The following is a 57,450-nucleotide window of genomic DNA, read 5'->3' as shown; positions in this document are numbered from 1 at the left end:
ATATTCCCGGAGGAATACGGCGGAGCAGGGGCGGATTTCACGACTCTCTGCATCGCCATCGAGGAAATCGGTCGTGTCGATCAATCATTGGGAATCACCCTCGAAGCGGGCGTCTGCCTCGGCGCCAAGCCCATCTTCGAGTTCGGATCAGACGCGCAGAAGCACGAGTACCTGCCCGACTTAGTGGCTGGCCAGGCGCTCGCCGGGTTCGGCCTGACGGAGCCCGACGCCGGCTCGGACGCCGGCGCGACCAAGACCCGCGCGGCGCTCGACACCTCGGGCGGTCAGCCGCATTGGGTGATCGACGGATCGAAATGCTTCATCACCAACTCAGGCACCGAGATCACCAGCCTGGTCACGGTGACGGCACGCACCACCGAGGGCATCTCGACCCTCATCGTTCCTTCGGGCACCGCCGGCTTCGTCGTGGAGCCGGCGTACCACAAGATGGGATGGCACGCATCGGACACCCATGGGCTGCGCTTTGACGGATGCCGAGTGCCCGAATCCAACCTGCTCGGGGCGCCCGGCCGAGGGTTTCAGCAGTTCTTGGCGACTCTCGACGACGGGCGGATCGCCATCGCGGCACTGGCAGTGGGGCTGATCCAAGCCTGTCTCGAAGAATGCACGGCGTACGCGAATCAGCGGACTGCGTTCGGCAGGCCGATCGGCAGCAACCAAGCAGTCGCGTTCAAGTGCGCCGACATGGCGGTAGCTGCGGAAACGGCTCGACAGGTGACCTACGCGGCGGCGGCGCGCAAAGACGCAGGACTGCCGTTCAAGAAGGAAGCAGCCATTGCCAAGCTCTACGCGACAGAGGCAGCCGTTGCGGCGACCCGCGAAGCAACGCAGATTTTCGGCGGGTACGGCTTCATCGACGAAACCCCAGTGGCGCGGTTCTACCGCGATGCGAAGATCTTGGAGATCGGCGAAGGCACAAGCGAGATCCAGCGAATCGTGATCTCGCGCGAACTTGGCCTCGTCCGGGCGTGACTACTTCGACAATGACGGCTACATGCGCCAGGCTGCCGGCGAGAGCTGATTGTCGGCTAACGCGCGCCAGTGTCGTACGTGTAACCGGGCACGCTCGTGACTCATGCCCTCATATCGGAGGAAATGACCTCGTCAGCCCACGCCAGTTCCTCGGCGCTGAACTCGCCGTGTTCGCACGACCCGCTCAGGGTCCGGTTCCGTGATGATCTTCGTAGCCTCGCCGCCAGATGGCCGAGTTGGCACGGATCGTTGGTGTGGCATTGGTCGCAGGGCTGGTCCTGGGTTGCAGCGGCAGCGCTGCCGACCATCCCGAGGCGAAAGATCAGCCCCGTCACCGGGTCGTCAAGTGCCTCGGCGTCATCGATGCGATCCCTGAGCCCGTTCCCGGCTACACGGCATACGGCTCCGGCGGCGGGTTCGTCGCGCTGCCCTCGGGGGTGTTGCAGCACGGGCGATCGGGGTCGGGGGTCTCGGGCTATGAGGACTATCGGTTCGCGAAGTTCGGGCTGCTCGTGCGTCGCTCCCGCCAGGCATCGCTCGAGATCGTGAGAGCCCCGGACGACGCATTCCTTGACTACGGGCAGATCGAAATGGGGTCTGCCAGTGCACTGACGGTCGGTCCTTGCGACACGCACGGTCCCCTCTGCGAGGCCGACTCGGCCGGGAACACGAGCGGATGGCCGTGCGGGGCCGCTCGCGGTGAGTGGCTCGTCTGGGCGGGTGGCATCTGGGTGAACGAGCCCGGCTGCGTCGAGGTGCTGGCCTCCTCGGGTGACGAGGAGATTTCCGTATGGCTGGCCGCCGGCGCATCCTGCGACGGGCGAGCCTAGTTGTCCGATCGATCCTCGACGGGCTCCGCCGGCACCAGCGGAATCCAACGCGGCGTGATCTCTCGCCTGCCCATTCCCGGCCGACCGATTTCTGCGAGGCGCCACCGTGGTGGCGACCTGAGAGACTTGGAGTGGGCAGACCTCAACGACCTCGAGGCCCACCGCTTCAGCGGCGACCCAGTCTGATCCGCGCACCGCAGACGCTCGAAAAACCAATGGCGGCCGCGGGCGTGTCGCCATAGATTGCATCTCAGCCTCGCCGCCGGGCTGAAACGGCGTGCCTGCCTCATCACACTGCCCACGAGACCGCTCCCCTGCCGAGCCTTGCCGACTCGCTCGCAGTGGTCCAAGGGCGCCCGTCGGGGAGGCTGCCCGGCCCCGCGCCTGCACATGCTTACACTCGAGGAGAAGCCCGTGGCCATCGACGAAATCGAACGGAACACACTGGTGAACAAGCTCATCACCACACTCGGCGAGGATCCCGCCGCCACCCTCATGAAGACCGTCTGGCCTCACGGCACGGACAACCTCGCCACCAAAGACGACCTGCGCGAATTCGCCACCAAAGACGACCTGCGCAATTTCGCCACCAAAGACGACCTGCGCAATTTCGCCACCAAGGACGACCTGCGCAATTTCGCCACCAAGGACGACCTGCGCAATTTCGCCACCAAAGACGACCTGCGCGCTCTCGAGGAACGCATGCGCGCCTACGTCGACAGCGCAATCGCCAGGCAGACCCGCACGATCATGCTGGCCATGGCAGGGTTCATGACGGCCCTGATGGCGCCGCTGTACGCAGGGCTGCTCGCCTAGATCTTCCTGCCGGGACTCATTGAGGAAATAGGCCCCTCGGGCGACACCGGTGCTGCAACAGGGGTTGCGAGACCTGAGAGACTGAGCGCCGTGGCCCACAATGTTCTCGGCGGCGAGCTGCAGCCCTGCTCATACGACCCGCTCACCGGTTGGTTCCGGGATGGCTGCTGCAACACCGACTCCGGCGACCACGGAGTCCACACTGTGTGTGCCGTGATGACCGCTGAATTCCTCGAGTTCTCCAAGGCGGCAGGCAACGACCTGTCGACGCCGCAGCCGGCCGGCGGCTTCAACGGCCTGTCCCCCGGCGATCACTGGTGCCTGTGCGCGGCCCGCTGGACCGAAGCGCTCACCGCCGGAGCCGCACCCCAGGTCGTGCTGGAAGCGACCCATGCCCGCACCCTGGAGTGGGCAGACCTCAGCGACCTCCAAGCCCACCGCTTCAGCGGCGACCCAGTCTGATCCGCGCTCCGCACACATCTGTTGCTGAGCTGGGCCGTAACCAGCCGGTGGATGCGCTGGACGACATCGAGCGGGTTGCGAACCAAATGGCCGGATACCGGGTGGAGATGCTCGGCGCGCTGGAGCTGCAGGTCAGAAGACATTTCCCACCGACTCAAGATGTCGTCTTCTGGCGACAAAACGTACGCTTCCCGCCACCCGCAGCCCGTAGACGGGCCCTGGTGAAGGGTCAACCGCAGCAAGGTTGATCGCTCAAGCCTGTTCATACTTCGATTGAGAAAGTCAGCTTGCGGATTTCTCAGACTTCTGTTGGAAAAACCTTCATCCGGGCATCGGTCCCGCGACACAACGACATCCTGAGCTCGCGGCGCTCAGCCTTCGTTTGCAGCACGGGGTACTAACAACCCCGCACTGCATCGGACGCTCGTCGCTTCATATCGTCCACCTTCAATTCGGGCATCAGCCCCCCGTCTCGAGGAGTTCGCGTCCCGTGCGAATGACAGCCCGCTTCCGACGTCTTCTGCTGTCGGCGGCCGCCTTGGCCGTCGTGCAACGGCGCCCAAAATCGTCCAAGACCGATACCGTCACCCGGCCGAGCTCACAGCCGAGCCGGCAACCAACGCCGAGGCTCATCCCGAAAACCGGCCGCTTCATGGGGCAGTGCCTCTCCAATGCTCGCTGCCGCAAGGTCCGGGGCGCACTGGCGCTGGTGTGTCTCGCCAGCTTGTTGGCCAGCACGCTCACGGTGTCTCCGGCTTCGGCGGCAAGCGACGAGCCGACGGTCACCATCAAGAGGCGCGGACACCCGGCGAGCATCATCGGAGGCCAGTACCTTTCGTATCGCCTCCGGGTTGATGAGCTTCCCGGCAATGGGGTCAGCGTGGGTGTCAAGGTGCACTGGAGTGTGCCCTATCCAGGAGACCCACTTCCTTCTGCTGCCCAGTCGGGGCTCGTCGCTGCGGACAGGGACGGCGAATTGGGCTGGGACAAGATATTGGGGCCCATCTCCTCCGCTGAGGACCGACCGATGCTCGCCAGAGTCCAGATCATCGATCCGGACGACATCGCTCCGGCGAACGACATCTACGACGACGCCTACGACCACTGGGGGTTCAGTGGCTACAACGTCGGCAGCGCCGACTCGCTCCTCATCGCCGTCAACCCCCAGCTGTCGGTGGTCGATGCCTCGGCGACCGAGGGCACCGATTCGCACCTGATCTTCAGGGTGAAACTCGCACCGCAGGCGACGGAGACGGTGACGGTGGAATATGCCACCTCCGACGGCACCGCGACGGCGGACGACGACTACACGCAAACGAGTGGCACGCTGACATTCAATGTGGGCGACACGGTGAAGACGATCAGCGTGCCGATTGTCAACGACACCGAAGACGACAGCGGGGAGAAGCTGACGCTCACCTTGAGCAGCCCCTCCGGTGTCACGAGGCTCGTCGCGCAGCCGGGAGGATTCACCCTCCCCGGCGATGGCCGAGTCCCTCTGGGGGAGTGCCGTGTCTGGTCCGGCGACACTTACTGCAACCCCGGCGGTTACAGCCCGGTGCAGTTCGCCGCCACCGTGTCGGCGACGGGGACGATCCTGAACACCGAGCCGGGGCCGGATCCGTCGGTCGACGACCTGCCGCTCGTGACGATCCAGGCCGACTCCGCCTATGCGGGAGAGGGCTCCGACGCGGTGTTCACGCTGACCCGCACCTCGGGTTTCTCGGAGGCCCTGACGGTTCCCGTATCCGTCCATGAGACCGGAACGATGCTGAACTCCGCTGCACCGACCAGCGCGACGTTCGCCGCGGGCGATTCGGAGACCGAACTCCGGGTTCCCACCGACGACGACGATGCGTTCGAGGCCGACAGCGTGGTGACGGTCGAAATCGAGCCGGGGAGCCTGTACCGCCTGGGCGCAAACGCGTCGCAAGAGGCGACAGCAACAGTCCTGAACGACGATGCCGCTCCGGTGCCCGTCCCAGCGTCGGCAAGTCCGGGTGTCACGGTGTGGTCGGCGGACATGACGGTGGTCGATTACGGGAGTGGTGGATCTATCGGTGCCGGCAGCGCCGATCTGTTCTCGAACCAAGGCGGGAGCGAAGGCCTTCAGGCGATGTGGCTCTGGTACTCCACCTCCGAGCGTTCCCTCAGGCTGGCGTTCACGACGAACGTCAATACCGATGAACTGAGGCTGCATGCGGGCGATGTGGTGCTGGCCTTCCCTGAGCAAGGATCCGTGAACTCGGGATTTACCTGGGAGGACGTGGACGATCCCGGCTGGACGGACGGCGAGACGCTTGCGGTGCGCCTTGTACGGGGGCAGAGAGAGGCTTCAGCGTCCCATACGGCGACAGAGGAATCCGTGGAACCGCCGTCTGCGCCCCAGAACCTGGCGGCAACCGTGAACAACGACGGCTCGATCACGCTGACCTGGGACGCGCCGGGCGACGATTCCGTCACCGGCTGCCAGATACTGCGGCGGACCGCCCAGGACGGTCACGCACTGCTGGTCTACGTGACGGACACCGGGAGCACGGCGACCACCTTCACGGACACGGACGTGACGGCGGGCATCCGGCACACGTACCGGGTGAAGGCGATCAACCAGGCGGGCCTCGGCACAAGGTCGAAGCGAGTACAAGTGATCCCGTAAGAAGTGCCGCGTCGTAAGCGTGAAGGCCGATCAGCCGACTTCAGGTCCACGAATCGGAACACTCTCGTCACCGGCAGACCTAGCCGTCGGGGTGAACCTCGATCGGTGCGGGCGGCACCCGCACAGCGTTGAGCAGGGCGCGTTCGCCTAGGGGCTGAGACAGCTCGACCGTGACCCGTGCGGAGGGGTTTCCCGGGCAGGTGGCTCCGCCTGAGACCGGAATGACGGCAAACGCCACGAGCACGCTGTCGGGGGTCTCGATGACCTGCGGTCCTTGGAGGGCGTCGCCCATCTCTCGGCCACTCGCGCAGTCGATCTCTTTCACCTGCAGGTGAATGCTCGTGTCGGCGGGCTGTGGCGGCGAGCCGGGATCGAGATGGACCTCGACATGGGCAAGACCCGGCGGGAGCGCCACGAGTGCTTCGCACGGGCGGTTGGGTCCGCCGAAGCCTGACAGCACCCACCTCTCGCCGGCCCGGCGGAACGATGCACGCCCGACGATGACGTGGCCGTCGATGATGGCGAAGGTGGCGCGGTCGTCGTCGATGCGCATGACTGACCAGTCGCCCGTGGGCAGTGGTTCGGGGCTCGGAGATCGAAGCTCGTCACGCAACGCCTCCACAGCGGGATGATCGACTTCGTCGACCGAGAGCGGGTTGACCAGCCGGGAGTAGCGCACCGATCCGATGCCGCGGCAGACCACCAGCGGGTCGTCGGCACTGACCAGCGGGACGATGTCCAACGGCCCGCTGGGCGGCTCGGGCGTGTAGGAGACATCGACGCACACCGGCGCTGCGGGCACAAGTTCAGCGAGCCGGTCCAGCGTGGCGTCGGGCGGGTCGACGAAGCCGACCTCGACCCGGTTCCGCGTCGTCCGGATGCCAAAATGGCTTATTCCTTCGAGTTCTTCTGCGTTGGCTTGGATCTCGGCCCGGACCACCTCGAGCTCGGCAGTGGAATAGTCGGCCCGGACGACATCGAACCGCTCGCTGTCCGGCAGCAGGGCCGCTAATGCCTCGCGGTGGGACTCAAGACCGTCGGTGAACGCTGCCACCAGCGCCCCGCCGTGCGCCCGATCGATCCACAGATCGGCGAATGTCTCACGGTGCTGTCCGCCGTAGTCCCGGATGATGCCAGTCAGCTCGTCATCGGGATTCTGGGTACCGCTCAGATTGCCTTCGACGGTGCTCTCCAGCTCGGGAATGTCATCGCACGCCACGAATGCGCTGAGCGGGGAGGCCGCTGTTGACGTCGTTGGCGACGGTTCGCTGGATGGCGACGGTGCGGCCGTCACGGGAGCAACCAGTGCAGTTGGGGTTGTCGAGCCCTCGGCAGTGTCCATCCCGGCAGTCGAGACTTGGTCCACCCGGTCGGCCGAACCGCACGCTGCGGCCGCGAGGACTGCAAGAGCACCCAAGACCCAAGTGCGGGTCCGCAACGGGAATCGCGCTGCCATGTCGCAGGCGTACTACGCCCTTCTACACACAGCCAGGCGCGCCGCCTGATTGACGCAACGTTGTCGTCAATTTGACGCCGTATTGCCAAGGTCGGACTCCTGCAACCTACGCAGGTCGCCCAGCTCACCGATCCATGCCGCGTCGGCACGTGCGCCAGCGAGCAGCTCTTTGACGTCAAGTCATTAGCCGCCGAGGTGGCTCGCATAGCGTGGATGCGTGGTCGCATGGTTGCTGGCGGCCGCTGTGGCGCTTTCCCACGGGCTGCTGGCCGTCTTCATCGTGTTCGGCGCACCGCTGGCTGCGCGCAGTCCCCGGGTGATGCGCTGGTACCTCGTTGCGCTGGCGCCTATCGCGGCGGTGAACTTGCCTGGGCTGCCGTGCCCGCTGACGGTCTGGGAGAAAGATCTCTGGCGCCTCGCGGGTCACACGCCCTACCGGGGCGGCTTCATCTCCCAGTACTTCGTCGAACCGTTCTACGCCCCCGGCCTCGACGCCGGCGGCGAAACCGTGCTGCTGGTCGCTGTGACGGTGTGGTGCGGGGGGTGGCTGCTGTACACCGCTGCGTCACGCCTGCGTCTGCGCGATGCACGCTGAGGGGGCGGCGTCGCCTGAATCTGAAGCGGTCCGTCAACCGTACGTGGCGATGGCGACGCCGCTGAGGCCCTCGAAGCCCTTCGGGTCGGCGGTGACGACCGTGCGGTTAGTCGCGCGTGCGGTGGCGGCGATTATGAGGTCGTGGGCGCCGCGATGGCCACGGTGTCATCGTCGCCGATGAGCCGGTCGACATGCCGGGTCCGGACGTGTGGCGGAAAGCAGCTCTTTGACCTCACGACCTTCGCCGAGGCCGAGAGGCTCGATGCGGGCGATCGCCTTGCCGCGCCGGACGACGGTGAATTGCTGGCCACGGTGCTCGACGGCATCGAGGACGGACGCAAAGCCTCGTGCGGCTTCGGTTGCGCTCATCTCCGTCATGAAATCAGATTATCTGATCGATGTTGCGATCTCGATCGATTTTCGGGCCAGCAATCGAGCGGCATCTTTCACCCAGAGGTTCTTGCGCGCAACGCCATTATTCGGGAGACAGGCGGCGGGCCGCTCGCTAGGTTGCGGCCCTTATGCCCGAGCCAGCTGCCCAGTCGCCCGATGGTGACATTTTTCTGATCACTGGCGTCCCGGCGTCGGGCAAGTCGACGATCGCCGAGGCACTCGCCCAGCGGACGTCTCGATCGGTTCATTTGCGAGGTGACATCTTCCGCCGCTTCGTGATCAACGGCCGGGTCGAGATGTCCGCCGATCCCGAACCGGAGGCGGTGCAGCAACTCCGCCTCCGCTACGAGCTCAGCGCGCATGCAGCTCGGGCGTACGCCGCGGCCGGCTTCACGGTCTTCTACCAAGACGTGATTCTCGGCGACTTCTTGGGCGAGGTGGTCGAGCTGCTTCGTCCCGCTCGGCTTCATGTCGTCGTCCTGGTTCCGTCTATCGACGAGGTGGAACGTCGGGAACGAGGACGGATCAAGGTGGCCTACCGGCCGGGCGAGTACACGGCCGCGCAGCTCGCTGCAGGCTTGGAGTCGACGACTCCGAGGATCGGCTACTGGCTTGATTCGAGCGGGTTGACTGTGGCCGAAACGGTCGAACAGATCATGGCCAACCGCGCCGCCGCGCGGATTCGGGTGCGGTGACGGTGACCGTCACATGACCGCTCCGCAGTCGAGGCGGTCGGAAAGGAGTTGAGCCGCGTCGCGGGCGTCCCGGACCGCGCCGACATGCATGACAGGACCGGTGTCGCCGAATACCGAGGTGATGAACTCCTTCAGCGTCTCGATCTCATCGACGGTGGCGGGGCGGGTGTCGCCGACGCGACGGGTGAGGAGGTTGTGGTCCTCGACGAGGCACTGGTCCCCTGTTTCCTCGAACTGTTCGAGCAGCCCGACGAGTTCGACTTCAACAATGTCGCCGGTGGCGGCAGGTGTGGTGTCGAGGAGGAAGCAGTCGCGGCAGTCGCCGTCGGGTGCGGCGACCCCTGGGATGAATCCGTAGGTGTACGGGTACGGCACGGCAATGGTTTGCTCGCCGACGAGGACGAGCGTGTCCTCGTCATGGAGGTGCTTGGTAACCGACCCAGCCGGGTTCTCGATGAACATCTGAATCCTCATGTGAGCGCGCTCCAAACGCAAAGGTGCCTCTCAGGGAATCTTCGAACCGCTGGGATGGGACCTGCTCCACCGAATCCGCTCGACAGAACCAACCAACACACGAGTGCCGACGAGCTTCGAACCTACCCTTGGAGGAGTGCCGATCCTGAAGTGATCCGATCCGCTGCCGGGAAAGCCGAAGCGAGTCTTGGTGGCGGGTGCGACAGGCGTCGGCAAGTCGACGCTTGCACGGCAGGTAGGGGCCCACTTGGCGCTGCCCTATGTGGAGATTGACGCCCTTTACCACGGTCCGGAGTGGCAACCGAGACCGACGTTTCGCGACGACGTCATCGCTCTGGCTGCTGAGGATCAGTGGGTCACGGAGTGGCAGTACCCCGTCGCCCCGCCCTCTGCTGGCCGAGCGTGCCGATCTTCTGATCTTTCTCGACTTGCCGCGATGGGTGGTGACCTCGCGGATCGTGCGGCGAACACTGCAGCGGGCGCTGCACCGAACCGAGCTCTGGAATGGAAGTCGTGAGGCACCCCTCCGGACGATCCTGAACGATCCCGACCACATCGTCCGCTGGGCGATGCGAACTCAACCCGAACACGCACCGCGTATCCCGGCATTGGCCGAGCAGCGTCCCGAACTCCCAATCGTCTGGCTGTCCTCGCGGCGTGTGGCTTCGACGTCAGAGAGATTCTGCGCTCGGCCGATCTCATCTATCGCGTCACCGCCGCGCGCGAACTGTGTCTTGAGGACCTGTCTGACAGATTCCTCGTTGGGACCGAAGTCGATATCGCGTATGCCGGCAGCGGCGCAGACCTCAAGTGCGCGCCAGACGTCGACAGCATCGCTGTCTGCGCGCCGCACCGTACGGGCGACCTTGAGGATCAGAACGTCGACGACGGCATAGTTGTTGCTGACAGCGGTCGGCGGGCAGTCGATGCACAGGTCAAGTCGAGTTGTTCTAGCGGGCTAGTAGCCATTCACGAATTCCCTCTGCGGCTTCGTGTCGGTCGGTCCCGCCGAGTCGCTGGAGATCCAAGATCACCTGCGTCGGATGGGCAAGAGTCGGATCGCCGTCATGGCGGATACGAAGGACCGAGGTATCTGCCGGCACGATCAACTCGACGTTCGCGTCGTCGGGGCCTTGAGCGGGAATCATCTCGAGGTGGGCGGCCAAACGGTGATCGCCCGCGTACACAGTCGAGTGCGTAGGTACGCGCCACGGGACCAGGCGGTCAGCGGCGACGTCACCCGAGATGACGGCGTCAGCTCGCAGGGACTCTGCAGCGGCCACGATTCGGTCGCATGTCTGCTGAGGAGGATCAAGCGAGTAGAACCAGCTAGTGAAGCCGCGCGCTCCCGCATAGTCCCTCAGTAGGGCATCGAGCAGCGCCGGCCGGTCCGCGGCCCATCTTGATCGCCCCTGGCGTTCGACGAGTTCAGCAGCCAACAGTGCCGACAACACCTGTGACACTCGAGGTTGGCTGACGCCAGCTCGTTCCGCGAACTTGGTTTCCCCCTCCACAACGCCCTCGGAAATGAGTGAACGGATGATCGACCACGATCCGGATCCTGTCGGCAAGCCGCGACGCTGTTTCCTCACAGAACGGCTCGGTATCCGCCGACTGATGCGGATTCCGCGTGCACGGACATCAGCGTTGCCGTGGGTGTCGGCCCACGACCACTGCGCTTCGGTGAGCGCTCGTCCGGTGGACTCGGTAATGAGCGGTGCCACGAGCAGGGGGACACCCACGGTTGCGAGACGATCTCGCTGGGGCTCCAATCGCCGGGTCTCACCGGGATACGGAGCGCGGCTCTGCACCTCGACAGCGAATCGAACCCGCATGTCGTCAACCTCGGCGTCGAGCACGCCATCTGCATGAGCAGTTGTATGCGCGTCTGAACTCAGAGTCCCGGCGATGCCGACGCTGTCGAACAGCTGCATTAACTCCATAAGCATGTGAATATTATAAGTGTTGTGTTTATTTCTGCCAATCGCTTATTGGATGACGCGCCTCTCAAGTCGAACGCCGCTGTCGGAGCGTGTCAAGCCGATATCTGCCGCCACTTCGTCATCAGCGACTGGGGCGGAATTGCGCTTCTGCGCTAGCGGCGGTCGCTGACTGGGCAATGAGAGTGCAGAGCTGCTCGGCGGCCTGGCGCTGACTGTCGAGCGTTTCGAGGATCCCTTCCCGTCCCAGTCGATGAATGCCGTCGCCTGTCCGTCCCGAAAGACGGTTGAGCACGATCAAGCCATCGGGCTCGGTGCCGAGGAATTGGGGGGCACCAGCGAAACCGGATTGCTCGAGGTGCACGAGCAGTTGCAGACTGCCTAGCGGCTCAGCGTTCGCCTGCGGTCGCCTGTGTGCTGTGAGGATGTTCTCCACCGCGGCTGCTCGCGACGCCGAATCCGCTACGGCCCGAACCCCAAGTAGGGCTGTGCCCTCGGCTGCCCAGTCCCGTGAAGATCCGGCGCCGTAGTCAGCCCCACAGGCTGGAAAACGCGTTCAACGTTTCCGCAAGGTAGCCGTCCGTTGGTGGTGCCTATGGATCCGTGAGTCACGGTGACGACCGGTGCATCAGGGACGGTTGAGGCGGCTGTAGTGGTATCGGTGGTATCGGTGGTATCGGTGCTGTCGCGCATCTTGTAGCTTGACTGCCGACATCTGTAGCGGCGGGTCGCGGTGCAGTGCGTCCGGCAATATGGCGGGTGCTCCGGGCGCTTCTTCTGTTGGCACAGGTGCGGCCGATCCCGATTTGCGATCGAGTTATCCCCATTTGCCTTCCGGCTGTCCATGACGTAGCTGTCGTTCATATGGAGACAGCGATGAACCGACCTGCTCACCATCCCGAAACGGCTGCTCTGTTGGCCGGCCGCAGCGTCGAAGGCGGACTGGCGCCTAGACTCGAGCCATCCACAGCGTTCGGGGCCGCGGACGCGGCGGATGCCGCGCGCAGAGCCGTACGTCCCCGTGTAACCGATTTCTACGGGAGGTACGGCAATCCCACGGTGCAGGCATTCGCCGACGCCGTGGCCGAACTGGAGGGTGCCGAGGCAGCCATCTGCAGCTCCAGCGGAATGGGCGCCATCTCGACGGTGGTGCTCGGGATGTGCTCGCAAGGAAGCCATGTGGTCACCCAGCGTCAACTGTTCTCTGGCACGTTGCAGCTCTTCACCCAGGTATGTCCGCGATTTGGGATCGACGTCACCTTTGTGGATGTGGAAGAAACCGAGGCATGGCTGGCCGCCGTCGAGCCGGGCCGCACGACATTGGTCTTCGTCGAGACGCCCAGCAACCCGACGCTTGCCCTGGCCGATCTCGATGCGTTGGGCGCCATCGCCGGCCCCATCACCGTGGTCGACTCGACGATGGCCACGCCGCTCATCCAGCGTCCTCTGGACTACGGAGTGGACCTCGTGGTCCACTCGGCCACCAAAGCACTGTCGGGCCACAACGACGCCACTCTCGGGGTGATTGCCGGCGAGAAGACGCTGGTCAATGAACTGTGGGGCTATGGGGTGGTGCAGGGCAGTTCGGCGTCGGCGTTCGACAGCTGGAATGCGCTGCGCGGCCTCAAGACACTCGGGGTCCGCATCGAGCGCCAGTGTGCGAATGCTCTGCAGGTTGCCGGCATTCTCAGCGCCCACAGCGCCGTCGCCGAGGTGTTCTACCCCGGACTCGACCGGCATCCTCAGCGCGAACTCGCGGCCAGACAGATGGCATCGGGCGGAGGCTGCGTCACCTTCGAGTTCGTCGGGGGTTACGAGGCAGCCTGCACATTTGTGGATGCGCTGCATCTGGCCTACTTGGCGCCTTCGCTGGGTGGTCCCGAGACGCTCGTCAACCATCCGGCGTCGATGACCCATGCCCAGCTTGCACCCACTGAGCGTGCAGCAATCGGCATCGGCGAGGGGATGATCAGGATGTCGATGGGACTCGAGCATCCCGACGACGTGACAGCCGACATCTGCTCGGCACTGCAGGCTGCACACACCTGCTCGTGATCGCCACCGTGTGAAATCTGGGACCGATATCGGGCTGGCCAGACCCGCCGCAGCTAATTCCTGAGTAAGTTGATCATATTTGTCGGTAATATAGCTGCCGCCTATGTCAACACCCGTGTCAACACCTGCCACGTCCCTTGCCGACCGGCACTCGTACCCCGTGTACCTCGACCTTCGCGGCCGTCGGGTGTTGGTGGTCGGCGCAGGCGTCGTGGCCGCACGCAAGATCGAGCGCTTGGTGCCCACTGGTGCGGCAGTCACCGTCGTGGCGCCGAGTGCGGTCCCCGCAATCGCCGAGCGAGATGACGTGCAATGGCACCGCCGGCCCTACCAGCAGGGCGAAGTCGCGGGCTACCGGCTGGCGTTCACCTGCACGGGCGAACTCGAGGTGGACGCGCAGGTGTTCGCAGACGGCGAAGCGAGCGGCGTCTGGGTCAACTCGGCCGACGACATCGACAATTGCTCGTTCATCCTGCCGGCTGTAGCGCGACGAGGCACGCTGTCTGTCTCGGTCAGCACGCAAGGCATCTCTCCGGCGCTGGCGTCGTGGCTGCGCAGCCGCTTCGGGCGCGAACTCGACGACGGCGCAGAGGAACTCGTTCGGCTCTTGAGCGCTGCACGGGCTGAACTGCGCGCAGCCACCGGGACGTCGGAGCATCCGGGCTGGCAAGAAGCCCTCGACGACGGCCTCCTCGACGCCGTCAGGGCTGGCCGGGGCGCGTGGGCACGTCGGCGGCTGCGCGCCGCCCTCGGCCTTGACGCGGCCGCCGACACCGACGCAGCCGCTGACGACACAGAGCAGACGCAAGCGGTGACGCTTCGATGACGGTGTATCTGGTCGGCGCAGGACCCGGCGACCCGGACTTGCTGACGATGCGGGCAGCGCGACTGCTGGGACGGGCCGATGTGGTGATCCATGACCGGCTCGTCGGATCGGGCGTGCTCGATCTCATTCCGTCGGGAACACCGCTGGTCGATGTCGGCAAGCGACCGGGCGATCCGCGTCGCGCCCAGGCCGACCTCAACGCCCTGCTGCTCCATTACGCGGCTCTCTACGAGGTCGTTGTCCGGCTCAAGGGCGGCGACCCTTATGTGTTCGGCCGAGGCGGCGAGGAGGCCTTCGCGTTGCTCGACGCCGGTCATCGCGTGGAAGTAGTGCCCGGCCTGTCGAGCGCCATTGCTGCTCCCGCGGCCGCCGGCATCCCGCTGACCCATCGAGGCCGATCGCATGGCTTCACCGTTGTGACGGCTGCCAGCGCCCACGACGTGGCGGGCGTGGACTGGCTCGCCCTCGCCCAGCTCGATCACACGCTGGTTGTGCTCATGGGGGTGCGCTTGGCGCCTCACATCGCCACGGTGCTGATCGCAGGCGGCCGGTCGCCCGATGAGCCGGTCGCGGTGATCGGCTCGGCCACAACCGCATGTCAACAGGTGGAGCGCACCACCCTTGCCCGGCTCGCACAGGTCCGAGTTCCCGCCCCGGCAACCATCGTGATCGGCGATGTCGCGGGTTTTGAAGGGTTGCCGGTGTGGCAAAGCGACCATCTCACCACCCACCATCTCACCACCCACCACGGCACTTCTCACCACAGCACTGCTCACCACGGCGCCCTCGGAGGCACAGCATGACAATTCTCTACCGACCAGCTGCTTTCCAGCGGCCCGTACCACGCGACACGGATCTCGCCGAGCCGTTCCTGGGCGACATCGTCAAATGGGAGTCGATCACCCAGCAGTACTTCGACGGTCACATCGACGAGGACGTGTACAAGACGTATCGACTGACCAACGGCGTCTACGGCCAGCGCCAAGGCGGACGCAACCAGATGGTGCGCATCAAAGTGCCGTACGGGTCGATTCGGCCCGAGCAGCTCGAGATGATCGGCTACCTCGCCGAGCACTACAGCCGGGGCTGGGCGCACATCACCACACGTCAGAACTTGCAGATGCACTACGTGCAACTCGACCAGATGGGCGAAGTGCTGCGGCTGCTGGCGAGCGTGGGCCTCACGACGCGGGAGGCATGCGGAGATACGGTGCGCAACATAGCGGGCTGCCATCTGGCCGGTGCGTGCCCGTATGAGATCCTGGACATCTCGCCGTGGGCCGAGGCCGCATACGAGCACTTCGTGCGCAACCCCATCGCCCAGCGGCTTCCCCGGAAGTTCAAGATCAACTTCTCGGGCTGCGACACCGATTGCGGCCAGGCCATGTTCAACGATGTCGGTGTGGTCGCGGCCGTCGATATGAACGAACACGGCAAGCGCCAAGCCGGCTTTCGGGTGTATGTGGCTGGAGGCCTTGGGGCCAACCCCCATGCCGCGCTGGCATTGGAGGACTTCACTCCACGCGAAGACCTGCTGCCGACGATCGAGGCGATTCTGCGGGTCTTCGACCAAGCGGGCAACCGCGACAACAGGCTCCGCGCCCGCATGAAGTGGCTCGTGGACACGCTAGGGATCGACGAGGTCCGGCGTCGGGTGCTCAGCATCCGCCGAACGCTGATTGCGTCGACGAGCTGGCCCGGCGGGCTTCCCGATGCCGTGATGCTCGAGGGCGACGAGCCTGCGGGGCAGGCATCGGACGGTGTCAGCCTCGTGGGCCACGGCGCTGCATCGGTTCCGGTGACCATTGCTGTCCGCCGCCCGGTCGACGGGGTGAGCGAATACGCCGACTGGGAGCGGGTCAACGTGGTGCGCGGCACCACCAACGGCACCGTCTCTGCCTACGCACATGCCCCCCTCGGCGACATCACCACGGTACAGTTCCGCGCCCTCGCAGACGCCCAGCGCGCCCTGGGGGCAAGCGTGCGGCTGACGAATCGTCAGAACCTCGTCTTCCGAGACCTGCAAGAGCATCAACTGGGAGACCTCTACCGCCGGCTCGCTGAGATCGCCATGGCCTCCGCCGGCGCCGAGCTGCTGCGCGATGTGGTGGCATGCCCGGGCGCCGACACCTGCAGTCTGGCAGTGACCCAGTCGAGAGGGCTGGCAGAAGCGATCACCGATGCGCTCGAAGAAGCCGGGCTGGCCGAAGTGCCAGGGCTTCGCATCAACATCTCGGGCTGCATGAACAGCTGCGGTCAGCATCATGTCGCCGACATCGGCTTCTTCGGCATCGAGCGGCGCGTCGAGGCCAAATCGGCACCCGGGTACCAGTTGCTGCTCGGTGGTCATGTCGGCCAAGAGCAGATCAAGTTCGGGTCCCGGGCGCTGCGACTGCCCGCTAAGAATGCGCCGCACGCGGTAGTGCGAATCGTCGAGCGCTACGTCGGGGAGCGGGATGCAGGCGAGACGTTTGCAACCTGGCTCGAGCGAGCGGGCGGCGCATCAGCGGTGGCGCGCAGCCTGCGAGACCTCGATCGCTTCGACACCGAGGAGCACTTCGCCGACTACAACGAGACGAGTCCCTTCGCGGTCGCCGTCGGCGAGTCCGAGTGCCTCTGAGCGAGTGATGCTGGCGCGGTGTTCAGAACAGCTCAGAAAAGCGTGGTGTCGGGATGGGCGGACGCTCGGCCGTGCGTTGCCGGCGCCGCACGGTTGACCGGTGCCGGGAAGCCCTCGTTCGACTCGAATTCGTACGGGGGAAGTCTGGCGCCAGCGTCGACATGAATCCAACATCATGCCTCCACCAAATCCAAGGACCCCCAGAGCCTGCGCAATACCCAGGGTGAATCAACGGGCAAACTGCGGCAGTGCGCGTGCTATGGCGCAGATGTTGCAGCGTGAACGTCGACGCGATGAGAAGAGGCCAACAGCGCTGTCATGGCACTTGATGAGCCCGTGAGGTCGCCTGTCCGAGTCAGGCTGGGTCTGAAACTGAATCGGTACCGTCAGCAGACCCCTGCCCGCGGTGTACGCGGTCGGGTTGTGGCCTGATCTCTTCCATCAGCGCCAGCAAGTCAATGACGTCGTGCGCGACGATGGTGCCGCGGAACTCTCCGTCCGGTCCGTCGACAACCGGTGTCACGTTGACAGCGTATTTCGCCATGCGTTCAAGCACATCGCTGATCGGCTCGTCGGGCCGAGCTTCCATTGGACATGGGCGCATCACCTTGTGCAGCGGTGTACTGGCCCGCGTGCTGCGGCGAACCCTCTTCAGACGGGCGGCAGAGACGATGCCCACGGCTTCGCCGTCGGACACCACGACATAGTCGGTGTGCCCGGGGACGGTCCAATTCTCAAGGAATTCTTCAATGGGCACTTCCGGGCCCGGGAACATGCGCGTTGCATCGAGCAAGCTGCTGGCCTGGACGCCAGCAAGGGCATAGCGGGCGAATGACGGCGGCATGGACAGCGGCGTCGCAGGTGCGCCGGTTGCCCGCGCATGCTCCACGGAGGCGGTGATGAGCGGCGGAATGAGCAGCATGTACCCGAACATCACGAGCACCAGCATCGAGAAGACATCCGCACCGATGACGCCGCCTTCCAGCATGACCAGCAGGAAGCCGACTTCGGCGACACCCTTCGCCATCAAGCCCGTGGCGAGCGTCAGCGGTGCATCGATGCGCACGAGATATGCGCCGATGAAAGCGCCGGCGAACTTGCCCGCCAGCGGGATGATGACCAGCGCGGCGATAGTGGACGCAGGCAGATCCAAGAACGACAGATCGAAGTACAGCCCGGCCGACGCAAAGAACAGTGGCACGAACAGACCTTCGGATGCGCTGCGCAGCCCGAGCATGATGTCGCCGCGCACCTGCTCAGGCAAGCCAGATAGGGCTGCGCCAAACAGCAGCGCTCCAATGGTGCCGTGCAGGCCCATGCGCTCGGCGCCGACCACCATCAGGAACAGCCCGCCCAGCAACAGGCCAAATGACAGCTGAGGGACGTTGAATATTCGCTGCAGCAACGCGATGGCGGTCGGCAGCACCCGGGTAGACAGCAGCCAGGCAACCAGGACGAAGGCCACGATCTGGGCGATCAACCCGACCGCCGCGGCGGCATCTGCCGTTTGGGCCTGTTCGCCAACCGTGAAGCCAACCACCAGCAGCGTCATGATTTCGGCGATGAGCACAACGGCGAAGATCCTGAGACCGATGCTCTCGCGTAGCTGCCCGCTGTCGGACAGCACTTTGGCCACTAGGCCCAGACTTGAGAGCGAAAGCACGCCCGCCAAGGCGAGCGCATCGGTGATCGGAAGGTTGAGCGAAAAGCTCAGGCCGAAGATGTCTGACGTGACCGACAGGGCAACCGTCGTGGATATCGCAACGGAGATGATCGCGGCGGCGAAGTAGCGGCCCCCAATGATCGACACGAAGCCCCGTACATCGATCTCGTCGAAGCCGATGTTGAAGAACAGCACGAAAATGCCCAGGCCCAAGAAGAGCTGCAACTCGTCGTTGGGCGTCACCCAATTGAGGACCGGCCCGAGCAAGATGCCGGTCAGCACGTATGCGATGATCGAATTCAGGCCAAGCCGTCCCAGCGCCCCTTCGAACAGCTTGGCCACCACAATGAGCAGTCCCAGCGGGACCAACAGCTCAGGCAGCATGTGTTGCCACAGTTGGCGCTACCGACCCTTGGGGGTGTTCCGAGTGGTCGGTGCCACGCACTCTCGTTCAACTCCCGTGCACTCGGGGTGCTGAACGTGACGCCCTTGCCGTTGTCGTCGGCGATCTCGTCGATTTGACGTTGGCACTAGGGATAGCGCCGTTGCAGAGGAGGCCCCTGACAGTGCTTGCTTCGTAGCCGCCGATGCTGGGATCGTACCCGACGACCCAGTCTTGGGCCGTGCGGATCGTGACAGCCAACCGCCTAGACGGCAGACACGTGGGTAGTGACCGGCATGTCGTCATGCTTTGTGGATCCGAGCATCACGCACCCTGGCATTGCCCCGCGATAATCCGGGATCTGCTGAAGAAGTAGACCCTCTGGCGTCTCAGGCCTGCCGTGTGTGCAACGTGACGCCGAGGGCCGCTGCGATGCGCTGAAGATCGCGCTCGTCGCTGGTGATCACGACGTCGCCCCGAGCGGAGGCCCCGACCACAACTGCGGCATCGACTACGTCATTGGTGCCGGCTGAGGCACATGCCGTGCCCGCAGAACGAGCCCGAGTCTCATTGAGCGATTCGATCCGGCAGCCCGGCAGCAGCCTCGACATCTGCGCCTGTGGACCGCCGCGCCACCCTTGGGCCAGCACACCAGCGGGAACCGTCGGGGTCATGCCATCTCCAAGTACACCCTGGTGCAACGCACGCTCCGCAGCCGCGTTCAGCCACGCCGACAGGCTGACCCCGTGCGTCGCCGCTGCGCTGGCCGCTCTCTCGGCGACCGATTCGTCCAATGCGACCGACAGCTTCCTCACAGCCACGAAAATTGCGGTAGTCCCACGTTCCGGCCAAGCAGATTTCTGCCCGACGCTGGCTGCGCAGACCTAGGTGACTGGGCGGCGTCGTCTGAAGCGATCTCGGCAGCGAATTTCAGCCGTGCTCGTACGACCCGCTCAGAGTCCGGTTCCGTGATGATCTTCGTAGCCTCGCCGCCAGATGGCCGAGTTGGCACGGATCGTTGGTGCGGCATTGGTCGCAGGGCTGGTCCTGGGTTGCAGCGGCAGCGCTGCCGACCATCCCGAGGCGAAAGATCAGCCCCCTCACCAAGTCGCCAAGTGCCTCGGCGTCATCGATGCGATCCCTGAGCCCGTTCCCGGCTACACGGCATACGGCGCCGACGGCGGGTTCGTCGCGCTGCCCTCGGGGGTGTTGCAGTTCGGGCGATCCGGGTCTGGGGTCTCGGGCCATGAGGACTATCGGTTCGCGAAGTTCGGGCTGCTCGTGCGTCGCTCCCGCCAGGCGTCGCTCGGGATTGTGAGTGCCCCGGACGGCGCATTCCTTGACTACGGGCAGATCGAATTCGGGTCTGCGAGTGCACTGACGGTCGGTCCTTGCGACACGCATGGTCCCCTATGCGAGGCCGACGCGGCCGGCAACGCCCCAGGCTGGCCGTGTGGGGCCGATCGCGGTGAGTGGCTCGTCTGGGCGGGCGGCATCTGGCTGAACGAGCCCGGCTGCGTCGAGGTGCTCGCCTCGTCCGATGACGAGGCGATCCACGTGTGGCTAGCGGTCGGTGCTTCCTGCGATGTGGAGGCCTAGCGGTCGGGGCGAACACACCGTGGAGCAGTGCACGGTCGCCCAAGCGCCCTGGCGCGTAAGTAAAGCCAGCTTCGACACCGGATCGGGCGACTACAGGTCGAGGTGAAGACGGAGGGCGTCGTCGAGTCGCTGCATGAGTTCGAACGGCAGCACACCGATGCGGTCGCCGATGCGGCTCGCAGCGACTGAGCGGACCTGTTCGGCCTGAGCCTTGGAATCAACGGGCAGCCCTGCATCAGCGGCCTCGATGAGGACTTGGAACGGCAGTACCCGGTCGGTATTCGAGGTCAGCGGCACCACGCTGACCACGCCGCGTCCGGTGATGCCGACCGCAGCGTTGGCCGCATCATTGCTCACGATGACAGCGGGCCGCCGTCGGGCAGCCTCAGAACCAACGGTGGACCCGAAGTCGACGACGCGGACCTCGCTGCGCTGCATCAGGCAGTCTCGAGTCCGTCATCCGCGGCGGTGTCCCACAGATCTGCATCCGCTCCCGACCACTCCTCGAACGCTTCGGAATAATCGACCACCAAGTCCGACGTGCGCAGTAGGCGGATGGCCTGTCTGATCGTCGCCGACCGAGACGGCAGCCGGTGCGCTTGCGCGTACGCATCGAGCGTTGCGACGTCCTCGTCGGGAATGCTCACGCTGATCTTCATACCAGAATCCTACTGTGGTAGGAAACTTGATTTCAGAGATGAGTTGGCGATCCGCGTCCAGCTCGCGGTCCTTGACCCTTGCGGCCTCTTTGGCGCTGCCATGTCGCCCGGCCTACCACGCCGCTCTGCGCACAGCCAAACGGGGTGCGCGAGGTCTCAACATCGGCGTCGAGACGAAGATCCCGTCCCAATCGATGAAGGCCGCCGCCCACCCGTCCCGAAAGACTGTCTTGCGTGGTCAGGCGGTGACCGATACTGGGGCTGTTCGTGTGTGTGGCGGACCCGGAATTCTCAGGGATCGAAAGCCGGCTCGCGATTGTCGTGCGTGAATGCTCCCGGGCCGGTCGGAGGCGAATTGTGACGCTGGAAGTCGAGCGATTGAACCGGCTGCGTCGCACGATGGAATCGCTTGATGTCATGGCGGTCCTGACCGCTGATCCGGTCAATGTCGTGTATGCGACTGGCGTGCGGAACATGACGGTGTTCTCGATGATGGGCGCGTTCCGGTTCGTGCTCGTGCTCGCTGAAGGACCGGTCGTGCTGTGGGAATTCGCTGGTTGCGAGCACTTGGCCGCGAGTGCTCCGTCGGTCACCGAAGTGCGAATTGCTCCTGGTTTGACGCCGGCGAGCGGGTCGCGTTGGGCCGAGTCCACCGAGGGCTTCGCTCGCGAGATCGCCGATCTCATCAAGGCGCAACCGTTCGGCGGACGCCGTCTCGCGATCGAACGGTTCGATCACCATGTGACCGACGCGCTGCGCGCACAGGGTTGTGAGCTCACTTCAGCTACCGAGGTTTTCGCCTCGGCCCGCCGAATCAAGACAGACGGCGAACTGGCCGCCATGCGCTCCGCGATGGACATCGTCACAGCCGCACTTGAGACGATGAGAGAACGGATCGAGCCTGGGCGAACCGAGGTCGAGGTCTGGGCTGAGCTGCACCGGGGCCTCATCGCGCAGAACGGCGAGTTCATCTCGACGCGGCTCGCCCAGGCGGGGTCCCGGACGTTCCCGTACTTCAACGAGGCCGGCACGGCCACGATCTCCAGCGGCGATCTGTTCTGCGTCGACACCGACGCCATCGGACCCGGCGGCTATGGCGCCGACTTCTCGAGAACGTTCGTGTGCGGCGACGGCCGACCGTCGCCGACTCAGCAAAGCATCTTCTCGATGGCTCTTGAGCAGCTGCGGCACAATGCGTCGCTGTTGGCGCCTGGACGCAGTTACGAGTCATTCGCTCGATCGGTGTGGGCGGTGCCTGAGCGGTTCGCACCGTACCGCTACTACTGCTTGGCCCATGGCCTCGGCCTCACTGGCGAGGCTCCCTACATTCCGGTCCACGACCCATCACGTCCGTTCCCGGTCTCGGGTGCTTTCGAACCGGGAATGGTGATCTGCATAGAGAGCTACATCGGCGATTCGGAAAGCCATCAGGGAGTGAAACTGGAAGACCAGTACCTCATCACCGAACAGGGAACGGAACTGATGAGCACCATGCCGCACGCACTGACTGGTTCTTCGCCGCACCAGAGGCTGTCGTGAACCCAAACCCTCGCTGACACGCCCCGAGGTCATCCGGCACGAGGCGGCAAGCATCACAATCTCTCTTGGCTCGGCAGAAGTCGCAGGGTTGCCGGAGCTCAGCTCAAGCAGCAGCGGCTTGCGCTACGAGCGTTCGGTGCTGCTCGGCGGCTCGGTGCTGACTGTCGAGGGTTGCGAGGATGCCTTCGCGTTCCATCTGCACGAATGCTGGGATCCCCGCAGCGATCTTGCGGACCACGCTCCGCCTGCAGCCGGCGATGACCTCGACGACCATGTCCGCGAGTCCATGGGCCTGGCCGGCGCTCAGCCGGTAACCGCCGACCAAAGCTGCAATGCGCGCAGACCAGTCGGGCGTGCTCGGCCAGTCTCCTAACCAGGGATCGGCATCGGTCGGCACCCACCCCTCGATCCAGCTGAGCACAATCGAACCGTCAGACTCGGCGGCGATGAAGCGGGGGGCACCAGCGAAACCGGCGTGCTCGAGGTGGGTGAGCAGTTGTTGAACCGACGCTGAGGACTCAGTTGCGGGCCGCCGGACAGTGTCACCGACCTTGACGAACTCGGTGACGCGCCCGGCGATCGCTTCGGGCTCTGGCGTGGCATCTGGGCTGCCCTGCATTGGGTGAGCACGCTAACGAACGACCAGTTGGGGCAGGTTTCATGTCTCAGCCGAGTGTCCCCCCAAGGTGACATCTTTCTCATCACTGGCATCCCGGCGTCGGGACGGGAGATCGAGAAAATCGGGGTGCCCTTGACGAATGATGATCGAGAGACCGGCCTCAGTCCCAGACCCGAATTTGACGGGTTGGGGTGCGTGTTGGGCGGGTGTCGGGTTTGTGACCTGCGGGTTTGGGTGCGGCGAGGTTGTTCCGTGATGGTTTTGTAGGGGCGACATTTGCAGCTTGGCGGGAGTGGTGGGTGTTATGCTGCTGGGGTGTTCGTGAAGACGACGAGGCGGCGCAGGGGCGACAAGACGTATGAGTATCTGTCTTTGGTGGAGTCGGTGCGCGACGGCGCGAAGGTCGGGCACCGCACGCTGCTGCGGCTGGGCGAGGCCTCAGCGCTGCGACGCTCGGGCCAGCTCGAGCGCATCGTCGCAGCCTTGGAGGCCCATCTGGAACGCGAACGCGTCGATCCTGGGGCGGTGGAGGCCGAGGGGGCGCCCGCGGCGGGCGGGGTGGCGTGCGCGGCGGCGGTGTGGGAGCGGCTGGGCCTGGGCGGCTGGTTCGCCGAGGCGGGATCGGCGCGCGGCGCCGACCGGCTGGGCGACGCGGTGTTCGCGATGACGGCGAACCGGCTGGTCGCGCCGTGCTCGAAGCGGCGGCTGCCCGAGTGGGCCGCAGCCGACGTGGTCATGCCCGAGGGGTGGTCCGCTCCGTCGCCGGCGCAGTACTACCGGGCGCTGGACGCCGTCGCGGACGTCAAGGACTCGACCGAGGAGTTCCTGTTCGGTCGGCTGTGCGACCTGACCAGCCTGGACCTGCGGTTCGTGTGCTATGACCTGACCTCGACCTATCTGGAGGGCTCCACGGGTCCCTCGGAGCGGTTCGGGTCCAAGGCGTTCGGCTATTCGCGCGACCGGCGCCCGGACCGGCCCCAGGTCGTGATCGGGCTGCTGTGCACCGGCGACGGCGTCCCGATCGCGCACCACGTGTTCGCCGGGAACACCAACGACGCGTCCACGCTGCCCGGCGTGCTCGCCGACCTCACCGAGCGGTTCGCGGTCGGGAGGATCTGCGTGGTCGCGGACCGGGGCCTGGTCTCGGCGGGCAACGTCGCCGCGGTCGCCGACGCCGGCTGCGACCACGTGCTCGCCACCCGCCTGCACCGCGACAAGGCCTGCCGCGAAGCCCTCGAGACCATCGGCGCCGACACCGCCTGGACCGACGTGGCCGCCTGTCGGTGCCGCGCCGCCGAGGCCGTCCTCGCCGACGGCACCCGAGCCATAGTCGTGGAGTCCGACGCCCGCGCCCGACGCGACACGCGGCGCACAGCCGAGCTCGTCGCCCGCGCCGAAGCCGGCCTGGTCGCCCTCGAACACAGAGTCCGGGCCGGACGGCTCGCAGACCCCGCCCTGATCGGACGCGCCGCGCAGCGCGTCCTGGGGCCCAGCGGCGTCGCCGCCCTGTTCGACCTCGAGATCGCGCCCGGCCGGTTCGTCTACCACTACGACGAACACGCTCACGCCTACGAGAGACTCCTCGCCGGCCGCTACGTGCTCACCACCAGCCTTGACGCCCAACAGGCCCCCACCGCACGCGTCGTCGCCGCCTACCGTCAGCTCGCCGACGTCGAAGACCGGTTCCGGACCCTCAAGGACTTCCTGCGGCTGCGCCCCATACGGCACTGGACCGAAAAACGCGTCCGCGGCCACATCGCCGTGTGCGTCTACGCCGCTTTGGCCGAGACCCTCATCTCACGCGACCTCCAAACAGCCCACATCGCCGACCCCGACCAGCCCGACCAGCACCTCACCGCCGCCCGAGCCCTGCGAGAACTCGACCGCATACGCCAAGTCCGCCTCACCGCCCACGACAAGCACATCACCCTCACCACCCGCCGCAGCCCCCTCCAAAACCAGATCCTCGCCGCCACCCACACCCCCACACGCACCTGGGACAAAGCCCGCATCCACTAACGCGTACCCCCTCCCCAGAACCGATGTAGTGGAAACACCAACCCGCGCGCCCCCACTGACCTGCCAAAACGCAAAACACCCGTCAAACTCGGGCCAGATGGCTGTCTGGTCATCAATGTCGAAGAAATGAAGGTGCTCGACCGCGACTGCAATGTCGATTTCGTCTCCTGCGCCGCACGCGGTGCGCGAGTCGAGCCGAGCGACCGCACTGGAGCCGGTGACGACATCGGCACCTTCCATGATTCCCGGATCTGCCGGCTTCGCATCCATCATGAAGTGAACGACGACCTCGTGACCCAATGACTCGGTGAACTCAACCCTTGAGGTGATCGTCGTGCCGCTCGGCACCGACGGCGCCAGCGAAGCGTCTTGTAGATGCTCTGGCCGCACCCCGATGACGACGCTTCGACTGTCGTAGCGCCGAAGCATCGGCCGACGGTCGAAGACCGACCGGGGCAGTGCCAGATGGTGCGAGCCCAGCTGCAGCCGACCGTCATGCAAGACGGCCTCATAGAGGTTCATGGCAGGTGACCCGATGAACGAGGCGACGAAGACGTTGACTGGGCGGTCGTAGAGGTTCTGCGGGGTGTCGACCTGCTGGAGCCGCCCGTCCTTGAGAACCGCTACTCGGTCGCCCATCGTCATCGCTTCGACCTGATCATGGGTGACGTAGATGGTCGTGACTCCGAGCTGCAGCTGGAGCCTCGAGATCTCGGCTCGCATCTGGACTCGCAGTTTGGCGTCGAGGTTTGAGAGCGGCTCGTCCATCAGGAATGCGGCAGGCTGGCGCACGACAGCGCGGCCCATCGCCACGCGCTGCTTCTGACCGCCGGAGAGCTGCGCTGGCTTCTTGTCGAGCTGTTCGATCAGCTCGAGCATCTGGGCTGCTTCGTCGACGCGCCGGGCGATTTCCTTCTTGGGCACTTTGGCGATCTTCAGGGCGAATCCGATGTTGTCCCTGACCGTCATCTGCGGGTACAGCGCATAGTTCTGGAAGACCATCGCTATGTCGCGCTTCTTCGGTTCCACGTCGTTGACCACGCGGTCGCCGATCCGGAGCAATCCACCGGAGATCTCTTCGAGCCCTGCCACCATCCGCAAGGCTGTCGATTTCCCACAGCCCGATGGCCCGACAAGAACCAGGAACTCGCCGTCCTCGATCTCCAGACTCAGGTCGTGAATCGCTTGGAAGTCGTTGGGGTAGATCTTGTCGACCCTGTCGATCGCTATTGATGCCAAGGCGTCATCTCCTGTCCTTCACGCGATCCGCCTGACCATCCCTAGGTGGACTCGACGTCTTGCCATTCGACGTTCACGACGAGATCGGCGCTTCCACGCGTCTCCTCGATCAACGCGGCATTGTGCTCGTCGCTGTTCAGCACGAAACGTCTCGCCTCGGCTCTCGTTCTTCCGTACGACATGTGGCGCCGGACGAGGCGTTGCATCCGCGTTGCGGCGTCGACGTCCACGAACGCGCACAGGTCTAGATTCGGACGGACCGACGCCCATGGAGGGTCGTCGGACAGAAGGTAGTTGCCTTCGACGATCACGATCCGGTCCGATGGTCGAATCCGGATTGCATCCGGCACGCATTCTTCGCGTGACCGGTCGAAACGCGGAGCGGTGACGTCCTCGCCCTCTTGCTGGTTGCGAATCCGCAGCAGCAGATCGACGAAGCCATGCCCGTCGAACGTTTCCATTGCTCCTTTGCGGTGCAGCAGCCCTGCCTGCTCAAGCTCGGAGTTGGAGAGATGGAACCCGTCCATCTCGACGATCGGGACGTATCCGAAGCGCCGACGCAGATGCTTGGCGAGAGTGGACTTGCCGCTGCCGGGCGTTCCGGCGAGACCGAGCATGAACCGATCGACGGAAGCGGCTCCCGAGATCGTCTTCGCGACAAGCTCCTCGAGCGTGCCGACGCGCCGGCTGTGGCTGCTCATGTCTGCCCGGGCTGCTGTTCCGTGTCGACAGCGACAATGCCCGCTGCTTCAACATCGGGCGACACCTCGAGCGACAGCGTCACATCGTCGTCGGGCATGAAGTGGTATGTCGCGGAGTTTCCCCCCACGATGACCTCCGCAATGGACGCGTCCCACACAACATGCAGTTCGACCTCCGATGGATGCACTTCCAGGCTCATCTCGCGAATCGGGGTCTGCAAGATGACACGATGACGGTGAAGTTCAAAGAGGAGACGGATGCACTCCCTCGAAGACCCGATGCGAAATTCCGAGTGCCTCGTACCGGGCGGTGCGCCATTGACCTTGAGAGTCGCCTCGAGGAGTGCCGTCTTCGTTCCGCTGAAGCGGATGTCGCCTTCGAAGTGCCATGGCGTCATGCCCACAGCGTGTGCCACTTGACGGGGAGAACGAATGAAGCGGGCCAGCAGCCTCTGGTGCGCGTCAAGCTTCAGCCGGCGGATCATCGTCAGGTGGCCTCGGTCTCTCGATCTCAGTCTGGACAAAGTCGGACCCCGCACCCAGCTGATGGAGAACGGACCTTCGTCGTCAATGTCTGCGACATGGGTGGCGTACGAGCCAAAGGCACTGTCAATGAAACCCCACGTTTCGGCCTGGAAACCCTGATCAAGATTCGCTGAACCGACGAGGTACACGACAGGTCGCGGATCTCGGTCGATCGAGAGGATGAGAACTGCCGCGTCCTCGAACCTCAGCAACTGGGGACATTCCCACGTCGCTTCCGTCAGTTCCGGCGGAAGAAGTGACGATGCACGCGACGCATCGAAGAACACTCCCAAGGGATCCCAGCGAACAAAATCGGCACTGCGATAGGCCATGACACGGCCGCCCTCGGGTGTATCGCCTCCGACGATCATGATCGTGGTTCCGTCAGCGACCGTCACGTACGGGTCTCGAAACTGATTGCCGATCCCTGCGTCTCCCGCGGGGATCAGCAATCGCTTGGCGTGCCCTATTGAGCTGTCGCCCGTCGCAGCCCCGTCGATCGAGGCGCCGCACACCGACTCCAGCCAATCATCGCCTTGGAGTCTGACGCCGGTGTAGAACGCACACACATCCGTGTCGTCCACGACGATCGAACCGGACCACGCTCCATCGCTGTCGTGCCATCGGGGTGTGGGGGCGATGACGCTTCCGCCATGCGTCCATGCGATCAGGTCGTCAGACCAAGCGTGTCCCCAGTGTTTGGGTCCGCTGCCCGTTCCCGAGGACAGGCAGCTCTCGCCGGCAGGATTGTGCTGATAGACGACATGGATACGGCCAGTTGGATCTGCCCACAATCCGTTCGGGTCATTGATCGCGCCTACGGGGGCAGTGAGGTGGAATCCGGGGATTCTCGCTTGAGTCACCCGCGGCTCACGTGTCGTCGATCCTTCGACCGCGCCATCCCGCCTGCGCAAAGCTCGATCACGAGTCGATCAGCGGAAGACGCTGCAGCATCGTGCGAAGAATCAGTCGTTGGCCTTGTGCGCTCGGGTGAACTCCGTCCTCTTCGTAGAGGTCATCGGCGACAGCCTCTCCGAGAACGCTGTGCACATCGATGTGGTCGGCGAACTCTGACCGAATGAACTCGGCTAAGGATGCGTCGTATCCCTCGGACCAGCCGACAGATCTGGCGCCAGCGCCGACGGTCACGCCCGGCCTTGCGATTGGCGGCGGTGTGACCACCACCAAGCGGGCCCCTAGCTCATCATCGATGAGTTGACGGATCAGCAGCAGGTTTCGTTCGGTTTCCGATCTGGAGAGCATTGTCGCTCTTGTCGCATCGGTGTGGAATCGGAAGTCATTGGTTCCGACCATCAAAACGACCCAGTCCGGCTCCAAGTCCGCGTAGAGATCGATCTGGCTGATCACGTCCGCGCTCGTTTGGCCGCCAACGCCCATGTTGACCACCGTGAATGCCGACCGGGTCATCTCGTCCGATGCAAGCGACATCAACTCGGCCCATCCGAGCCGGTCAGCTGTGATCGAATCGCCCACTGTAAGGACACGGGTGCCATTCTTGAATGGCAGCAGGGACAGCAACTCGACGACGCCTGCTTCTTCGAGGAGCAGCGCAACGCTCGCACGCGCCTCAGTCGAGAGGTAATCAACGAATGTCGATGCCTGCGCGACCGAGCACGACATCATCTCAGCGAGAACGATCCGCTTGGTCTGTTCCGTGAGCGGAAACCGGTGGAACAGCGGGAATGCTCCGAGGTTGGTATATCGGGCGACCATTTGGGCGTCCACGGCTTCCGGGGGATCAACTATCTGCTTCATCCGATCAGCGACATCGTGTGCAGATGCCAGCGAAGCCGTTTGTCTCGTCGCCTCGTTCGTCATTAGCCCTTCACCGCACCCTCAAGAAGGGCCCTTGAGAATTGTCTCTGAAACAGTAAGAAAACAACGATCGATGGCGCCATGATCAGCGCCGAGACTGCCGCAAGCAAGACGACGTTCGTACTGTATTGGCTCTGGAATGCTCCCAGCGCTCCTGCAACGGTGCGCATGGAAGGGTCCTCGATCAACACAAGCGCGAGGATGAACTGATTCCATGTCCAAAGAAACAAGAGTATTGCGAGAGAGGCGACGGCGGGGCGTGCGAGCGGCAGATGAACTCGCCAGAATGCCTGCCATGGTCCTGCGCCGTCAATCTCGGCTGCCTCTCTGATCTCCGACGGAATCGACTCGAAGTGAGTACGCATCCAGAAAACGCTAAACGGCATGAAGATTCCGATCAACGCAAGGATCACTGCCAATCGTGAATTCAGAACACCGAGTGCTTTCATTTGGTAATACAGCGGAGTGATGAGTGATTCGAATGGAATCGTCAGACCTGCAATGAAGACGAGGAACAGCCACCGCGCGCCGGGAATCGACAAAGAGGCCAGGCCATAGCCTGCTAGCGCAGATATAAGCAGCGACACCGGCACTACACCGATCACGATCAGCACGCTCGACACGAGCAAGGGCGTCATCTCCGCAACCTGATACGCCTCGACAAAGTTGCTCCACTGCGGGCTTGAGGGCCATGTGAGGCCCCTAGGCGGCTGCCCAGTCGGCTGGAGTGCGGCTGACAGCAGCGTTACGAAAGGCATCAAGGTGAACAGCAGAAGGGCAGCCATGACGACCCTAGGGAACACCTGTGAACGACTCATGACTGCTTAGTCGCGTCCCGTTGGAAGAATTTCTGAATCGGAAGCACCAGTGCCCAGATGAGAAGCATCAAGAGGACCGCCATCGCGGAAGCAGATCCGATTCGTCTCTCCGCAAACGCCGCACGAAATATCTGAACACCCGGGACCAGGGTTTCCCGCCCAGGACCGCCGCGTGTCGTTATGAAGACGATGTCAAAGCTGGCGAGAGCACTGATCATTGTGACGATGACGCAAACCCCGATCTCTCTTCGAACACCGGGAAGCGTCACCGCTATGAATTCTCGCAATCTACCTGCGCCATCTACTTTTGCCGCGTCGTAGAGGTTCCTATCAATCTTGGATATTCCCGCAGATAGGAGGAGGGTGCAGAAGCCAGTCAGCACCCAAGCGCCGACCACGCCGACTGCAGGAAACGCGAGATCAAAATCGGCGAGCCAAGGTCGAGTCCATGACTCGAGACCGATCCACGATAGTCCCTGATTCAGAATACCCGACGAGGAGTAGATCCATCCCCACACGATTCCAGATGCCACCAGCGGAATGACTTGAGGAAAGAACAGCATCGTTCGGAAAGCTCCCAAGTACCGGCTTCGCAGATCATGGAGGATCGCCGCTGACAGCAATCCAATCGTTACCGGAACAACAGTGAAGAAGGCGATGAACTTCAGGGAGTTAAATATCGGTGCGAGTTGGGCACTGTCCGTCAGTATGCGTCGGTAGTTCTCGAATCCCACCCACCGAGATTCACCGATTCCGTTCCAGTCGTAGAAAGAGTAATTGACCGATGTGATCAGCGGCCAGAGGACGAACGCCGCATACATCGCGAACGCCGGCAGGACGAATAGCCAACCGCGATGCCGCATGAGCCCATTTTGCACCAAAGCGCTGGCGTCTGCATTCTTGACGCGCATCGTCATTCGATGGACCGGTCCGCCGTGGCGGTGACTCCACGACGGATCGGCTCACCCATGAGCGGGAAGACCTCGCTCACTGATCCAAAGACGCCTCGTAGCCCTCCTGCAGCGCTCTGCTGAAGTCCGTCGGGTTCGTTTGGCCGCCGACAAGGCGCTGAACTTCAGGAATCAGGGTGTTGCCGAAGAACCCTGCCGTCGCAGTGCCCAGAAAGTCGACGATTACGCCCTCCGCCGAGAGATATCCGGCTTGCTCCAACATCTGTTGCACCAAAGTGCCAGCTTCGGCCGTCGGTGCTGGCAAGTTTGACGGACCACCTGGTGACTGGCCCGATGTGTCAGCAACGATCTGTCGTGCCACAGGATTGGAGTGCAACCAATCGATGAAGTACGCCGCCACGTCTGGGAGACTGGACTTAGCTGCGATGACTATCGGGACTGATCCTCCCATGGCGACCGGCGGTTTGCCTGGCTCAAGGGGCGGTACGACGAAGAATCCAGCATTTCCGGGCATCCTCGCGTCCAAGTCTCCAGCAGCCCAGCTGCCATTAAACATAAAGAGTCCATCACCTTCGACGAACCTTGTGATCTGGTCGGCGTAGCTCAAGCTGTTGACGTCTTCGTTGAAGTAGCCTTCGTTTGCCCATCTTTCCAGTCGGTCAGCAGCTGCGACACCTTCAGGTGTGTCGATTGTGGCTCCAGGCACAAGGAATATGAAATCCGCAATGGCACCCGGATCCAGATACTGATTGAAGATGGCCTGATGCGCAAATGTAGCAGGCGACAGTGAGATGATCGGCAGGATGCCGTTCTCCTTGGCCGCCGCCATGAGCGACTCGAATTCGTCGAGCGTTACAGGCGGTATATCCATCCCGATCCGCGCCGCCAGTTCCTTGTTGTACATCACGCCAGTGATCGAATAGCCGAGTCCTAGTGCATACAAGGACCCCGACCCGCGAATTCCTTGTTCGCTCACCCGGTGCTGGGACAACTGCGACGGCGAGAACGAACCCCAGTCGAACTGCTCGAAATACTCATCGAGGCTGCGGACGAGACCGTCTCTCGCCGGATCGATGAGTTGAGGAAGGAGCACAATGTCGGGTGGGTTGTCCGACGCAAGAAGCCTTGGGCCATTGAGAAGCAGGTTGTCGAACGAGTCCTTTTGATACTCGAACGTCACGTTCGGGAACTGCCGGGAGAACTCATCTCCGAGGACATTGAGGAGGTCGAAGGGTCCTCCACCAGACTGCATGAGGATCCTGAGCGTCGCGGGTTCGGAGGTCAACTCTGGCTTCGACGGCGGAGGCTCAGTTGTCGGAGCCGAGGTGTCGCTCGTCGGAGCGTCCGTGTCGCCCGCCGCAGCTTCCGTCGGACTCGTCGGAGCCTCCGTGTCACCGTCGCTCGTCGGTGCTTCGGTGTCTCCCGTCGCGGCGGCAGTCTCGCTGGTCGGAGCCTCGGCATCACTCGGCGTGCTGTCGCCCGGGCTGCACGATGCCGCCATGAGCGCCACAAGGGCGAGCACCAAGACGCCAGCGTGATGTCGTCGGATCCGTTGCTTCGGTCCCCCATGTCCCGGCGGAGCGTGCGACATCACGGCTTTGTCGGCTGCCACGTGCCGGCCCGCGTGACTGACATTCCTGCCGGAGGCGCCAAGCAACTTGGCCATCCAGTGCGAAAGCATTTCAAACCCCCCTGTAGCGGGCGTGAGCTCGCCCGCTCCCGATGTACTGATCACGACATCTTCGCGGCACCATCGGCAGGTGTCAAGTGTTTTTATAAAAGCAGTTTGACATGGAGTCTCGGGTGAATTCCCGTAGGCAACGCTGGTTGCATCAGCCCAGTCGCTGCGACCGGCAGGGTCTCAGCATCCGGGTTACGCGTGCTTACGCTCCACGCTGCTGGCGGGCTCCAAGGGTGCCGTCGTTCCCCGCTCCACTACCCGGAGATCGAGGAACGTGACCGTGCGCTCCGACGACGGTCGATCGAGACGCGAGATCAGCAGCCGCACTGCTTCCACGCCGGATTCGCTGAAAGGCTGGCGGACCGTAGTGAGGTCGGTGGCCTCCGCGACCGGCCCGTCGTCCACGCCGATCACCGAGAGCTCGTCGGGGATTCTCACTCCCAAGTCTGCGGCGGCCTTCAGTACGCCCACCGCGAGTTCGTCAAAATGAGCCATGACGGCGGTCGGGCAGTTATCGGCGCCGATGAGCTCATGGGCTGCGGCGCGGGCTGACTCGAAGGTCGGGTCGCATTCGACTACGCGCAGCTGAGTGCCTGGCGTCTTGTCGAGCTCGGCGGTGAAGCCCGACAGTCTGCGATCGGCCTGCGACTCGTAGCTGCCGCGCTGCCGTTCTCGCACATAACCGAATGAGCGGTGGCCGAGATCGAGCAGGTGCGCGGCTCCGACCCGACCGGACTGCTCGTCATCGCATGTGATGACGGGAAAGCGGGTGCTGATCGCGTCGACGACAACCAGGGGAACTCCGCGGTCCTTGAGGCGGTCCTCGATCGTCGAGTCGAGCGTGAATCCCATCACGATAAGACCGTCCACCTGGCCCTTGATCGGCAGGCTGTCGAGTATCGGGGTCATGGACGTGGCCGCAGACTCGCTGTCGAACGTCGCCACCTCGAAGCCCGCGGCTCTCGCTTCGGCGAGCACCCCGGCCAGTCGCGTCATGTACGAGACGTACGACGTGAACGGAGCGATCACCCCGATCCGTCGCATCTGCTTGCGCGCCAGGTTCGTCGCCTGAGACTTGGGCACAAATCCCAGCCGGTCGATGCACTCAAGGACACGGGCTCTTGTCTCTTCGCTGACACGGTCGGGGCGGTTGAGCGCGTTCGAGACGGTCGAGATGCTGACGCCGGCGGCTTGTGCGACGTCATAGATGGTGGGAGTGACCGAGGTCATGAGAAGCTGTCTGAGACGAACTCGTGCAAGGCCATCTGAACCTACCGGAAAGCCCGTGGGCTACAAGGTTCCCTTCTCGGCGGACCGGTGTTCGATGCGGCGAGTTCTCCGACCATGTGCTCGTCGCGCGCTATTACGACCTCCACCCCGTCAGCTCGCAGCCTGCGAGTGTGACCACGCCGTGACGCCAGCCACCATTGTTCGGCAGAGGCGAAGCTGTTCATCGAGAATGATGAGATCGCCTCGCGCACCGACGGTGATTCGGCCGATGTCTGCCCTCCCGAGAACATCCGCCGGCACCGCTGTCGCAGCACCGAGCGCCTCCGTCGGCGTGCAGCCGGTGAACCTGGTGAGATTGCGCACCGCTTGGTCCAGCCCCAATGCGCTCCCGGCGAGAACGCCGTCTGGCGTCCGCACCCCGACGCCGTCATAAACAACTGCTCGTCGACCCAACCGGAAGCAGCCCGCGGGTTGACCCAGCGGGGCGGACGAGTCAGAAACCAGCAAGAAGCGCTCGGCACCGAGAGACCGCCATGCGACGCGGACCGCTACAGGATCGACGTGGATGCCGTCGCAGATCACGCTTGCCACGACGAAATCGTCCGCGAGCACAGCGCCAACGGGCCCAGGACGCCGATGTGCGAAGGCCGACATCGCGTTGAACAGGTGGGTCACGCCCCGAAGCCCCGCTGCGCGCGCCCGTTGCAAGACGCCTGGCGTCATCGAAGTGTGTCCAGCGAACACAACTACTCCGCCGGAGCAGAGCTGCTCGATAGCGGCGATGCCGCCGTCGAGCTCCGGAGCCAACGTGACAAGCGCAACTGCTCCCGATTGCGTCCACTCCTCGATCTCCTCGCTCAGCATGCGGGGCGACGCGACAAGCGCAGCATTGTGTGCTCCCAAGTGGTCCGGCGAAATCGCGGGACCCTCGAAGTGCAACCCGAGAGGTCGAGCCGTGGCCCCATGGGGCTGGAAGCCGATCAGGGCCTCGATCGCTGCCCTCCTCGACTTCGCGTCAGAAGTAACGACGGTGGGGAGAAAGCTCGTGACCCCGAATCGCGGAAGGACCGTGCTCAACGTGCCTATTGCCCCGGCGTCATCGGTGACGTCGGCACCACCCGCCCCGTTGCACTGCAGGTCGATGAGCCCCGGGACGACAAGCATGCCGCTGACATCCAAGACGACATCACCTGTTCCGATGTCAGCTGTTGAGCCGATGTATCGAATGCGTCCGTCGGAGACAGTCACGTCAGTGCGCTCGACCCCGCCCGGCAGAAGCACGTCTCCTCCCACGACATGAGTTGCGCCGGTGCTCATGGAGTCCTCGCCATCCACGAAGCGCCGAGCACGCCGTACTCGGTTTCCGGATCTGCAAACTGCAGGCGCTCGGGCACTCCATAGCTGGCGACAAGAGCCGATCTGTCGGCCGTTGCATGGATCCGCTCGATCAAAGGGGAACTGAGTCGATCACCGAGTGTCGTCGCAGGGGCGCAAGACCCATGCACGGTGATGATCGAACAGGACACTTCGAGTCAATTTATCTGTTTTATAAAAAATATGGTACAGAAGCGCGCGATTGACTCAACACGGTTGGCGTCCCGCCGGCTAGATGTCGATTCGCCAGTCCCAATGCCGCGACTGCACGCACTTGTTCCCGGCCGCCAATTCGTGGGCGATGCACTCTGCTTCCGCGCCTCTCGGCGAGAAGTCCGGCGGCACTGTCCCGTTGTCGAGCGCCGCGGCGTCCTCCTAGACCGTCAACGATGACCCGAGCAGCGTGCACGTGTAGGAATGCTGAGGAGCTTCGAAGAGTGCACGAGTCGTCTGTTCCTCCACTATTTCTCCGAAGCGCATGACTGCGATTCGGTCCGCAAGGTGTCGAGCGACGCCGAGGTCGTGCGTGATGAACAGATACGTGAGGCTGCGATCTGCTTTGAGCTGCTGCAGGAGGTTCAGCACGCCTGCCTGCACAGAGACGTCGAGCGAAGATGTCGGTTCGTCGAAGATCATCATCGAGGGCTCGAGGACCAGTGCCCGAGCGAGCACAACCCGTTGGGCCTGACCGCCGCTGAGTTCGTGCGGGAGCCGGTCACGCATGGCAGGACTCAGATCGAGTGCGGCCATCATCTCGTCCGCACGCAGTCGGCGCTGGGCCCGTTTGAGCCGCGTGTGAACGAGCAGCGGCTCTTCGACCTGGTTTCCGATGGGTCGGCGTGGATTGAGTGCGAGCAGCGGGTTCTGCGCCACCATTTGCATTCGGCTCCGAATCCGGCGCCGGTTCCGCCCTCGCAAGCCGACGAGCTCAAGGCCATCGAAGCGGATGCTGCCGTCAGTGGGTTGGATCAGACCGATTATGGCTTCGGCGAGAGTGGACTTTCCCGCTCCTGACTCACCGACAACCGCAAGCGTCTCGCCCTCGAACACCTCGAGGTCCATATCGTCGATCACCAAGTTCGACCGCGTATGTCTCGACGCACGGTTCGCGTAACCCACACGCAAGCTCTGAATGGAGAGGAGTGGAGTCACTTCGAGGCCTCCACCAAGACACACGCAGCGTCGTGGCCCGTCTGAACTCGGTGCAGCGGCGGCTGTCCGACACGGCAGGGATCGCTGGCGTGGCGGCATCGAGGCGCGAAGGCGCAGCCGGTGATCTCGTCACGACCATCGGGAACGCTCCCAGGAATCGAAAGCAGGTCTCCGCCCACCGCCTCAGGTCGAGGAACCGATTCGAGCAAGGCTTGCGTGTAGGGGTGAGTCGGCCTGTCGAGGACTTGATCGGTAAAGCCGGTCTCAGCGACACGACCGGCATACAGCACTACGACTCGGTCGCACACGCGCCGGATCGCAGCCAGGTCGTGACTGATGAGCACGACAGCGAGCTGACTCGATTGGCGCAGGTCGGCGATGAGGTCCAAGACCTGTGCCTGTGTTGTGACGTCGAGCGCAGTGGTCGGCTCGTCAGCAATCAGGAGACGCGGGTTCTGAGCGAGTGCAAGAGCGATCACTGCCCGTTGTCTCATCCCGCCCGAGAACTCATGCGGATAGGAATCCAGCAAGCGCTCCGGTTCCGCAAGACCTGCCTGGGCCAGCAAACCGCACAGAACCTCGGAATCTCGGGTACCGGCGACGAGTTGCAGCTGCCGGCCGATGGTGAACACAGGGTTCAGCGCAGCGCCCGGATTCTGATAGACGAGCGCCGCTGCGTCCTGAAGGGCGCCGTCGACAGGCATCATCTCACCGCGAAAGCGCAACGCGCCGCTCACGGTCGCGGTGGCGGGCAACAATCCGAGCAGGGCTCGAAACAACACGGTCTTGCCGCAGCCCGACTCGCCGACCACCCCCAATATCTCTCCCTGGCCGACCTTTAGCGACACGCCGCGTACAGCGCGCACGGACCCCGTGGGGGGATTGAATGACACATGCAGGTCCTGGACTTCAAGAAGAGGTGTCATTGCTGGTCACCTCGGGTGCGGGGATCGGTGACATCTCGGATGACGTCGCCGGCGAGGTTGAAGGCCATTGCCACAATCACGATGGCAGCTCCGGCGAAGCCGGCGATCCACCACTGTCCCGAGAGGACGTATTGGCGGCCTTGGGCGATCATGGTTCCCCAATCCGCGGTTGGCGGCCGCGGTCCGAGTCCCACAAAGCTCAATCCCGCAGCCGTGAGGACTGCCGCGCCGAGATCGGCCGTTGCCTGAACCCACACTGGCGCCATCGCATTGGGCACGATGTGCACAGTGATGACGCGTCGGTCGGGGACGCCGATGGCCCTGACCGCCTTGACGAAGGAGCGTTCTCGCAGACTCAGCACTTGGGAACGCACCAGACGCGCGTACCAAGGCCACCACGAGATCGCGATGGCGATGACCGTGTTCCGCAAGCTCGCACCCAGAGCGGCAGCAACCAGCACTGCCAGCAACAGCGGAGGAAACGCGAGGAACGTGTCGGTGATGCGCATCAGGATTTCGTCCACCCAACGACCGAAGTACCCGGCAATGGCACCTACCACGACACCGATCACAACGGACAGCACCACGACCCCGACAGCGACATACATCGCGGTGCGAGCACCGAACAGGATCCGAGCAAGCACATCGCGCCCTAGGTCGTCGGTGCCCAACCAATGTGACCAGCTGGGTTCTTGGAGCCGGATAGGCAAGTCAGGCACGCCGCGGCCGGCGTCGGCATACGGCGTCAGCCACGGAGCCAACACCGCTGCCAGCGTGAACAGCACCACAATCACCGTCGCAGCGACTCCCAGCCGGCTTCGGACGAAATGCCACAGCGCTCCGCCCGGCGCCACGAACCTGCGACGGTCTCGTCCCGCAGCGCCGAGGCCGAACCGGCGCGCAGGCGGCTGCGGATCTGTGTGCATCAGCCCAGCACCACTCGGGGATCCAACCGCGCCTGAATCAGATCCAACGCGAGGTTGACCAGCACATACACGATCGTGACGGCCATCGCTGCCGCCGCAATCACCGGGTAGTCGACACGCACCACCGCGTCGGTCAGATACTTGCCGATGCCTGGCCATGCGAACACGGTCTCCACCAAGAACGCGCTCGACACCGAATAGGCGAACGTCAGCCCCAGCACCGTCAGTGCAGGCAGGACAGCATTCTTCAGCGCGAGTCGGCTGAGCACGGTGCGCCGGGGAACCTGTGCTACCTGTGCGGCTTCGATGTAGTCGCTGCCCAGCACTTCGAGCATCGAGCCCCGTATCAGTCGGATCGTGAGCCCGAGGGGGTACGCGGCCATCACCGCCACCGGCATCGCGAGGTGAACGATCACGTCTGCGAAGTTCGACGGGCTTCCTGACAGCAACGAGTCGATGGCGAAGAAACCGGTGATCTCATCGAAGGTCACCCGGGAGTCGGTTCGACCAGCGAGCGGCAGCCATCCCAAGCGGGATGCGAACAGCAATTGCAGCAGCAGGGCACCCCAGAACACTGGCATCGACACTCCCGTCACCGCGAACAAGCGAATGAAGGTGTCGCTCAGACGGCTTCGGCGAGCCGCTGCCAAGACACCGGCTGGTATGCCGATGATCATTGACAGCAGCGTTGCCGCGAGCGCCAGCTCCAGGGTTGCCGGCAGGAATCGACGCAGGTCCTGTGCGATTGGACGTCGCGTAGCGAACGACACTCCGAGATCGCCCCGCGCCAAGTCCCCGAGGTAGGACACATATTGGGAAAGCACCGGTGCATCGAGGTTGAGATCCTGCCGAACCTGCTCCACCTGCTCAGGACGGGCTCGCGCCCCTGCATACAGCTGAGCTGGGTCCGACGGAACGAGGCGCGAGACCACAAACGTGATCGTGACGACGCCCAGGATCACGAGGAGACTCGTTGCCGCCCGCCGCGTCAGGTACTTGAACCCGATACCTCTGCCGCTCTTGGATCTTGTCTCGCGAGTGTGATCCCGGATGGGTGAGATCGACGGTACCGGGATCGGGGCCATCGTCACGCGCTCTTGTCGATCAAGTCCCACACAGCGTCGATATGAGCCTCGGTAGTCCAGGTCGAACCAACAACGATTCGAGCGTAACGACGGCCGTCGACCTCGGAGGCGGTGATGTAGAAGCGCCCGTCCCGGTTGATCCTCTCCACGAGGTCATCGGTAGCCGTATTGCCGTCCCGATGAGCGAATGCGACCAACGCGAACGAAACCTCTGCGATGCGCTCGAGTCTGGGATGACGGTCGATGTGCTTTGCGATCCGGCGCGTCCACGCCACATGGTTCCGAATCATCTTGCGCAGCCCGTCCGCCCCGAAACTGCGCAGCACGAACCAGAGCTTCAGCGCCCTAAAGGGCCGGTCCAGTGGCAGATGCCAATCCCGGTAATCGATGACGTGACCTGACGCTGTGGCTGCGTTTTGCAGGTAGGGCGGCAGGATGCTCAGGGTCTCGATGAGCGGCCGCCGGTCTGCGACCCACATGACGGAGCAGTCGAGGTTGGTGGCCAGCCATTTGTGAGGGTTGAAGGTGTAGCTGTCGACGAGTTCCAGGCCGTCCTGATAGGGCCGGAACTCGTCGCAGATCATGGCTGATCCTGCGTATGCGGCGTCAACGTGATGCCAGAGGTGCTCGGAGCGGGCCATTGCTGCAATCTCACGAACCGGATCGACTGCTGTGGTTCCGGTCGTCCCGACCGTCGAGCACACGAACGCGGGCATCAAGCCGCCTGCCCGATCCGATTCGACCGCGGCAGCAAGTGCATCGGGTCGCATGGCGAATTCGGCGTCGGTTCCCACGAAACGGATGTGTCGGTACCCGGCGACGCGGGCGCCCTTCTCGACCGAGGAATGGGCTTCGCGCGACGTGTAGACCACCATGTCATCGATGGCTGCCCCCGTTCGCTTGCGGCAGACCTCGCGGGCGACGACAAGCATCGTGTGGGTGGACGCCGACGCGCCCGATTGGAGGACGCCTCCGCCGATGTCGGTCGTCTTCCAATGCTGCGGCACACCCAACAGGTCGACGAGCCAGTCCAGAACATGCGATTCGATCTCGGTCGCCGCTGGCGAGGAGGACCACAGCATGCCGACGACGCCGAAGCCGGCGCAGGCCAATTCGCCGAGCACCGATGCCGGCGAGGAACCGGCCGGGAAATAGCCCAGCCATCCCGGATGCTGCCAGTGCACAATTCCGGGCACCACAACACGGTCAAGGTCAGTCAGCAGAGCCTCGAAGGGCTCGGGCTGCTCCGGAGCTCGCTGGGGGAGCTTCGCACGGACATCACCTGGGTTGACAGTCGAGCACACGGAGAGGTTGTCGAGCCCGGCCAGATAGTCAGCCACCCAGTCGACGAGCGAATGGGCGTGACGTCGAAAGGCCTCAAGGTCGAGCGGATCAAGCGATGCGGTGTGCGCCGAAGTCATGCAAACAGATCTCGATGCCCAACGGCCGGGTCAGACTCGACGAATAGCGAACCCGTCGGAGTCAACGTGAACGACGCAAACGGCACTGCCTCCTGCTTGAGGAACCCCTTCGCAAGAAGTTCGCCGCGCCGCACGAGTTCGATGACCCCCACGGCAGACGCTGCTGTTGTCCAGGCAATGGCCGTTCTTGAGCGTCCGCAGAGTCGTATCGGCAAGAACGACCGGACGTACTCCAACCGGAGTGGGTTGCCTCCCTTTTCTCCTTCTGCTGCGATGTGGACATAGACAACGTCGTCTTTGACGGGTGGTTTGGCGCGTCGCAGGATCTCGCTCGACAGCGTTCGCCGCTCTCTCATCAGCAGCTCGTGGAACAGGAAGTTCATGAGGTCGACATGACCCGGGTACCGCAGGGTCTTGTAGTCCACGTGGTCGACGTAGCCGAGGTAGCTGGAACACATCGTTCCGATGCCGCCGGAGGTCGTGAAGGCTTCAAGCTTCGTGCCGCCCACGTAGACGGTCTCGTGCCATTCCATGGGCGATACGAACTTGTGCACCCCGTCTTCGATGACTTCGCAGTCGTTCAAGTACTCGTTGACGACTCCCATGGGCGACCAATTGAACGCATAGCCGAGACGACCCGAGGGATGCTGCGGAAGTGCTCCGGCTCGCAGCTTCAGCGAGCGGCACGTGTCGAGTCGTGCCGCGAGGTCTGCGGCGACGATCCCCACGAATCCGGGCGCAAGTCCGCATTGGGGGGCCATGACGGCCGTCGAAGTCTCTGCCAGCCCCAGGATTCGCTGAGTAGTCGAGACATCCTCGGTGAGGTCGAAGTAGTGAATCCCCAGTTGGTGAGCAACAGTTGCCACAGCGGCATTGAGGTCGTACGGAAGGCATGACAACACTGCTTCCCTGCCGGACAATGCATAAGAAAGTTGCGCTTCGTCACTCGCATCGATGGGAGCACAGGGGAAGCTGACGTTCTCGGGCACCCGTTCATCGAGGCCAGCGACGTCAAATCCGGTTTCCTGTAGCAGCTCGGCCGTCAGTCGGCCGACGCTTCCCAAGCCGAGTACGGCTATCTCGCGGAACGTCACCGATCCGCCCCGGCACCGATGTCAGCGCTCGCGACTCGCCCGATGGCATTGCCATCGATGGGGCTCGTGGCGACTAGGTCCGTGGATCCGGCAAGAGTTGGCTCTATGCCCAAGGCGGCGAGAGTCTCTGCCGCATCGATCATGCTGAGTCGTGTTGCCCCAGCCGGGGGGCATATTGCATGAGCCGCTCGACCGGTACATAGGGCACGTCGAAGCCGTAATAGGCCGGGCCGGTGCCATTCCTGAGAGTGTCCGGCTGACGGAGCAGCTCAAGGCCGGCCATGCCGACCGCGCTCACCTCGTCGCCCTCCCCGATGTCGGTGTTGGTGAAGCCGCGTGCACTGCGGGGATCGACGAGCGTGACCAGATCGGGGCTGCAGACCCACGGCTGGCCGTCGAGCCAGGTGACGTGTGTCTCGTTCTTGAACCACGTGCGCAGGACGTGTCCCTCCCACGCGCCCGTTCCCCGAATCTTGAGCGTTCCGATCATGAAGCCGCCCGAATCCTCCCATTCCTTGCTGACCACAACACCGTCGAACAGCCGCCAGCCGGCAACCACCTCGAGGGCGACTGCGACCGGATCGTGTCCGGCCTCAGTCGCAACACGGCAAGCCCGGCCGACCTCGAGGCACAGAGACAGCGTCCCCGGGACAAGAACGCTCTTCATGTCACGGCCAGCCAGTGGTGTCGACGCGATGGCCGCCTCGTCAAAGCTCGCGATCGCGATGTGACGGGCGATCCGCTCAAGCATGTACGGATTGACCGTCTTCTTGACGATGACGGTGTTGCCCCATCGATCCACGGCAGCTAACGGGTCGCTCGATATGCCGTGTGCAAACGGGGTGCTTTGCATTTCCTCGGGGATCGCTCGGCCCGAGTAGTCACCGTCAACGATCGGGATGCCCAAGTGAGCGGCCGCAACGATGGGACCGGGTGTGTTGGCGGCGCCAAGCTCCGCTGCCACCAGGCACCCGATCTGTCGCCCGAGATGATCGGACAATTCCCGTACGGCCAGACAGATGGCGTTGTCACCCACAACGTCGCCCACACCAAGACGCACCTCGCGCAGCGAATCGGCATGGTCATCGGATCGAGGGGCGATGGACCCGATCTCGTACACCATCGCCGTGAGAGCATTGTCGTCAATGCGATCCGCGTGGTGCCATCCGAGGGTCAGCCCGTCGTCGAGCGCAGCTGTCAAGGCTTCGAGGCCATCGACAGGGTCGCCTCCGCCGCCTGTGCCCATGAACAGGCAGCCGACGATGAAGTCCTCGCAGTCCGTGACGGACTCCAGTGAATGCATCACCCTTCTGGATTCTGAATCGCTCTGAGTGCTGGCTCAGCGAACCGCCCGCAGCTCGTAGAAGCGCACGACAGTGTTGTATGCCGGATTCGGAATGTGTCCGGTGAACTCGGCACGCAAGACTTCCACTGAGGGCACGTCGAGCATGAAGACGGCCGCATGGTCGTCGATCAGGATTTCCTGTGCCTGGCGGAAGAGTTCGCTTGCCGCTTCTCGATCGGTGCCGCTGATCGCGTCGGCTTCGTCGATCAAGGCGTCGAACGTCTCATTGGAGTAGTAGCCGAGATTGAAGAACGGCGCCTCTTCTGAATGGAACGTTGAGAACAGGAAGTCATAGGGCGTCACATAGGTCGGGAACCAGAACATCGTGAACACGTCCTGCGCTGCATCGGGGTCGGATTTGGCCTTCTCCCAGCGTGCGTCCCAGGTGAGCGGCTCCAGCTCGAGGTTGACGCCGATGGTGCTCAGGTTCGCCTTCCAGACTTCGCCGATCTGCTGCTGTTCGGTGGTGCCGGCGTCAAAGCTGTAGGTGACAGTGAGGCCATCTGCCCCGGCAGCCTCGATCAACTGCCGCGCCCTGTCGAGATCGGTCGCGGGTATGTCCAGATCAGGGCTGGAGCCCCAGACAGTCAGCGGCACCATGCCACGAGCTCGGACCGCTTCTCCGCCGTACAGCGCCGCAGTGACGTCGTCGTAGGGGAACGACAGCACGAGGGCTTCCCGGATCTCGGGCGAGAGCCGCCGCACGTTCAACATTCCGAAGAGATTGGTCATGGAGAGGCTTCTGAGAACGTCGATGTCGCTGTCCTGTTCGAGCGAGGTGTAGACGTCGAATGGCAGGTTGTAGGTGAAGTGGGCATCCCCATTGCGGATGAGCTGTTCTGCCAGCACGGGGTCTTCGATCAGCCGCATCTCGACGGTTTCGACCTGGTCGTCGGACCAGCCGCCCCAGTAGTCATCGAATCGGGCAAGCCATGTGCTGCCCGCCGGATCATGGGAGTCGATGGTGTACGGACCGGTGCCGCAGGCGTTTCCTTCGTTGAACCAGGCAGCGTCATTTCCGACGGCAGAAGGGCACACGACATAGACCGAGTACTGCGACGACATGACGAGGTCAAGCGGCGTCGGCCACGCGAGCTTGAACGTGAGGGTGTGGTCGTCGGGAACTTCCATCGACTCGACGGACGACAGGATGAATGCGGCTCCGAGGCCAAGGTCGATGGTGCGCTGCAACGAGTCGCGCACTGCCCCGGCGGTCAGCGGGGTGCCGTCGTGGAAGGTCACACTCTCGCGAATCTTGAAGGTCCACTCGGTGGCATCTGCGTTCGAACTCCACGATTCGGCGAGCACGCCGCTCACCTCGTCGGAAGCTTCGGGGTCGGCCAACCATGTCAGCGTCTCGTAGAGGTTCTGCAAGATCGTGTTCTCATTCGAGAACGCACTTGAAGGATCTAAGTCGCCGAATCCGTACGGATTTGCGTAGACGAATTCGACCCCAAAGGCGTCGGATGGGGCAGCGCTAGTCTCGGTTGCAGCCGCCTCATCCGTGGGAGTCGCCGTGTCGGTCGTGCCGGCAGTGTCCGCAACGTCGGCGTCATCTGTGCCGCTTGTGCAACCCGCAGCGAGCAGGACTGCCGCGACTGCAACGCAGAGATAGGTCCTGATCTTCATTCCTATGTCCTCTCAGTTCCTCACCCCCGCTTGGCCACGCCCCCGCGGGTCACGACCTGCACACATGGATAGTATGTGCATGTCTGAGTTACAGAAGTTCTAGCATAAGCGGCGAATCTATGCAAATCTTGTATTTACAGAAGCGATATCTGAAAATTATGTCACTGCGCTGGCCGCCCAGGCTGGACCAGGCTCGACTTGGTACTCACAACGAGGGAGGCACAACGCCGTGCAACTTGACGACCTAGACCTCGAAATCGTCGGGATGCTCAGCGTTGACGGAAGAGCCACCTACAGCGAGATCTCCAAGGAGGTCGGCGTCAGCGTCGGGACCGTGCGGAACCGGATCACGCTGATGCGTGAAGCCGGCGTGCTCCACCTCAATGTCTGGCTGGACCCGTACCGATCCGGCCTCGCCCTCTACGCCACGCTGCTGCTGCGAGTCAGTGCAGGGAAGCTCGAGGCCGTGACCTCGAGGCTGGCCGAACTGGACGAAGTCGGCTACGTCGCCACACTCACAGGCGGACACGACGTGCTCGCAGACGTCTTCTGTCGAGATGTGCCTCACCTCAGCGACCTGATCCATAGCCAAGTTCAAGCGATTGACGGTGTGGAATCGGTGACTTCCTACCTCGTCACTGACGTGAAGTACGAGTCGAATCTCAACATCCGCAGAGTCATCGACAGGTTGGGCTCCGCCGACGATGAGAACGGGGGTTAAGCCATGACGGCAGAGCTTCGTCATGCGGCTCATGTCCTGTTCACGGAGATCCGGCCGGTCGCACCAGGCGACCAAGTTCTGATCACCGCTGACAGCGAGGCGGATCAATATGTCGCCCGCGCTGCCGAAGCGGCGGCGCGGACAGTCGGCGCCGAACCCACCGTCCTGACCTATCCGATGTGCACGCCTGTCGGTCCCGTGCCCAAGCCCGTGGCCGCTGCGGCATTGCAGGCCCGGCACTGGATCAACTTCTCGGTCGGCTACCACCTCTACAGCGACGCGTTTCACGCTGCGATCAGCAACGGCTGCATCTACCTGGAACTCACCGGCATGGACGCGGACATGATGATTCGCACCATCGGCAGGGTGAACAACGCCCTCCTCGACGAGGTCAAGACCTTGCTGTATCGCAAGTCGCAGGCGGTCAGCACGCTGCGGCTGGCCAGTCCGGCCGGTTGCGACGTGACGATGACCGTCGATCCCGCAGGCGATCCCTACTGGGAAGATCCGCCTGAGAACGGAGGCTGGCCCCAGATGCTCGGTGGTCAGTCCGGCTGCATGGTCATTCGTGAATCCGCGAATGGCACCCTCGTGTTCGACGGAGCGGCTTGGCCTCCGGACAGCCTCGGACTGCTCCGCCAGCCGATCGTCATGACCCTGGTGGACGGGTACGCAACTGAATTTTCAGGAGGACCCGAGGCTGAGCTGTACGAGCAGTGGCTTCGGTCGTTCGACAACACCGAGGCCCTGATGTTCGACCACTTCTGCTACGGCTTCAATCCAGGCGTGCGCAAGCCATCAGGACGAATCCTGGAGGACGAGCGAGTCTTCGGGTGTGTGCAGATCGGCATCGGCGCTACCGAGTTCGGCTCGCCGGCGCACTCCGATGGCGTGGTGCTCGCTCCGTCTGTGTGGCTCGACGACCAGCAGATCCAGGCTGACGGCGCCTACATCGATCCGGAGATCGCGGCGTTGACCGATCGTCTGAGCGCTTGAGAAGGCCTGGTTCAGCTTCCTGGCCGTCTGGCCTCAGCGTCGAGAATGTCGGCGATGCAACCGGTGAGCTTCTCGGCGTAGGCGACGTGAAGGAACTCATTGGGGCCGTGAGCGTTCGACTCCGGGCCGAGAACTCCAGTCACCACGAACTGCGCCTCGGGGAACATACCGCCGAGCATGGCAATGAACGGGATGCTGCCCCCTTCGCCGAAGAGCTGCATGGGCTGACCGAAGCGACGCAAGGCGCTCTCGTTGAGCGCCGCCGCCAGCCACGGTGCCAAGTCGGGGGCATCCCATCCGTCTGCGCAGTCGACCTCGTCCACGCTCACCGAGGCCTGCAGCGGTGCATCGGAACGCAGCAGGTTCGCGAGCTCCGACGCGACCGCTTGGGAGTCGGCAGTCGGCGGCAGGCGCAGACTGAGCTTCAGGGCTGTGTGCGGTCGCAACACGTTGCCGGCCGACGCGGTGGGCGGCATGCCATCGGCACCAACGACGCTGAGTGCGGGGCGCCAGGTACGTGCCAGCAGACCGTCAGCCGGGTCGTCCTCCATCAGTTGCAGATCGCCGATCAAGCCGAAATCCTCGCCCGTGCCGCCCAGGAAATCTGCCATCGCCCGAGCTTCGGCAACCCGGTGGGAGGGAACGTCGGCGTTTGCCGCTTCAACCTTTACCCGGCCGGTCGCAGCGTCCTCGATGCGATCCAGCAGAATGCGCAGCAGCCGGAACGACGAAGGCACCAATCCGCTGGCCATGCCGCTGTGCCAGCCCTCGGCGATGACATCGACCCGCAGGGTCGCCTCCACCAGGCCGCGCAGCGACGTCGTCAGCCACACCGTGTCGTACGTGGCGCAGCCCGAGTCCAGGCACACCAACAGGCCCACGTCGCCGAGTCGCTCGCCCAGCGCGTCGAGATGGTGCAGCAGGTCCGGGCTGCCGGATTCCTCACACGCCTCAATCAGCATCAGGCAACGGCTGTGGCTGCCGCCGCTCGCCTGCACCGCCTCGATCGCGGCCATGCTTGCGAACGCGGCATAACCATCGTCGGCTCCGCCGCGGCCGTAGAGACGGTCGCCATCGCGCACCGGCGTCCACGGCCCCAGACCGTCCCTCCACCCGGTCATCTCGGGCTGTTTGTCCACGTGTCCGTAGAGCACCACCGTGGACTCGTCGCCGCCGCTAGTCGCGGCGGCGCCGAAGAGCTCCACCTCCACAACGATCAAGGGGGTTCGCCCCGGCAGCCGTTGGATCTCCACCGTGGCGCCGGTCACTGGCCGAGACTCCAACCACGCCGCTACCTGCTGAACCGCTGCCTCGATATGACCCGAGGTCTCCCAGTCGGCGTCGAAGCTCGGCGACAACGCCGGAATCGCGATGTAGCGCTCGAGCTCGGGAATGATCTCGCTGCCCCAGCACTCCGCAATCACGTTCTGGGTGTCGTCTATGTCCATGCTCGGATTTCTCCTGGCAGTTCACGGAGGGGTGGGCTTTGAACAGTAGAGCCTGTGACTCGCTGGACAGATCGGTGGCTCGCTGGGTGTTCCCATTCGGCCAAGATCGAGATGCAGCGGGATCGGCATTGTGAAAGCAGATGGGGTGTGAAGCTGGGACCTCGAACGAGCGGGTGAGCCGTGGTCGAACGCACCACTGACGCGGAGCTGCTGGCTGAGGGAGCCATCGAGCGGGTCGAGCGCTGGCTGGGGACGCCTGTCGCTGCGGATACGAAATCGGGTCGGGCTGCCAGCAGGCGTCTGGCAGGCGTAGTGAGCGACCGGCGGGGCACAGCGTTTGCGATGAGGTTCGTGGACCGGGTGATCCGTCCTGAGGATCCCTCAGTGTCGACCCGCCAGCTGGCATCGCTGGTCGGCGAGGCGGAGCTGCCGTCATTCCTGTCGCCGGTTGACAAGCTGCTGATCCGTCTTGGTGCTCGTATCGGGCCGAGATTCCCGCGACTCGTGATGCCCCTTGCGAGGAAACGGATGAGGTCGTTGGTCGGTCATCTCGTCGTGGACTCCGAACCCGACCGGCTGAGCGCTCATTTGCGGGCGCGCGTCGCTGCTGGCTTCTCGCTCAACGTCAACGTGCTCGGCGAAGCAGTCCTCGGTGACCTTGAAGCCCGCCGTCGTCAACGGGAAGTGCTCGAGACCCTTCGCTTGCCCGACGTGGACTACGTCTCCGTGAAGCTCTCGTCGGTGGTGTCCCAGCTCAACCCTTGGGACTTCAACGGCTCGCTGCACCGGGTCGTCGAGGCGCTCCGCCCACTGGTTCGAGCAGCCGCGGCCACGACGCCCGCGACGTTCATCAACCTCGACATGGAGGAGTACCACGACCTTGAGCTCACCGTCGAGGCGTTCCGGACAGTGCTCGACGAGCCCCCCTTCGCTGACGTCGACGCCGGCATCGTGCTGCAGGCCTACCTGCCTGACTCGTTCGACGCGCTCCGCTCGCTGGTCGACTGGCACAACTCCCGCGTCGAGACGGGTCGCCGCTCCGGCTTCATCAAGATTCGGCTGGTGAAGGGCGCGAACCTGGCGATGGAACGGGTCGAAGCGGCTACGCACGGATGGCCGCAGGCGCCCTATGCCAACAAGGCCGACACCGACGCCAACTACAAGCGCTGCCTCGACTGGGTGCTTACCGGGGCCCGCACGTCGTCTGTGCGCATCGGCGTCGCGAGTCACAACCTGTTCGACGTGGCATGGGCAGATCTGCTCGCCACCGAGCGCGGCGTTCAGCATCGCATGGAGTTCGAGATGCTCGAGGGCATGGCGCCGGCGCAAGCCGCTCGCCTGCGCGGCGACGAGCGGGGTGTGCTGCTGTACACGCCGGCAGTGGCGGAACGGGACTTCGACGTGGCCATCAGCTACCTGTTCCGCCGCTTGGAAGAGAACGCGTCTGAAGAGAATTTCATCCACCACCTCTTCGGATTGCAGCCCGGCAGTCAAGGCTTCATCGCCGAGGCAGAGAAATTCCGCGCAGCGGTCGCCAACCGCTGGACGGTGGGCGATGCACCACGCCGCACCCAAGACCGCCGCCGCGCCGTAGAGTCCGCCGACCCGAACCAGGCGTTCGTCAACGAGCCCGACACCGACCCTGCGTTGGCAGCCAACCGTGCCTGGGTCCGCGAGAGCGTCTCGCGTGGCTGGAGCGGTCCCACCACTGGCATCACCGCAGACATCGACACGGTGGATCGCATGGTGCAGGCCTGCGCCATGGCGCAACGCGAGTGGATTGCCCGATCGCCTGCGGATCGGCGCAAGATGTTGTGGAGCGTGGCTGACGAGCTGAGTCGCAGGCGCAGCGACTTGGTGTCGGCCATGGTTCATGAAGGGCACAAGACCGTCGCCGAAGCAGACCCGGAGGTGTCCGAGGCCATCGACTTCGCCCGCTGGTACGGCGACCGGACGCTGGATCTGGACGGTCTGGGCCTTGCCCGGTTTGAGCCATTCGGAACCGTGCTGGTGGCGTCTCCGTGGAATTTCCCTGTCGCCATACCGTCGGGTGGGGTGTTCGCTGCCCTGGCTGCGGGCAACGCCGTCATCCTCAAGCCCGCGCCCGAGACACCTGGCTGTGCAGAGATCGTGGCCGAGTGCTGCTGGGGGGCAGGTCTGCCTCGGGATCTGGTTGGATTCGTCCGCACTCTTGACGACGATGTTGGCCGTCACTTGGTGACCCACCGAGACGTCGGAGCGGTGATTCTCACCGGGGCCTACGACACCGCCCAGATGTTCCGCACATGGAGGCCGGGGATGCGCCTGTTCGCAGAGACGTCCGGCAAGAACGCCATGGTGATCACACCGAGCACCGATATCGATCTGGCGGTCGCGGATCTAGTGAAATCGGCATTCGGGCACTCTGGTCAAAAGTGTTCGGCGGCCAGCCTGGCCATCTGTGTCGGCGACACCTACACGTCGCGTCGGCTGCGGCGCCAGCTTGCCGACGCCGTGTCGAGCCTGCGGGTCGGACCCACTACTGATTTGGCCACGAACATGGGCCCCACGATCATCCCGCCCGAAGGCAAGCTGTTGCGGGCCCTCACCGAGCTCGACGACGGCGAAGAATGGCTGGTCGAGCCGCGCCGGCTCGACCCCCACACCTGGACACCGGGCATACGCCTCGGAGTGCTGCCCGGCTCATGGTTCCACCAGACCGAATGCTTCGGTCCCGTCCTCGGCGTCATGCATGCGGAAACACTCCGCGACGCGATCAGCATGCAGAACTCGACCGACTACGGGCTCACTGGCGGCATTCACAGCCTCGACCCGAGCGAGATCCGGGAGTGGACCGATGCCGTCGAAGTGGGCAATGCGTACATCAACCGCCCCACAACCGGCGCCATCGTCCGACGTCAGCCCTTCGGCGGCTGGAAGCGATCCTCGATCGGACCCGGCGCCAAAGCAGGCGGTCCCAACTACGTGGCTCGGCTCGGCACATGGCACCCCGTCGAGACTGGTCTCGGCGACGAGGAATGGCTGGACGCGGCCCGGGCCAGCGACGACGAGGCCTGGAGGACGGAGTTCGCCGAGCCGCATGATCCGACCGGGCTGTATTGCGAGTCCAATGTCCTTCGGTACCGGCCATTGCCACGCGTTGGGATGCGGGCTGAGGCTGACGCGGCGCCTCGAGACATCGCTCGAGTCCGAGCCGCCGCGCAGCGATGCGGTGCAGAACTGATCACGTCCCACGCTCTGGTCGAGAGCAGCACCGAATTCGCTGCCCGGCTGGGTGCGCTGGATGTTGAGCGAGTGCGAGTCGTGGGAACGTGCTCCCCGAACCTGCGAGCCGCAGCCAGGGAGGCGGGCGTTCACATAGCGGACGAGCCGGTCACCGCCGAGGGCCGCATCGAACTGCTGCACTACCTGCGCGAGCAAGCCGTCAGCCATACGACGCACCGTTACGGCAACGTCCTGTAGCGCGGTGGGGGTCCCTGAGTTCAGTGGAGGCGTGATGTTCTCTCTCGCGGTGGTGGTCATCGACCACTCACGCACCAACCAGTAGCCGTCGCCGAGGCAACCCGTTACCGCGCACTTGGCCTGCGCCCTTGACTGCGACGTCCGGAAATCGGCAGAACTGCCGATGGGCAGCCTTTGAGCCATTTGGTTAGCTCGGCGGATGGCTGACGACGACTTCGCGCCCGACTTGGTTCTGCGAAATGGCCAGATCGTGACCGCATGCAATGGGCTCGTCGCCGAGGCGCTGGCGGTGCGGGCCAACCGGGTCTGTGCGGTGGGCACTGACTTCGAAATCGGCTCGCTCGCCGGTCCTCGAACCCGTGTCGTCGACCTCGACGGTCGAAGCGTCGTGCCCGGGATCAATGACTCACACGTGCATCTCGGCTACTTCGGAGCGGTCCGCCCGCCGCTGGCTGTCGACGTGAGCTTTCCGACAGTGCAGTCGATCGACGACATCGCTCAAGCCATCCGGCATGCACGGCCAGCGGGTGGCTGGATTCGGGGCATCGGCTGGGACATCGGCTATCTCGACGACCTGAACCCACAGCGTCTGCCACACCGGCGAGACCTGGACGAAGTGACGGATCAGATTCCCGTCGCGCTTCGAGACTTCTCCGGGCACCAGCTGTGGGTCAACAGCCGCGCACTCCAGATAGCCGGCATCGGACGGAACACTCCAGATCCGAGCGACGGGGTGATCGTCAGAGACAGTGATGGCGAACCGACAGGGATACTGCAAGAGTCCGCGACCTCACTCGTCGCCGAGCACCTGCCGTCGCTCAGCGATCACGAATTGAATCAAGCGCTGGACACAGCACGCGATCTGATGCATGCCGAAGGCATCACCTCTGTGACCGACGCGGCGCTTGGTCCGGGCGGCAATACGTTCGAAGGGGGCGCCGCCGGCGAGCGCCTTCTTCAGATGTTGGCGGAACGCGCAGGCCGTGACGACTTCTCGCTGCGCACAACAGTGCTGATGGCATTCAGCCCGCTCACAACCTCCTGTGTAAGTGATGTGCAAGAGCACCTGCACACTTTTGTGCCACCTCCGAACAAGCCGGGGTGGTTCCGAGTAGCCGGCATCAAGCTCTTCGCCGACGGAGTGCCGCCCAACAAGACTGCTTGGGTCAGTCAGGAGTACTGCGGAGGTGGCTTCGGCCGTCTCACAATCGCCGGCGAGTGCGACGAGCAACGACTCGCCGACTTGGACGCGATGGTCGGCTTAGCTCATGATGCTGGCCACCAGATCGGCGTCCACGTCACGGGCGACCTTGCCATTGAGGCCACTGTCAAGTGTCTAGTTGAAGCACAGCTACGCAATCCGCGCCCGGATCCTCGTCACTACCTCATACATGCTGACCTTGCGAGCCCGGAGATGCTGAGGCTTCTTGCGCTGCACGGCTATGGCGCGAGCATGCAACCCGCCATCAAGTGGACCATCGCCACTCTGATGCGCGATCTCCTGGGCAAGGAACGCGCCGACTACCAGTGGCCGATGTGCACTGGGCTCGATGCAGGCGTGCGAGTCACGTCCAGTTCCGATGCACCCATCACCTATCCGAGTTGGCGCCAAGGAGTTGCCGCGGCAGTCCTGCGCGAGTCGAAGGCCACCGGAGAGACGTACGGGCCTGAAGAGCGAATTTCGCTTCTCGACGCTCTCGAGACGTACACGGTAAACGGTGCCTGGCAGGACCGGGCAGAGGCGTGGAAGGGCGACTTGGCACCCGGGAAGGTCGCCGATTTCTGCGTTCTCGACGACCGAATACTCGACATCGATCCGCACAAGATTCCGAGCGCTCAGATCGCGACGACCGTCGTGGACGGCCGAATTGTCTTCGGCGATTTCGCCGACCTCTGAGGCAGCCGAGTCATGACGCGTTCGCGTACAAGCCACAAGAGAGGAAAATCATGGTCAACTCAACCAAGCCGATAGCGCGAATAGCGCTAGCCATAGCGGCCGCCGTATTGATTTCGGCCGCCTGCAGCAGCGAGAGCTCAACTGCCGATGGCGAGGATCAAGGCGGACCGGCGCCGACGGCCGCCGCTTCGACCACAGCTTCAGATGGCTCGGACGATTCAAGCGCAGCTGGGGAGGCTGCGCCCACCACCCAGGAAACAAGCGCAGCGACGGCCGCGGACGCCGACGACGCAACGGAGGACGGTGACGCTGTGAGCACCGAGCCCATCAAGCTCGGCGCAATCTCGACGTTGACGGGGCCCGCTTCCTTTCCCGAGTCGCATTCTGCGGCACAAGCGGTATTTGATCGGGTCAATGCCGCCGGTGGCATCAACGGCCGAATGATCGAGTACATCGTGGAGGATGACGGATTCGACCCGGCGCTTGCCGCACAGGGAGCCCGCCGGCTCGGCGACGAGATCGGCGTGGTTGCAATGGTGGGCTCGGCCAGCGTCCTCGAGTGTGCCGTCAACGCTCAGTACTACGCAGAAATCGGGCTCTTCGCCATCCAGGGAACGGGAATCGATCCCGTGTGCTTCGCTAGCTCCAACATATCTCCGGTGAATACGGGACCGTTCTTCTCGGATGCCGTTGCGTTGTTCTATGCAAGCCAGGAACTCGGCGCTGAGAATGTGTGTTTTGGGGCGTTCGACGTCCCCGGTTTCGGGCCTGCCTACGACGCCGCGGTAGCGGAGTGGGCTGCTGCCACCGGCAAGGAACTCACCTACAGCGATACAGCCCTCATCTTCGATGGGGATCTGACCCCGTTCATGCTGGACCTCGAGAGCCACGGCTGTGACGCGGCCGTCGTTCAAGCGAATGATTTCCACTACGTGGCCATGATGCAGATCCGCGAGGCCCAGGGCCTCGATGTACAAGTCCTCGGACTCACTTCGGGCTACACCACGGCCGTCGCGGAACAGCTTGGATCAGTCGGGAATGGGCTGATTCTGGCTTCCGAATTCGAGCCGTTCACTGACACCGGCAGCGCGGTGCTTCGCGACTGGCGACAGCTCATGGATGAAGCCGGAGTGCCTCAGACATCGTTCGCTGAGGGCGGATACTTGGCGGCCACGATCATGGTCGGCGTCCTCGAAGGCATCGACGGCGAAATCACCCGCGAGTCGGTGGCACAGGCCCTGCTGAACTTCGAGCCCATTGAGACCGGCATGACGGGCACCCCGTACGCCTTCGGCGAAGGCGCAGCTCATGGTTCGAACCGGGCGGCGAAATTCGTCGAGCTCGTGAACGGCCAATGGGTCGTCAGAACTCCTCAGTGGATCGTCGTTCCCTGAGAAAGCCTCCCTGCTGTGAGTGGCCTCCCGGGTTGCCCTCCTTCTGTGACCGTGTCGTCTGACGCGGTCGCAGAAGCGGGCGCTTGTCCCCGTCGACGATGATCCGAGCGTTCGTCGCTTCGCTCACAGCAGGCGCGTCGTACGCCATCTTTGGCATCTGCATCGTGCTGATCTACCGAATGGCGGGCACGCTCAATTTCGCCACGACGGCTGTCGGCGCAATGGGCGCGTTCTCGATGCTTGCGCTCCTCGACAACGGTGTCCCCATTTTCCAAGCCGCAACCGTTGCCTTGATTGTGGGCGTCTTGCTCGGCGCAGCGTTGGGCGCCACATTCGCAGCCCTATTTCGCGACCACCAGCCGCTGACGCGCAGCACGGTCACCATTGCGGTCCTGCTCGGCATGCTCGCGGCTGGCTTCCGGATCTTCGGCGACAGCCCGCGCGCCTCTCAGCCGTTCCTGCCGGGAAGATTTGTCGAGGTCGCCGGAGTGCGCATCACCTTCGACACGATGATCGCAGTGACCGTTGCCTTGGTCGTCACGACGGCGGCGAGTGTCGTGCTGGTGCGCACGCGGGTCGGAATCCGCCTTCGAGCCATGTCCCAAGATGCCATCACCGCGGAACTCAACGGTGTGCCGGTCGCCGCCCTGACAGCTGCCGTATGGGGTGTGGCCGGGCTTCTCGCAGCACTCGGCGCAATCTTGGTCGGACCCAGCAGGCCGCCTGCTTTTGCTCCCATGGTCTTCTTGCTGCTGCCCGGCTTGGCGGCCGCCCTCGCCGGACGCTTCGAGCGTGTATGGCCGACTCTCGGGGCCGGATTCGCGATCGCCTTCTTGGAGGCGTACTCGGCGCGGCTCCCCGGCATCAGCCGCTATCGCGCTGCGGTCCCATTTTTTCTGATCCTGGCGCTCCTCCTTTGGCAGCGTCGTGACGAGGTGTGGGATGACGCGCGCTGACATACGGCTCGGCGCCGCCGCCATCGCTGTGGGCGTGATCATGTCCGTTCAGAGCGAATTCCGGCTCTTTCTCACGACCAGTGCGATCATTACGGCAATCTTGGCTCGCTCTGTCGGTTTCCTGTATTCGGATGCCCGCATGGTGTCGTTGTGCCAAGTCAGCCTCGCCGGGATCGGAGGCTGGACCGTCGGATGGTTCGCACTGCACACTCGGGTGCCGGTGGAGGTCGCCTTGGTTCTCGGCGGGATAGCCGCCGTTCCGATCGGTGTTCTCGTCGGTCTTCCGGCTCTCCGCCTGCGCGGGGTGGATCTCGCAGTCGTAACTCTCGGGCTCGCGGCGGCGATCCAGATCACAGTCTTCAACCGGGGCTTTCCAGGCGAGCGCGACAACTTCCTTGCTCCGAGGCCATCCATCGCCGCTTCTGAACTGCGCTTCCTTTGGTTCACGCTCTTGGTGGCGCTCGTGTTGGAGCTTGGCCTGCGGGCGCTTCGCCGTCAGGTAGTCGGAACATCGTGGGCGATGGTGGGCCAATCGGAACGGACTACCGCCGCAGCCGGGCGATCCATCATCTTGACCAAACTCACGGCGTTCGCCGTCAGCGCTTTTGTCGCCGGCATCGCTGGAGGACTCCTCGCGTTGCAAGTAGGGCGGGTATCTGCGCGGCAGCTGGAGCCGATCGACTCATTGGTGATCTTTGCGCTCATCGTGATGGCCGGAGCTGCGGGAGCTCTCGGAGCCGCAATTGCCGGCACCTTCTCGGCATGGATTCCCGAGCTGTTGCGGATGCTGGGATGGTCCCAGGACATCGGACCTTTGGTATTCGCAGTTGGCGCAGCACATGTGCTCAGCCAAGACAGCGACGGCATCGCAGGCCAGTGGATTGCGCTGGCTTCAAAGTTCCGGAGACGACGGCACGCGCCGTCTTCAAATCGGCGAGAGACGCACAAGTGCCAACGGCCAAGTTCGAGGAACAGCTCACTTGTCGTTCGAGATCTCACTGTGGACTACGGATCAGTACGCGCTGTCGGCGGCGTATCGATCGACGTAACACCAGGTCAAGTCGTCGGACTCATCGGAGCCAACGGCGCCGGAAAATCAAGTCTCGTGGACGCCGTGACCGGATACCTGTCGGCGACCGAAGGCACCGTCCATTTGGGGTCCCGACCGCTGCATTCGCTCACCGCCCATCAGCGCGCCCGAGCGGGTCTCGCACGCACCTTTCAGCGAGAGCGAACACCGACTCGCCTCTCGGTGGACAGTTACCTTGCCGTCGCTGCAAGGCGACGCACCACCATGGAACAGAGAGACTGGCTGCTTGCACAATTCGACCTGCCAGATTCCCGTACGCGCATCGCGCAACTCGACTCGGCCGCGCGTCGGAAGCTCGAACT

Annotated in this window: 50 protein-coding genes and 1 pseudogene (2 of these 51 running past the window's edge); 24 read left to right on the top strand and 27 right to left on the bottom strand. The window is 63.9% G+C overall.

The features are described from left to right. From ACOQPH_RS17940 to ACOQPH_RS17920, 5 genes are all read left to right on the top strand, one after another. On the top strand, nt 1-993 hold the 3' portion of the coding sequence (locus tag ACOQPH_RS17940; RefSeq protein ID WP_420622669.1) for an acyl-CoA dehydrogenase family protein. It extends 153 nt beyond the left edge of the window; only the last 993 of its 1,146 coding nucleotides appear in the window; its start codon lies off the left edge, out of view; its stop codon occupies nt 991-993. A 227-nt stretch (nt 994-1,220) separates the two neighbouring features. Next, a complete protein-coding gene (locus tag ACOQPH_RS17935; RefSeq protein WP_420622668.1) occupies nt 1,221-1,823 on the top strand; it encodes a hypothetical protein in 603 nt (200 codons plus the stop codon). A 414-nt stretch (nt 1,824-2,237) separates the two neighbouring features. Further along, the gene (locus ACOQPH_RS17930) at nt 2,238-2,639 is read left to right on the top strand and encodes a hypothetical protein (RefSeq protein ID WP_420622667.1); all 402 of its coding nucleotides are present in this window, start codon (nt 2,238-2,240) and stop codon (nt 2,637-2,639) included. Nucleotides 2,640-2,729: 90 nt separating this feature from the next. Beyond that, on the top strand, nt 2,730-3,101 hold the full coding sequence (locus ACOQPH_RS17925) for a DUF2237 family protein (protein ID WP_420622666.1): 372 nt from the start codon (nt 2,730-2,732) through the stop codon (nt 3,099-3,101). Nucleotides 3,102-3,753: 652 nt separating this feature from the next. Then, nucleotides 3,754-5,757, top strand: coding sequence for a Calx-beta domain-containing protein (locus tag ACOQPH_RS17920; protein ID WP_420622665.1), 2,004 nt, complete (start codon nt 3,754-3,756; stop codon nt 5,755-5,757). A 79-nt stretch (nt 5,758-5,836) separates the two neighbouring features. Here ACOQPH_RS17920 and ACOQPH_RS17915 read toward each other — a convergent pair whose 3' ends face one another. Continuing rightward, entirely contained in the window at nt 5,837-7,213 is a 1,377-nt protein-coding gene (locus ACOQPH_RS17915; RefSeq protein ID WP_420622664.1) for a hypothetical protein, read from the bottom strand. A gap of 217 nt (nt 7,214-7,430) precedes the next feature. Between ACOQPH_RS17915 and ACOQPH_RS17910 the strand changes: the two genes are divergently transcribed. The 3 genes from ACOQPH_RS17910 (at nt 7,431) to ACOQPH_RS17900 (ending at nt 8,896) form a co-directional block, all read left to right on the top strand. Continuing rightward, a complete protein-coding gene (locus ACOQPH_RS17910) occupies nt 7,431-7,808 on the top strand; it encodes a DUF2784 domain-containing protein (RefSeq protein WP_420622663.1) in 378 nt (125 codons plus the stop codon). A 141-nt stretch (nt 7,809-7,949) separates the two neighbouring features. Continuing rightward, nucleotides 7,950-8,375 (top strand): hypothetical protein, encoded by a 426-nt coding sequence (locus ACOQPH_RS17905; RefSeq protein ID WP_420622662.1) that lies wholly within the window; start codon nt 7,950-7,952, stop codon nt 8,373-8,375. Continuing rightward, nucleotides 8,330-8,896 (top strand): AAA family ATPase, encoded by a 567-nt coding sequence (locus ACOQPH_RS17900; RefSeq protein ID WP_420622661.1) that lies wholly within the window; start codon nt 8,330-8,332, stop codon nt 8,894-8,896. Before ACOQPH_RS17905 ends, ACOQPH_RS17900 begins: the two co-directional genes overlap by 46 nt. A gap of 9 nt (nt 8,897-8,905) precedes the next feature. Here the strand turns inward: ACOQPH_RS17900 and ACOQPH_RS17895 are convergent, their stop codons facing one another. After that, nucleotides 8,906-9,370, bottom strand: coding sequence for an inorganic diphosphatase (locus ACOQPH_RS17895; RefSeq protein ID WP_420622660.1), 465 nt, complete (start codon nt 9,368-9,370; stop codon nt 8,906-8,908). Between the two features lie 190 nt (nt 9,371-9,560). On the opposite strand from ACOQPH_RS17895, the gene ACOQPH_RS17890 reads away from it, so the two are divergent. Further along, nucleotides 9,561-9,887 carry a hypothetical protein gene (locus ACOQPH_RS17890; protein ID WP_420622659.1) on the top strand — a complete coding sequence of 109 codons (327 nt, stop codon included), beginning with the start codon at nt 9,561-9,563 and terminating at the stop codon, nt 9,885-9,887. 433 nt (nt 9,888-10,320) lie between these two features. Here the strand turns inward: ACOQPH_RS17890 and ACOQPH_RS17885 are convergent, their stop codons facing one another. Beyond that, complete coding sequence (locus ACOQPH_RS17885; protein ID WP_420622658.1) at nt 10,321-11,319, bottom strand: hypothetical protein; 999 nt, start codon at nt 11,317-11,319, stop codon at nt 10,321-10,323. A 115-nt stretch (nt 11,320-11,434) separates the two neighbouring features. Continuing rightward, nucleotides 11,435-11,746: a hypothetical protein gene (locus ACOQPH_RS17880; RefSeq protein ID WP_420622657.1), complete on the bottom strand. Its 312-nt coding sequence runs from the start codon at nt 11,744-11,746 to the stop codon at nt 11,435-11,437. 440 nt (nt 11,747-12,186) lie between these two features. Here ACOQPH_RS17880 and ACOQPH_RS17875 point away from each other — a divergent pair, with 440 nt between their 5' ends. The 4 genes from ACOQPH_RS17875 to ACOQPH_RS17860 all read left to right on the top strand — a co-directional run bounded on the left by ACOQPH_RS17875 (nt 12,187) and on the right by ACOQPH_RS17860 (nt 16,811). Beyond that, nucleotides 12,187-13,365 carry a trans-sulfuration enzyme family protein gene (locus ACOQPH_RS17875; RefSeq protein WP_420622656.1) on the top strand — a complete coding sequence of 393 codons (1,179 nt, stop codon included), beginning with the start codon at nt 12,187-12,189 and terminating at the stop codon, nt 13,363-13,365. Between the two features lie 103 nt (nt 13,366-13,468). Continuing rightward, nucleotides 13,469-14,191: a precorrin-2 dehydrogenase/sirohydrochlorin ferrochelatase family protein gene (locus ACOQPH_RS17870; protein WP_420622655.1), complete on the top strand. Its 723-nt coding sequence runs from the start codon at nt 13,469-13,471 to the stop codon at nt 14,189-14,191. Further along, nucleotides 14,188-14,994, top strand: coding sequence for a uroporphyrinogen-III C-methyltransferase (gene cobA, locus ACOQPH_RS17865; RefSeq protein WP_420622654.1), 807 nt, complete (start codon nt 14,188-14,190; stop codon nt 14,992-14,994). The genes ACOQPH_RS17870 and cobA overlap by 4 nt, the downstream gene beginning before the upstream one ends. After that, complete coding sequence (locus tag ACOQPH_RS17860; RefSeq protein WP_420622653.1) at nt 14,991-16,811, top strand: nitrite/sulfite reductase; 1,821 nt, start codon at nt 14,991-14,993, stop codon at nt 16,809-16,811. The genes cobA and ACOQPH_RS17860 overlap by 4 nt, the downstream gene beginning before the upstream one ends. Before the next feature lie 355 nt (nt 16,812-17,166). Here ACOQPH_RS17860 and ACOQPH_RS17855 read toward each other — a convergent pair whose 3' ends face one another. Together ACOQPH_RS17855 and ACOQPH_RS17850 are read right to left on the bottom strand one after the other, a co-directional pair. Next, nucleotides 17,167-18,858: a cation:proton antiporter gene (locus ACOQPH_RS17855; protein WP_420622652.1), complete on the bottom strand. Its 1,692-nt coding sequence runs from the start codon at nt 18,856-18,858 to the stop codon at nt 17,167-17,169. Nucleotides 18,859-19,245: 387 nt separating this feature from the next. Then, complete coding sequence (locus ACOQPH_RS17850) at nt 19,246-19,677, bottom strand: PIN domain nuclease (protein WP_420622651.1); 432 nt, start codon at nt 19,675-19,677, stop codon at nt 19,246-19,248. A gap of 175 nt (nt 19,678-19,852) precedes the next feature. Here ACOQPH_RS17850 and ACOQPH_RS17845 point away from each other — a divergent pair, with 175 nt between their 5' ends. Next, the gene (locus ACOQPH_RS17845; protein ID WP_420622650.1) at nt 19,853-20,455 is read left to right on the top strand and encodes a hypothetical protein; all 603 of its coding nucleotides are present in this window, start codon (nt 19,853-19,855) and stop codon (nt 20,453-20,455) included. 90 nt (nt 20,456-20,545) lie between these two features. On the opposite strand, the gene ACOQPH_RS17840 is transcribed toward ACOQPH_RS17845, so the two are convergent. Further along, nucleotides 20,546-20,893: a type II toxin-antitoxin system PemK/MazF family toxin gene (locus tag ACOQPH_RS17840; RefSeq protein ID WP_420622649.1), complete on the bottom strand. Its 348-nt coding sequence runs from the start codon at nt 20,891-20,893 to the stop codon at nt 20,546-20,548. Continuing rightward, nucleotides 20,893-21,114 (bottom strand): ribbon-helix-helix domain-containing protein, encoded by a 222-nt coding sequence (locus ACOQPH_RS17835; RefSeq protein ID WP_420622648.1) that lies wholly within the window; start codon nt 21,112-21,114, stop codon nt 20,893-20,895. The genes ACOQPH_RS17840 and ACOQPH_RS17835 overlap by 1 nt, the downstream gene beginning before the upstream one ends. 357 nt (nt 21,115-21,471) lie before the next feature. Here ACOQPH_RS17835 and ACOQPH_RS17830 point away from each other — a divergent pair, with 357 nt between their 5' ends. Beyond that, the gene (locus tag ACOQPH_RS17830) at nt 21,472-22,653 is read left to right on the top strand and encodes a M24 family metallopeptidase (protein ID WP_420622647.1); all 1,182 of its coding nucleotides are present in this window, start codon (nt 21,472-21,474) and stop codon (nt 22,651-22,653) included. A gap of 103 nt (nt 22,654-22,756) precedes the next feature. Here the strand turns inward: ACOQPH_RS17830 and ACOQPH_RS17825 are convergent, their stop codons facing one another. Further along, nucleotides 22,757-23,272, bottom strand: coding sequence for a hypothetical protein (locus tag ACOQPH_RS17825; protein WP_420622646.1), 516 nt, complete (start codon nt 23,270-23,272; stop codon nt 22,757-22,759). A 315-nt stretch (nt 23,273-23,587) separates the two neighbouring features. Here ACOQPH_RS17825 and ACOQPH_RS17820 point away from each other — a divergent pair, with 315 nt between their 5' ends. After that, on the top strand, nt 23,588-25,291 hold the full coding sequence (locus tag ACOQPH_RS17820; RefSeq protein WP_420621888.1) for an IS1634 family transposase: 1,704 nt from the start codon (nt 23,588-23,590) through the stop codon (nt 25,289-25,291). Nucleotides 25,292-25,384: 93 nt separating this feature from the next. On the opposite strand, the pseudogene ACOQPH_RS17815 reads toward ACOQPH_RS17820, so the two are convergent. The 7 genes and pseudogenes from ACOQPH_RS17815 to ACOQPH_RS17785 form a co-directional block, all read right to left on the bottom strand. Continuing rightward, a pseudogene (locus ACOQPH_RS17815) lies at nt 25,385-26,530 on the bottom strand (ABC transporter ATP-binding protein); the annotation flags it as partial. Nucleotides 26,531-26,571: 41 nt separating this feature from the next. After that, the gene (locus ACOQPH_RS17810) at nt 26,572-27,231 is read right to left on the bottom strand and encodes a nucleoside/nucleotide kinase family protein (protein WP_420622645.1); all 660 of its coding nucleotides are present in this window, start codon (nt 27,229-27,231) and stop codon (nt 26,572-26,574) included. Beyond that, the gene (locus ACOQPH_RS17805) at nt 27,228-28,619 is read right to left on the bottom strand and encodes a glycoside hydrolase family 32 protein (protein ID WP_420622644.1); all 1,392 of its coding nucleotides are present in this window, start codon (nt 28,617-28,619) and stop codon (nt 27,228-27,230) included. Before ACOQPH_RS17805 ends, ACOQPH_RS17810 begins: the two co-directional genes overlap by 4 nt. Nucleotides 28,620-28,677: 58 nt before the next feature. Then, nucleotides 28,678-29,532: an SGNH/GDSL hydrolase family protein gene (locus ACOQPH_RS17800; protein WP_420622643.1), complete on the bottom strand. Its 855-nt coding sequence runs from the start codon at nt 29,530-29,532 to the stop codon at nt 28,678-28,680. A 62-nt stretch (nt 29,533-29,594) separates the two neighbouring features. Then, complete coding sequence (locus ACOQPH_RS17795) at nt 29,595-30,377, bottom strand: carbohydrate ABC transporter permease (RefSeq protein WP_420622642.1); 783 nt, start codon at nt 30,375-30,377, stop codon at nt 29,595-29,597. A gap of 29 nt (nt 30,378-30,406) precedes the next feature. Further along, the gene (locus ACOQPH_RS17790; RefSeq protein ID WP_420622641.1) at nt 30,407-31,327 is read right to left on the bottom strand and encodes a carbohydrate ABC transporter permease; all 921 of its coding nucleotides are present in this window, start codon (nt 31,325-31,327) and stop codon (nt 30,407-30,409) included. A gap of 70 nt (nt 31,328-31,397) precedes the next feature. Next, nucleotides 31,398-32,573: an ABC transporter substrate-binding protein gene (locus ACOQPH_RS17785; RefSeq protein ID WP_420622639.1), complete on the bottom strand. Its 1,176-nt coding sequence runs from the start codon at nt 32,571-32,573 to the stop codon at nt 31,398-31,400. On the opposite strand from ACOQPH_RS17785, the gene ACOQPH_RS17780 reads away from it, so the two are divergent. Continuing rightward, nucleotides 32,572-32,859, top strand: a complete 288-nt coding sequence (locus ACOQPH_RS17780; RefSeq protein ID WP_420622638.1) for a hypothetical protein — start codon at nt 32,572-32,574, stop codon at nt 32,857-32,859. The two genes, ACOQPH_RS17785 and ACOQPH_RS17780, sit on opposite strands and share 2 nt — an antisense overlap. A 335-nt stretch (nt 32,860-33,194) precedes the next feature. Here ACOQPH_RS17780 and ACOQPH_RS17775 read toward each other — a convergent pair whose 3' ends face one another. The 10 genes from ACOQPH_RS17775 to ACOQPH_RS17730 all read right to left on the bottom strand — a co-directional run bounded on the left by ACOQPH_RS17775 (nt 33,195) and on the right by ACOQPH_RS17730 (nt 45,184). After that, complete coding sequence (locus ACOQPH_RS17775) at nt 33,195-34,232, bottom strand: LacI family DNA-binding transcriptional regulator (RefSeq protein ID WP_420622637.1); 1,038 nt, start codon at nt 34,230-34,232, stop codon at nt 33,195-33,197. A gap of 150 nt (nt 34,233-34,382) precedes the next feature. Then, nucleotides 34,383-35,549 carry an N-acetylglucosamine-6-phosphate deacetylase gene (nagA, locus tag ACOQPH_RS17770; protein WP_420622636.1) on the bottom strand — a complete coding sequence of 389 codons (1,167 nt, stop codon included), beginning with the start codon at nt 35,547-35,549 and terminating at the stop codon, nt 34,383-34,385. Between the two features lie 432 nt (nt 35,550-35,981). After that, the gene (locus tag ACOQPH_RS17765; RefSeq protein ID WP_420624385.1) at nt 35,982-36,680 is read right to left on the bottom strand and encodes an ATP-binding cassette domain-containing protein; all 699 of its coding nucleotides are present in this window, start codon (nt 36,678-36,680) and stop codon (nt 35,982-35,984) included. A 74-nt stretch (nt 36,681-36,754) separates the two neighbouring features. Further along, complete coding sequence (locus tag ACOQPH_RS17760; RefSeq protein ID WP_420622635.1) at nt 36,755-37,684, bottom strand: ABC transporter ATP-binding protein; 930 nt, start codon at nt 37,682-37,684, stop codon at nt 36,755-36,757. Continuing rightward, nucleotides 37,681-38,610: an ABC transporter permease gene (locus ACOQPH_RS17755; protein WP_420622634.1), complete on the bottom strand. Its 930-nt coding sequence runs from the start codon at nt 38,608-38,610 to the stop codon at nt 37,681-37,683. The genes ACOQPH_RS17760 and ACOQPH_RS17755 overlap by 4 nt, the downstream gene beginning before the upstream one ends. After that, nucleotides 38,610-39,572: an ABC transporter permease gene (locus ACOQPH_RS17750; protein WP_420622633.1), complete on the bottom strand. Its 963-nt coding sequence runs from the start codon at nt 39,570-39,572 to the stop codon at nt 38,610-38,612. Before ACOQPH_RS17750 ends, ACOQPH_RS17755 begins: the two co-directional genes overlap by 1 nt. A 125-nt stretch (nt 39,573-39,697) precedes the next feature. After that, a complete protein-coding gene (locus ACOQPH_RS17745) occupies nt 39,698-41,116 on the bottom strand; it encodes a pyridoxal phosphate-dependent decarboxylase family protein (RefSeq protein ID WP_420622632.1) in 1,419 nt (472 codons plus the stop codon). Next, nucleotides 41,113-42,210 (bottom strand): saccharopine dehydrogenase C-terminal domain-containing protein, encoded by a 1,098-nt coding sequence (locus tag ACOQPH_RS17740; protein ID WP_420622631.1) that lies wholly within the window; start codon nt 42,208-42,210, stop codon nt 41,113-41,115. Before ACOQPH_RS17740 ends, ACOQPH_RS17745 begins: the two co-directional genes overlap by 4 nt. Before the next feature lie 139 nt (nt 42,211-42,349). Next, entirely contained in the window at nt 42,350-43,513 is a 1,164-nt protein-coding gene (locus tag ACOQPH_RS17735) for a DUF917 domain-containing protein (RefSeq protein ID WP_420624384.1), read from the bottom strand. Between the two features lie 36 nt (nt 43,514-43,549). After that, complete coding sequence (locus ACOQPH_RS17730; protein WP_420622630.1) at nt 43,550-45,184, bottom strand: ABC transporter substrate-binding protein; 1,635 nt, start codon at nt 45,182-45,184, stop codon at nt 43,550-43,552. Nucleotides 45,185-45,413: 229 nt separating this feature from the next. On the opposite strand from ACOQPH_RS17730, the gene ACOQPH_RS17725 reads away from it, so the two are divergent. Next, the gene (locus ACOQPH_RS17725) at nt 45,414-45,905 is read left to right on the top strand and encodes an Lrp/AsnC family transcriptional regulator (protein ID WP_420622629.1); all 492 of its coding nucleotides are present in this window, start codon (nt 45,414-45,416) and stop codon (nt 45,903-45,905) included. Between the two features lie 3 nt (nt 45,906-45,908). Then, nucleotides 45,909-46,901, top strand: coding sequence for a hypothetical protein (locus ACOQPH_RS17720; protein ID WP_420622628.1), 993 nt, complete (start codon nt 45,909-45,911; stop codon nt 46,899-46,901). A gap of 11 nt (nt 46,902-46,912) precedes the next feature. Here the strand turns inward: ACOQPH_RS17720 and ACOQPH_RS17715 are convergent, their stop codons facing one another. Then, entirely contained in the window at nt 46,913-48,349 is a 1,437-nt protein-coding gene (locus ACOQPH_RS17715; RefSeq protein ID WP_420622627.1) for a M20/M25/M40 family metallo-hydrolase, read from the bottom strand. Between the two features lie 180 nt (nt 48,350-48,529). Between ACOQPH_RS17715 and ACOQPH_RS17710 the strand changes: the two genes are divergently transcribed. The 5 genes from ACOQPH_RS17710 to ACOQPH_RS17690 form a co-directional block, all read left to right on the top strand. Then, nucleotides 48,530-51,811, top strand: a complete 3,282-nt coding sequence (locus ACOQPH_RS17710; protein WP_420622626.1) for a bifunctional proline dehydrogenase/L-glutamate gamma-semialdehyde dehydrogenase — start codon at nt 48,530-48,532, stop codon at nt 51,809-51,811. Nucleotides 51,812-52,010: 199 nt separating this feature from the next. Further along, a complete protein-coding gene (locus tag ACOQPH_RS17705) occupies nt 52,011-53,708 on the top strand; it encodes an amidohydrolase (RefSeq protein ID WP_420622625.1) in 1,698 nt (565 codons plus the stop codon). Nucleotides 53,709-53,758: 50 nt separating this feature from the next. Next, nucleotides 53,759-55,102 (top strand): ABC transporter substrate-binding protein, encoded by a 1,344-nt coding sequence (locus ACOQPH_RS17700; protein ID WP_420622624.1) that lies wholly within the window; start codon nt 53,759-53,761, stop codon nt 55,100-55,102. Between the two features lie 83 nt (nt 55,103-55,185). Next, on the top strand, nt 55,186-56,058 hold the full coding sequence (locus ACOQPH_RS17695; RefSeq protein ID WP_420622623.1) for a branched-chain amino acid ABC transporter permease: 873 nt from the start codon (nt 55,186-55,188) through the stop codon (nt 56,056-56,058). Beyond that, on the top strand, nt 56,045-57,450 hold the 5' portion of the coding sequence (locus tag ACOQPH_RS17690) for an ABC transporter permease subunit (RefSeq protein ID WP_420622622.1). The gene runs 289 nt beyond the window's last position; 1,406 of the gene's 1,695 nt are visible here — the first part of the coding sequence; its start codon is at nt 56,045-56,047; its stop codon lies beyond the right edge, outside the window. The genes ACOQPH_RS17695 and ACOQPH_RS17690 overlap by 14 nt, the downstream gene beginning before the upstream one ends.

It is taken from the genome of Candidatus Poriferisodalis sp. (assembly GCF_965221945.1).
Taxonomy (GTDB): Bacteria; Actinomycetota; Acidimicrobiia; order Acidimicrobiales; family Poriferisodalaceae; genus Poriferisodalis.
This window is presented reverse-complemented; position numbering and strand designations above follow the sequence as displayed.

Excerpts from the sequence above, each read along its gene's own strand:
- ACOQPH_RS17935 (WP_420622668.1), top strand. The coding sequence starts at position 1,221 with ATGGCCGAGTTGGCACGGATCGTTGGTGTGGCATTGGTCGCAGGGCTG.
- ACOQPH_RS17920 (WP_420622665.1), top strand. The coding sequence starts at position 3,754 with ATGGGGCAGTGCCTCTCCAATGCTCGCTGCCGCAAGGTCCGGGGCGCA.
- ACOQPH_RS17915 (WP_420622664.1), bottom strand. The coding sequence starts at position 7,213 with ATGGCAGCGCGATTCCCGTTGCGGACCCGCACTTGGGTCTTGGGTGCT.
- ACOQPH_RS17900 (WP_420622661.1), top strand. The coding sequence starts at position 8,330 with ATGCCCGAGCCAGCTGCCCAGTCGCCCGATGGTGACATTTTTCTGATC.
- ACOQPH_RS17895 (WP_420622660.1), bottom strand. The coding sequence starts at position 9,370 with ATGAGGATTCAGATGTTCATCGAGAACCCGGCTGGGTCGGTTACCAAG.
- ACOQPH_RS17885 (WP_420622658.1), bottom strand. The coding sequence starts at position 11,319 with ATGCTTATGGAGTTAATGCAGCTGTTCGACAGCGTCGGCATCGCCGGG.
- ACOQPH_RS17875 (WP_420622656.1), top strand. The coding sequence starts at position 12,187 with ATGAACCGACCTGCTCACCATCCCGAAACGGCTGCTCTGTTGGCCGGC.
- ACOQPH_RS17870 (WP_420622655.1), top strand. The coding sequence starts at position 13,469 with ATGTCAACACCCGTGTCAACACCTGCCACGTCCCTTGCCGACCGGCAC.
- cobA (WP_420622654.1), top strand. The coding sequence starts at position 14,188 with ATGACGGTGTATCTGGTCGGCGCAGGACCCGGCGACCCGGACTTGCTG.
- ACOQPH_RS17860 (WP_420622653.1), top strand. The coding sequence starts at position 14,991 with ATGACAATTCTCTACCGACCAGCTGCTTTCCAGCGGCCCGTACCACGC.
- ACOQPH_RS17855 (WP_420622652.1), bottom strand. The coding sequence starts at position 18,858 with ATGCTGCCTGAGCTGTTGGTCCCGCTGGGACTGCTCATTGTGGTGGCC.
- ACOQPH_RS17845 (WP_420622650.1), top strand. The coding sequence starts at position 19,853 with ATGGCCGAGTTGGCACGGATCGTTGGTGCGGCATTGGTCGCAGGGCTG.
- ACOQPH_RS17840 (WP_420622649.1), bottom strand. The coding sequence starts at position 20,893 with ATGCAGCGCAGCGAGGTCCGCGTCGTCGACTTCGGGTCCACCGTTGGT.
- ACOQPH_RS17835 (WP_420622648.1), bottom strand. The coding sequence starts at position 21,114 with ATGAAGATCAGCGTGAGCATTCCCGACGAGGACGTCGCAACGCTCGAT.
- ACOQPH_RS17825 (WP_420622646.1), bottom strand. The coding sequence starts at position 23,272 with ATGCAGGGCAGCCCAGATGCCACGCCAGAGCCCGAAGCGATCGCCGGG.
- ACOQPH_RS17810 (WP_420622645.1), bottom strand. The coding sequence starts at position 27,231 with ATGAGCAGCCACAGCCGGCGCGTCGGCACGCTCGAGGAGCTTGTCGCG.
- ACOQPH_RS17800 (WP_420622643.1), bottom strand. The coding sequence starts at position 29,532 with ATGAAGCAGATAGTTGATCCCCCGGAAGCCGTGGACGCCCAAATGGTC.
- ACOQPH_RS17795 (WP_420622642.1), bottom strand. The coding sequence starts at position 30,377 with ATGGCTGCCCTTCTGCTGTTCACCTTGATGCCTTTCGTAACGCTGCTG.
- ACOQPH_RS17790 (WP_420622641.1), bottom strand. The coding sequence starts at position 31,327 with ATGACGATGCGCGTCAAGAATGCAGACGCCAGCGCTTTGGTGCAAAAT.
- ACOQPH_RS17780 (WP_420622638.1), top strand. The coding sequence starts at position 32,572 with ATGAGGATCCTGAGCGTCGCGGGTTCGGAGGTCAACTCTGGCTTCGAC.
- ACOQPH_RS17785 (WP_420622639.1), bottom strand. The coding sequence starts at position 32,573 with ATGCAGTCTGGTGGAGGACCCTTCGACCTCCTCAATGTCCTCGGAGAT.
- ACOQPH_RS17775 (WP_420622637.1), bottom strand. The coding sequence starts at position 34,232 with ATGACCTCGGTCACTCCCACCATCTATGACGTCGCACAAGCCGCCGGC.
- nagA (WP_420622636.1), bottom strand. The coding sequence starts at position 35,549 with ATGAGCACCGGCGCAACTCATGTCGTGGGAGGAGACGTGCTTCTGCCG.
- ACOQPH_RS17760 (WP_420622635.1), bottom strand. The coding sequence starts at position 37,684 with ATGACACCTCTTCTTGAAGTCCAGGACCTGCATGTGTCATTCAATCCC.
- ACOQPH_RS17755 (WP_420622634.1), bottom strand. The coding sequence starts at position 38,610 with ATGCACACAGATCCGCAGCCGCCTGCGCGCCGGTTCGGCCTCGGCGCT.
- ACOQPH_RS17745 (WP_420622632.1), bottom strand. The coding sequence starts at position 41,116 with ATGACTTCGGCGCACACCGCATCGCTTGATCCGCTCGACCTTGAGGCC.
- ACOQPH_RS17735 (WP_420624384.1), bottom strand. The coding sequence starts at position 43,513 with ATGCATTCACTGGAGTCCGTCACGGACTGCGAGGACTTCATCGTCGGC.
- ACOQPH_RS17730 (WP_420622630.1), bottom strand. The coding sequence starts at position 45,184 with ATGAAGATCAGGACCTATCTCTGCGTTGCAGTCGCGGCAGTCCTGCTC.
- ACOQPH_RS17720 (WP_420622628.1), top strand. The coding sequence starts at position 45,909 with ATGACGGCAGAGCTTCGTCATGCGGCTCATGTCCTGTTCACGGAGATC.
- ACOQPH_RS17715 (WP_420622627.1), bottom strand. The coding sequence starts at position 48,349 with ATGGACATAGACGACACCCAGAACGTGATTGCGGAGTGCTGGGGCAGC.
- ACOQPH_RS17705 (WP_420622625.1), top strand. The coding sequence starts at position 52,011 with ATGGCTGACGACGACTTCGCGCCCGACTTGGTTCTGCGAAATGGCCAG.
- ACOQPH_RS17700 (WP_420622624.1), top strand. The coding sequence starts at position 53,759 with ATGGTCAACTCAACCAAGCCGATAGCGCGAATAGCGCTAGCCATAGCG.